Genomic DNA, 56,319 nt, shown 5'->3' with positions numbered 1-56,319 from the left:
ATCATGGCCGAGATGAACCGGGTTCTGGTGGCGATCCATGATGTCGATATCGAAGCCGTGGGCCTGTCGAACTACGGCCCGCCTGGCAACTACTACGAACGCCAGCTGGGCCGATGGACCAAGCAATACCGCGCCTCGGAAACCAGCGCCGTGCCCGACATGGACCGGCTCATCGACTGGCTGGGCAGGCACCTGCCGCCGGAGGACGGCCGGCGCACGCTGGTACACGGCGACTATCGCATCGACAACATGCTCTTTGCCGAGGACGGACCGGCGTGCCGTGCGGTTCTGGACTGGGAACTGTCGACCATCGGCCATCCCTATGCCGACCTCGCGGGTGTCATCATGCAATGGCAGCTGCCACCGGGGCCCGAGGGGCGGGGGCTCGCGGGGCTCGACCGCGTGGCGCTGGGCCTGCCCTCGGACGAGGCCTTTGTCGCCGACTACTGCGCCCGGCGCGGGCTGGACCGGATCGACGGCTTCGGCTTCTACGTGGCCTTTGCCTTCTTCCGCATGGCGGCGATCCTGCAGGGGGTCAAGAGACGTGGGCTGGACGGCAATGCGTCCAACCCGGAAAAGGCGGCGCGCCTCGGGGCCTTCGTGCCGCGCTTTGCCGCTTTGGGTCTGGAGGCGGCGCAGGCATGAGCGATCTCGATCCCCGGTTCGACGAGGCCGTCTATCCTTTCGCGGCACATCTGGGCATGCGCATGACCGGCTGGCGGCAGGGCTGGGCGCGGTTCGAACTGCCGCTGGAGACCTTCACGCAGAACCGCCACGGCAATCCGCATGGCGGCGTGCATGCGTCGCTGCTGGACACGGTGATGGGCTACGCCGGCTGCTGGACCGGCGACCCGGAGGTGCGGCAGATGGCGCTGACCCTGTCGCTCAACGTGCAGTACCTGTCGCGGCCCAGGGGCGCGCTGCTGATCGGCGAGGGCTGGCAGACCGGCGGCGGGCGCAGCACCTTCTTTGCCGAAGCGACGGTGGTGGACGAGACCGGCGAGGTGATCGCCAAGGGGACGGGCGTGTTCCGTTATCGCAAGGGCGGATGATCGCCCGTTCCGGGCGATACGAGAGACGCCGTCCGATGCGCTTGCGCATCGGCGCAGCAGCATCGCCCGACGGGCGATACGAGAGACGCTGTCTCTCGTGCTCTCTGGAGGTTTATCGGCAAGATGAAGGGGCGCCCCGTGTCGGGCGTTCCGCGCCGGGGCGGTGGGCGCCAGCCTCCGGCCTTGCCGTCGCGCAAATCGCGGGTTTGCGTCCGGAGCGGGGTCAGTAGCCGGCGCCGCGGTCCACGAGGTGCAGGAGCGGCTCTCCGGCTTCGCCGCGGCGCACGTTTTCCGCGATGACGCGGCTGGCGCTGTCGGGGCGGGTTTCTGAAGCGATGTGCGGGGTCACCGTGACCTTGGGGTGGGTCCAGTAGGGATCGTCCTGCGGCAGGGGTTCGGTGCGGAAGACATCGAGCGTGGCATGGCCGATCTGGCCGCTGTCGAGCGCCGCGATCAGGGCGGCGTCGTCGATCAGGGGACCGCGGCCGGGGTTGACGATCGCCGCCCCCCGCGCCGTCAGGGCCAGGGTGCGGGCGTTCAACACGCCGCGGGTGGCGGGTGTGTCGGGCAGCAGCAGCACGACGATCTGCGCGCCGCTCAGGGCAGCGTCGATTCCGTCGGCACCCGAAAAGCTCTCGACACCGTCCTGTTCGTGGCCCGACCGGCTCCAGCTGCGGACCGGAAAGCCCAGGGAGACGAGTTGCCGCGCGCAGGCCTGCCCCAGCGCACCGAAGCCGAGGATCGCCACCGGGCGGTCACGCGACAGCGGCGGCGGGCTGGCGTCCCAGCGGTTCTCGGGGTTGACGATATGCGCGTCCATGCCGAGGTGATGGCGCAGCACGTGGCCGGTCACGTATTCGACCATGCCCTGGCCCAGCCCCTCGTCGTCGACCATCCGCGTCAGCGGCACGGTCAAGGTGTCGTTGCCGACCACGCCTTCGACCCCGGCCCAGAGGTTCAGCACGGCCTTGAGCCGCGTGTAGGGGGTGAAGTCCCGCACCGCGCTGTTGGGCGCGTAGACGATGTAGTCGACGGTTTCGGGCGCGGCCTCGGTGCGCAGGTCGTAATCGAGTCCGGTGGCGTCCAGCGCACTGCGCAGCGGGGCTTCGTAATGCGCCCAGCGGTCGGGCCGGGCGGCAAAGAGGACGGTTACGGGCATGGTCACCTCGGTCTGTGGATATGGGCGCTTTGCACGAGGCCGAAGGCGACCATGAGCACCAGCATGGCCGAGCCGCCGTAGCTGACCAGCGGCAGCGGCACGCCGACGACCGGCGCCAGGCCCATGACCATCGACATGTTCACGGCAAAGAAGAGGAAGAACGTGAGCCCGATCCCGAGTGTCAGCAGCGACGAGAACCGGTCGCGGTTCTGCAGGGCGGAGAAGATGCAGAAAACGAGGATCAGCACGTAGAGGATCAGCAGCGAGACGGCGCCGACGAAGCCGAATTCCTCGGCCAGGGTGTTGAAGATGAAATCGGTGTGCTTTTCAGGCAGGAAGTTCAGCCGGCTTTGCGTGCCCTGCATGAAGCCGCGCCCTGTCCATCCGCCGGAGCCCATGGCGATCTTGGCCTGGGTGATGTGATACCCCGCGCCCAGAGGGTCCGAGCTTGGGTCGAGGAAGGTGTCGATCCGGCGGAACTGGTAGTCCTTCAGCATCTGCCAGTCGGTGCCGCGGCTGCGGAACACCATCGCGACAAAGCCAGATCCGGCGGCGATCACCATGCCGAAATAGGCCCAGTGAACGCCGGCGATGAACATCATCAGCCCGCCGCCGATGATCAGCAGCAGCGCGGTGCCGAGGTCGGGCTGGGTGAGCACCAGCCCTGTCGGCAGCAGGATCAGCACCACCGGCAACAGGACCCAGAGCGGGCGCGAGGTCTTCTTGATCGGCAGCCAGTCGTAATAGGCCGCGAGCAGCATCACCATGGTGACCTTCATCAGCTCTGACGGCTGCAGCCGCATGAAGCCGAGGTCGATCCAGCGCTGCGCGCCCATGCCGACGGCTCCGAAAAACTCGACCACCACCAGCAGCAGCACCGAGACGATGTATGCCACCACCGCCATGTTGCGCCAGAACCAGATCGGGACCATGGCGACCACGAACATCGCGATGAGCCCGAGGACATAGCGCTTCATCTGCGGTTCGGCCCAGGGGCTGAAGGACCCGCCGGCCACCGAGTAGAGCATCAGGAACCCGACGCCCGCCACCGCCGTCAGCAGGATGACCAGCGGCCAGTTGAGATACAGCACCTTGCGGAAACCCGCGGGCACCGTCTTGACGGTATATTCGAGATAACTCATGCGCGGCTCGACGCGTTGCTGAGCCGCTCTTCGCGTTCGCGGGCAAAGCGTTCCTGCTGCGCCTTGATGCGGCTGCGGTCGGCGGAGGGATAGGCTTCGAGCGGCGGGGTCCCGCCGTAGAGCGCCTGCAGGGTCACGTCGCGGTTGATCGGCGCCGCGGCGGCAGAACCGCCGCCGCCGTGTTCGACCACGACAGACACGGCGATGCGGGGATTGTTGTAGGGTGCGAAGTTGACGAAAAGCGCGTGGTCGCGCTGTTCCCACGGCACGTCCTCGTTGCGCACGACCTGGTTGCGCACCTGGCTGGTCCCGGACTTGCCGGCCATCTCGTAGCCTTCGGAGACGATGCGCGACCGGTAGCCGGTGCCGCGCCGGTTGTTGGACACCGCATGCATCGCCTTGCGCACCTGGCGCAGGTGGTTTTCGTTCATGCCCATGCTCTCGCCGCCGCGCGACGGCGTGTCCACGCCGTCAATGCGCTTGACCAGCCGCGGGCCGATGTTGCGCCCAGTGGCGATGCGCGCGGTCATGATCGCCTGCTGCAACGGCGAGGAGAGCACGAAACCCTGCCCGATGGAGGCGTTGACCGAATCCCCGATCAGCCAGGACGCGCCGCGTTCGCGCAGCTTCCATTCCTTGTCGGGGACCAGCCCCGCCGTCACCGCCGACATCGGCACGTCGGGCGCTTCGCCCAGGCCCAGGCGGCGGGCCATCTCGGCGATGCGTTCGATCCCGACCTTGAGCGCCAGTTCGTAATAATAGACGTCGCAGCTTTCGCGGATGCTTTCCTCGAGGTTGACCCAGCCATGTCCGGCGCGTTTCCAGCAGTGGAAGCGCCGCGATCCGACCTCGAGATGGCCGGGGCAATAGGCGGTGTCATCGGCGGACATGATCCCTGATTCCAGCGCCGCCAGCGCGCAGATCATCTTGAAGGTCGAGCCCGGCGGATAGGCGTCCTGCACGGTCTTGGAGGCCAGCGGCCGGTGGTTGTTGTCGCGCAGCACGGAATAATCCGCGACCGAGATGCCGCGCACGAACTTGTTGGGGTCGTAGGAGGGCGACGATGCGATGGCGAGGATGTCGCCGTGTTCGAGGTCCATGACCACGCAAGAGGCGGATTCCTGGCCGAGCCGCGCCTTGCAGTATTCCTGCAGCCCGCTGTCCAGCGTCAACTGGATGTCGGTGCCGGCGTCGCCCTCGCGGCGGTCGAGCTCGCGCATCACCCGGCCCACGGCGTTGACCTCGACCCGCTTGGCCCCGGCATCGCCACGCAGCTGTTCCTCGTACTTGGCCTCGACCCCGACCTTGCCGATCTGGAAGCGGGGGATGCGCAGCACCGGTTCGGGGTCCTCGTACCGCGCGAGGTCGCGCTCGCTGACCGGGCCGACGTAGCCGACCACATGGGCGAAGGTCTCGTGATGCGGATAGAAGCGCGACAGGCCGACCTCGGGGGTCACGCCGGGCAGGGCCGGGGCGTTGACGGCGACGCGGCTGATGTCTTCCCAGCTGACCCGGTCGGCGACGGTGATTGGCAGGAACGGCGCCGAACGGTCCATCTCGGTCAGCGCGCGGTTCAGCTCGTCCTCGTCAAGCTCGACCAGGGTCGACAGGCGCGCGATCACGTCCTCGACGTTGCCGGCATCCTCGCGCACCATGGTGATGCGGTAGCTGGGCGCGTTCTCGGCGATCACCACGCCGTTGCGGTCGAAGATCTGCCCGCGCGACGGCGGGATCAAGCGGATGTTGATCCGGTTCTCTTCCGCCAGCAGGCGGAATTCGTCGGCCTGATCGACCTGCATGAAGCGCATGCGCAGGCCGAGGATTCCGGCAAAGCCCAGCTGCGCACCACCCAGGATCAGGCCGCGGCGGGAGATCTTGCGCACGCTTTCTGCGCTGTCTCTCGGGGTGCGTCTCATAACGAATGCCCCAGCCGGTCGACCTCTCCGGGGGTGGAGCGGCGCACGCCGAAGATCAGGTGCGAAAGAACCACCACCACCGGATAGAAGGCGAGTGTCATGACATACTGGATCAGCGTGAGGAACATGGTGCCGGGTGCCACGATGAGCAAGAGAAGGATAAGGCGGTATACCAATGTGATGGCCAGCAGGCACCCCGCGACGGTGATCCACTCCAGCACAAATGTGTTATCGCGGTGCCGCCGTTCGCGGGATTTCAGCCATTCCACCGCCAGCACCACCAGCGCCGCCCAGAGACCCGGCGGACGCTGGAACACCAGGTCGGCCAGCAGCATCACCCCGGCCACCGCAAAGGTCGGCACGTAGTCGGGCCGGCGCAGCGCCCAGGCAAAGCAGAGCGCCACGATCAGGTCCGGCGCGGCCCAGCGGCGCGGCGTCGTCTCGAGCGGCAGCAGGTGGAAGAACACGATCACCAGGCAGATCAGCACGAAGGCCGCGCGCATGGTCCAGGTCCGGGCGGCGCCTTGGTCAACCATCGGCGGCCTCCGCGGTGTCGGGGGCGATTTCTTCGGGCGGTGGCGTGTTGGTGCCGGGCGGTTCGTCCGGCAGGATCAGGGCGCTGGGCTGGCTGACCTTGCGGGCGCCGTGGTCACGCAGCACGCGCAGGAATTCGAGCCGCTCGTAATCCGCCGCCAGCCGCGTCCGCAGCCGTCCGCCGGGATCCTGCGCCACCTGACCGATCAGCAAGCCGGGGGGGAAGACGTCGCCGTCGCCGCTGGTCACGATGCGGTCGCCGGGGCGCACCATGTCGGGGTTCTCGAGGAAATCGATGGGCGGCGCGGCGGTGTTGTCACCTATGATGAGCGCCCGCTGGCCCGAGGGCTGGATCGTCGCCGGGATGCGGCTGGTGGAATCGGTCAGCAGGATGACCCGGCTGGTGTTGTCGCCGACCCCCGAGATGCGGCCCACCAGCCCGATCCCGTCCATCGTCGCCCAGCCGTCGACGATGCCGTCGCGGGATCCGACGTTGATCAGTACCGTCTGCCGGAAGGCCGAGCCGGAATCCGCCAGAACCACGCCGGTGATGTAGGTCAGCCGCGGATCGAGCCGCACGTTGTTGAGATCGCGCAGCCGGGCGTTTTCCTGCTCGAGCTGCAGGGCCGCCTCTTTCCACGAGGTCATCTGCCGCAGTTCGCGCCGCAGCTCCTGGTTCTGTTCGTAGATGTTCTGGTAGCTGCGGAAATCGCGCAGGAGCTTGACCGAGGCCGTGACCGGCGCCATCGCCCAGTCGAAGCTGGGCACCACCGTGTCGATCACCTGCGCGCGGAACCGTTCGACCCGCGGGCTGTCGATGCGCCAGAACAGGAACAGACCGACCAGGCACAGGATCAGAACCGCCAAAAGCAGGCGCTTCAGCGGGCCGGTGTAGTCTTCGCCGTTGATGCGGTCGCGTGCCAATTGAGCCCCTTTACATCAAAGGTGCGCGGATCAGCTGTCGTAGTCAATCGCGTGGCGGAGCTGCTTCTCGTATTCCAGCGCCTTGCCGGTACCGAGGGCCACGCAGTTGAGCGACTCGTCGGCGATGCTGACCGCAAGGCCAGTTTGTTCGCGCAAGGCGAGGTCCAGCTCGCCCAGAAGAGCGCCTCCGCCGGTGAGCATCACGCCACGGTCGACGATGTCGGCGGCAAGGTCCGGCGGGGTCGCTTCGAGCGCGGTCATCACCGCTTCGCAGATCGACTGCACCGGTTCGGAGAGCGCCTCGGCCACCTGTGCCTGGCTGATCTCGGTTTCCTTGGGCACGCCGTTCAAGAGGTCGCGGCCACGGATCTGCATGGAAGAGCCGCGCCCGTCGTCGGGCATCCGCGCCGTACCGATGCTGGTCTTGATCCGCTCGGCGGTCGATTCGCCCACCAGCAGGTTCTGCTGGCGGCGCAGGTAGTTGACGATGGCCTCGTCCATGCGGTCGCCGCCGACGCGGACCGAGCGGGCATAGACGATGTCGCCCAAGCTCAGGACCGCCACCTCTGTCGTGCCGCCGCCTATATCGACGACCATGTTGCCCGTGGGATCGGTGATCGGCATGCCGGCCCCGATGGCGGCGGCGATGGGTTCGGCAATCAGGCCAGCGCGGCGGGCACCGGCGCTCAGCACCGACTGCCGGATGGCGCGTTTTTCGACCGGGGTGGCGCCATGCGGGACGCAGACGATGATCTTGGGCTTCGAGAAGGTCGAGCGCTTGTGCACCTTGCGGATGAAATGCTTGATCATTTCCTCGGCGACGTCGAAATCGGCGATCACGCCTTCGCGCATCGGGCGGATCGCCTCGATGCTGCCGGGGGTCCGGCCCAGCATGAGCTTGGCATCCTCGCCCACGGCCAGCACCTTCTTGACGCCGTCCTTGATGTGGTAGGCGACCACCGACGGTTCGGACAGCACCACACCCTTGCCCTTGACGTAAATCAGCGTGTTCGCCGTGCCGAGGTCGATGGCCATGTCCGCCGAGAACATGCCGAGGAGTTTTTCCAGTCCAAACATTTGCCGTGCCCCAATGGTATGAAGGTCCGCGACTCTCCCGAGGCAGACCGGTGGCCCTTATAGGCATGGATTGACTGTAGTGAAAGGGTATGTCTTGCGGCGATCAGCATGAAACCGCTGGACCGTTTTCGCCGACCGTTCCGGCGCTGAAGGATGATGCAGATCCGGGCGCGGACCATGCCGCAAACCTGTGCAGCGGCGTTGGAGTCTGCGCTGCCGCGCAGCCCTTCGACCGGGCGCGCCGGCCCATTGATGGCGGTTTTCCGGTGTGGTCCATGTGTCGGTTTCCGTCGGAACCGACCGTATCGCAAAGCGCGACACGCGGCCTGAGGGTGGGGAGGCCGAAGCCTGTTGCGTCGATCCGGCGGCCGGAGCGGCCGGAGTTCGACCGCAAGCGCGCTGTCGTCTGTCGAACCCGTACCTGGACGCCCAGACCGGCGCATGCCGCAGCACCTCTTCGGCCGGACAGCCGGCCGCGGCACCGTGTCGGCCCCTGCCATCTCGAACACGCCCCCGCAGCGACGTGGCGCGGGCTTTGTCGGCTGTGAATGTCGCCGCGCCCGACGTCCTGATCGCGCCGCGCTGACTCGTCCGAAATTCTCGGGGCGCGTCGTTTTCCCGACATGACGTGTCGGGACAGTTTCGCGGCGGGGTTTGCAACCGGGTATGCACGGGCAAATCGCAACGGAGTCGCGCCCCATGAAAACCCACGTCAAAGCTCTCGTTGTCGGCGGCGGCGCCGTCGGCACCTCCATCGCCTATCACCTGGCCCGTGCGGGCTGGGATGACGTCATGCTGCTGGAACGCGACGAGCTGACCTCCGGCTCCACCTGGCACGCGGCGGGACTGCTGCCCTATTTCAACATGTCCTTCGCCACGACCCACATCCACGACTACTCGATCAAGTTCTACAAGACGCTCGAGGAAGAGACCGGGCTCAATGCCGGGTTCTATGTGGTCGGCAACCTGCGCATGGCGCAGACCGATGCCCGCATGGACGAATACATGGTTTATGCCACCACCGCGGAAACCTGCGGGGTGCCGTTCGAATGGATGACCCCGGCCCAGGTCAAGGAGCGCTGGCCCCTGGTCAACACCAGCGACCTCAAAGGCGCGATCTTCCACCCGACCGACGGCTACATCAATCCGGCGGACGTCACCATGGCGATGGCCAAGGGGGCGCGGCAGCGCGGCGTGATGATCGAGCGCAAGTGGCAGGTGGACAGCTACACCTGGACGGGCGACCACTGGGACGTGGGCATCACCAAGATGGTCGAAAAGGGCGGCAACCTCGTGCCGTCGGACGAAAAGAGCGTGATCCACGCCGAGCATGTGGTCACCGCCACCGGCAACCACGCGCAACGCACGGCCAAGCTGCTGGGCATCAAGATCCCCGCCATCCCGGTCGAGCACCAGTTCATCGTCACCGAACCGGACCCGGCGCTGGTCGAGTACCGCAAGACCCACGACCAGCACCCGGTGCTGCGCGACGCGGACGCCAAGTGGTACGTCCGCGAGGAACGCGGCGGCTGGATCCTCGGCCCCTATGAGCGCAATGCGCCGGCACGTTTCGAATACGGCGTGCCCGACAGCTTCCGCGCCGACCTCTTCCCGCTCGATCTGGAGCGGATCGAAGAGGAATACATGAGCATGATCCACCGCATTCCCTCCGCGGAAACCGTGGGTCTCAAGGACGATTTCAACGGCCCGATCTGCTATACGCCGGACGGCAACCCGCTGGTGGGTCCGGCCCCGGGCCTGCGCAACATGTGGCTGGCCGAGGGCTTTTCGTTCGGCATCACCGCGGCCGGCGGCACCGGGCATTACCTGGCCCAGATGATGGTCGACGGCGAGGCCGAGATCGACATGGCGTCGCTCGATCCCAAGCGCTACGGCTCCTGGATGACCACGGAATACGCCGCGCGCAAGAACGAGGAAGCCTACGACCACGTTTACGTCCTGCACCACCCGGACGAAGAACGCCCCGCCTGCCGTCCGCTGCGCACCGTTCCGGCCTACGAGCGCCAGAAGGCCCGCGGCGCCCAGTTCGGCCATGTCAACGGCTGGGAACGTCCCAACTACTTCGGCCCGCTGGATGCGGACGAGAATTTCGACCACGACGCCCGCAGCTTCCGCCGCGGCGGCTGGTGGCAATATGCCGTGGACGAGGCCAAGGCGATCCGCGAGGCCGCGGGCCTGATCGACGCCTCGGCCTTCACCAAGCACGTGGTCAAGGGGCCGGGTGCGACACAGTTCCTCGACTGGTTCACCTGCAACAAGCTGCCCAAGGTGGGCCGCATCAACCTGACCTACGCGCTGACTGCGCAGGGCACCACGCGCACCGAATACACCATCGTGCGTCTGGCCGAGGACGAGTACTACCTCGTCTCTGCCGGTGCCTGGACCGATTACGACGCCGATTTCCTGCGCAAATGCGCCGCCGACAAGGCGGGCGAGTTCGGCTATATCGAGATACAGAACGTCACCACGCAATGGGGCGTCTTCGCCATCGCCGGGCCGAAATCCCGCGACGTGCTGAACGCGGTCATCAAGGACGCCGATCCGGCGACCGCCCTGTCGAACAAGCGTTTCCCGTGGCTGTCGTGCCGCGAGATCGAGCTGGGCATGTGCCCGGTCCGGGCCATCCGCGTCGCCTATACCGGCGAGCTGGGCTGGGAGCTGCATCACCCGATCGAGATGCAGAACTACCTCTTCGACCTGCTGGAAAAGGCGGGCGAGGCCCACGGGATGAAGCTGGTCGGCGCACGGGCGCAGAACTGGCTGCGGCAGGAAAAGAGCTACCGCGCCTTCGGCAACGAGTTGGGCCGCGACGCCACGCCGCTCGAGGCCGATCTGCCGCGCTTCGTGGACCTGGGAAAGGACTTCCAGGGCAAGGCCGCGATGGAAGCCAAGGGCATCCGCAGCAAGTGCTGCACGCTGCTGATCGCCGGGCCGGACGACGCCGACCCCTGGGGCCGCGAGGCGCTGTATGCCGAGGACGGCACGCGCGTCGGACGCCTGACCTCTGGCGGCTATTCGGTGGCCTTCGGCAAGAGCATCGGCATGGGCTATGTGAAACCCGAACTGGCGGTGCCGGGCACGAAGCTGAAGGTCAAGATGTTCGACAAGCTCTGGGACGCCGAGGTGACCGAGGACAGCCCCTACGATCCGTCGAATGCCGTGATCCGGGTGGATGGGTGAGGAATCGCGCGTGCCGCGCGATACGAGAGGCTCTGCCTCTCGTGCTCTCCGAGGGTTATTGAAAACCGAAGAAGGGGCGCGCGCTTTGGCCCTGATCTGAAAAAGCCCCGTCGGCAGTGCCGGCGGGGCTTTGGTTTGCAAGGACGCCCGCGAGGGCGGAAGCGCGATCGCTACATCAGCCGTTCGGCCATGTCGGGCTGGCGCATCACTTCGCCGAAGCCCGAGGATTCGATCTTTTTTACGGTGATGGCGCTGGCGCCGCAGCTCTGGCCCAGCTGGGCCACGAGTTCCGACAGCAGCACCGGCGGCATCTCTTCTCCGATGTCGCGCAGGGTGGTGATCTCGTATTCCGCCCAGGTTTCGTTGGCCTCGACGTATTCGGTCACCGCCGCATCGCCGCCCGCGGCCTCGATATTGCGCAGGATGCAGCGGTTGGCCTCGCGCATCGGCTCGCCCCAGCTCAGGTCCGGGATCTTGTCTTCATATTCCGGCAGGCGCTCGCGATAGAAATCCGTGAGCTCTTCTGCCGCGGCTTCGCTCGCGATCTCCAGCCGCTCCAGCATCGCGTCGATGTCGGCGGCCTGCGCGATGGCGGGCAGCGCGCAGAGCGCGGCGGTGGTCAGGGTACGTCGGATCATGGAACCTCTTCCGTCTTGTCTAGCCCAGCAGGCGACGGGCGATCACCTGCGCCTGGATCTCTGCGGCGCCCTCGAAGATGTTGAGGATCCGGGCGTCGCAGAGGATTCGGCTGATGCTATACTCAAGCGCGAAGCCATTGCCACCGTGGATCTGCAGGCCGTTGTCGGCCGCCGCCCAGGCGACCCGCGCGCCGAGCAGCTTGGCCATCCCGGCCTCGATGTCGCAGCGGTGGCCTTCGTCCTTCTCGAAGGCCGAGTAATAGGTCAGCTGGCGGGCCACCATGATCTCGACCGCCATCATGGCGAGTTTACCCGACACGCGCGGGAAGGCGATCAGCGATTTGCCGAACTGCTTGCGGTCCTGGGCGTATTGCATCGACACGTCGAGCGCCGATTGCGCCACGCCGATGGCGCGGGCGGCAGTCTGGATGCGGGCCGACTCAAACGTCTCCATCAGCTGCTTGAAGCCCTTGCCCTCTTCGCCGCCCAGCAGATTCTCGCCCTTTACGTGGAAGCCGTCGAAGCCAAGCTCGTATTCCTTCATGCCGCGGTAGCCCAGAACCTCGATCTCGCCGCCGGTCATGCCCTCGGTGGGGAAGGGCGCGTCGTCGGTGCCGGGGGTCTTTTCCGCCAGAAACATCGACAGGCCCTTGTAATCGGTCGTGTCGGGATCGGTGCGCGCCAGCAGGGTCATCACATGGGTGCGCGCGGCGTGGGTGATCCAGGTCTTGTTGCCGGTGATCTTGTAGTCGTCGCTCTCGTCCTTGACCGCGCGGGTGCGCAGGCTGCCGAGGTCGGAACCGGTGTTGGGTTCGGTGAAGACCGCCGTCGGCAGGGTCTCGGCGCTGGCGAGCTGCGGCAGCCATTTCTGTTTCTGCTCCTCGGTGCCGCCGGCGATGATCAGTTCCGCCGCGATCTCGGACCGGGTGCCGAGGGAGCCCACGCCGATATAGCCGCGCGACAGTTCCTCGGAGACCACGCACATCGACGCCTTGGACAGGCCGAAGCCGCCGTATTCCTCGGGGATGGTCAGGCCGAAGACGCCCATCTCGGCCAGTTCCTCGATGATCTCCATCGGGATGAGCTCGTCCTTGAGGTGCCAGTCGTGGGCATGCGGCAGGACCTTTTCGACCGAAAAGCGGCGGAACTGGTCGCGGATCATCTCGAGCTCGTCGTCGAGCCCGGTGGCGCCCACGGTCACATCGGCATTGCGCTCCTGCATGAGCGTCACCAGCCGTTCGCGGGCGGCCTGGGTGTTGCCGCGTGTCATCAGGGTGGTGACATCGCCGGTGCACAGGGTCATCACCGCGTCGGAGCCGAGGCCAAGGTCGCGCAGGCGGATGATCTCGCCCTGGCTCATCGGGATGCCGCCGACGATCTGGCCCAGGTATTCGCCGAAGGCGATCTGGAGGATCAGCTGTTCGACCTCGCCGAACTTGCCCTCTTCGACCAGTTTCTCGGCCCAGTTCTGCATCTGCCGAAGCGATTCGCGGTAGGTGGCGAGCCACGCCAGCCCGTGCGCCGCGGTCTGGTGCGCTTCGATCAGGGCGCCGGAGACGCGGCCGTTCTCGGTGACCTTGTCGCGCAGCGCGCTGCGGGCGGTGTCGTAGACCGTGTCCACCGGGGCGACGGCGGCCTTGGTCAGGGTCAGGAGGTCGGGCAGCAGCACAGGCTGTTCCAGGGTCAGGTCTTGTCCGTCGTGGGCCATGAGTCACGTCCTTTCCAATGTTCCGCCCCGCATACCTACTTTGCAGGTGCAGCGCAACAAAAATACCCCAGTCTGCGTCCAATTGTTCAATTCTTGCGCGGTCGAATTTTGCGGTGGGCGCAGCGGGGCTTTGCTATGAGACCGGGATGGAGACGCTTTTCGACCTCGTACCGGCCCCGGCATTCGCCTTATGTCTTGGAATTGCCCTGCTGGCGGGCATCGTCAAGGGCGTGGTGGGCTTTGCCATGCCGATGATCATGATCTCGGGCATGGGCTCGGTCATCGCGCCGGAACTGGCCCTGGCCGGCCTGATCCTGCCGACGCTTGTCACCAACGGCATGCAGGCACTGCGCCAGGGGGCGGGCGCGGCGCTGGGGTCGATGTATCGCTTCCGCCTGTTCCTAGGCGTCGGATTGGTGATGCTGCTGATTTCGGCGCAGCTGGTCACTGTGCTGCCGGTCGCCGTGATGCTGGCGCTGATCGGCGGGCCGGTGGCGGCCTTTGCCTGTGCACAGCTGCTGGGCTGGAAGGGCGAGCTGCCGGGCGGACCGAGCGTCAGGCTGGAGCTTGGCATCGGCGCCTTCGCGGGCTTCATCGGCGGCCTTTCGGGCGTCTGGGGACCGCCGGTGGTGGCCTATCTCACCGCGCTCGGCACGGAAAAGCGCGAACAGATGCGCATCCAGGGCGTGATCTACGGGCTGGGTGCGGTGGCGCTGACGGCGGCGCATGTGGGATCGGGCGTGCTCGACGCGCGCACGGCGGTGTTCTCGGCGACGCTTATTCCATCGGCGGTGGTGGGCATGTGGATCGGCGGGCGCATCCAGGACCGGATCGACCAGACGTTGTTCCGCAAGGCGACGCTGGCGGTGCTGCTGATCGCCGGGCTGAACCTGCTGCGACGGGCTTTCTTCGGCTGACGGGCCGGTGGGTTGCAAACCCACCCTACGGTTCAGGAGATGGCCGCGAAACCGCAGGAGCCGGCGATTTCGGGTTCCTGCAGCGGCGAGACCACGTCGAAACTGGCCTTGTAGATCTCCCGCCCGCCCTGCGTTGCGGTGAAGGTCCAGGTGCCCTGGACCATCTCTTCGGGCAGGTCGAAGGTATAGGCGTTGATCGAGACGCCCGTGCCGCCCATGCTGGTGACATAGCGTTGTTCGGTGGCGCCGCTGTCCTTGAAGGGCGGATGCGTGAGCGTGATGACCACCCCCTGCAGCAGCCGCCCGTCGGTCTGCGTCTTGATGCCGAAGCTGAGACCGAGCACCGCCGGCACCCGCGTGCTCAGCCACTGGAATTCCGGCACCTCGTCGTAAAGCTCGATGCGGCCGGCGACAGTTCCGGGGGCCTCGACGGATTCGCTGGATTCGACCTCGCAGAACACGCCCTGGGTCAGCGACAGGAGCTTGTCGCTGAAGCGCGCGGTGCCGGGATCGGCCGAAGCGGGGAGGGCGGCGAGGCAGCAGACGAGGGCGAGGGTGCGGATCATGACACCATGATGCGCCGGGCGGGGGCGGTTTTCAACGGGTCATGACAGGCGAAGGCGGCGTTGCGCCGGTGCGGCGCCGCTGTCAAAGCGAGAAACCGGGACATTCGCGGCCAACGCGGGAGAGTTGACGCATCTTGGACCCGTGCGCGCAGCGCAATGTCTCCCGCTTGGCCGGGCGGGGATCGGTGGCCGCTGGAACGCCTCGGCGCCAGCGGCCCGGGTCTTTGGTCCTCAGCCGATGGCGGCGGCCTTCACGTCGTCGTCGATGAAGGGCACATATTGCTCGAAATTGTCGGCGAACATCTGCACGAGCTTTTCCGCCTGCGCGTCATAGGCCGCCTTGTCGTCCCAGGTCCGGCGCGGGTCGAGCAGCAGTTCGGGCACGCCCGGCACCGTCACCGGCACGTCGAAGCCGAAGTTCGGGTCCTTGCGGAACTCGGCCCCGGCCAGGGTGCCGTCCAGCGCCGCGGTCAGCAGCGTGCGGGTGGCCTTGATCGGCATCCGCTGACCCTGGCCGTAGGCGCCGCCAGTCCAGCCGGTGTTCACCAGCCAGCAGGTGGCGCCGTGCTTGGCGATCTTGCCCTTGAGCAGGTTGCCGTAGGCTTCTGGCCGGCGCGGCATGAAGGGCGCGCCGAAGCAGGTGGAAAAGGTCGGCTGCGGTTCGGTCACGCCCCGTTCGGTGCCGGCCACCTTGGCGGTGAAGCCCGACAGGAAGTGGTACATCGCCTGCGCCGGTGTCAGCCGCGCGATCGGGGGCAGCACGCCGAAGGCGTCGCAGGTCAGCATGATGATGTTCTTGGGATGCCCGCCGAGCGCCGACTTGGACGCGTTGGAGATATATTCCAGCGGGTAGGCGCAGCGCATGTTGGCGGTGAGGCTGTCATCCTCGAAATCCAGCTCGAAGGTCTCGGGATCGAAGACCATGTTCTCGATCACCGTACCGAACTTGGTGGTGGTGTCGTAGATCTCGGGCTCTGCCTCGCGGCTCAGGCTGATGGTCTTGGCATAGCAGCCGCCTTCGAAGTTGAAGGTGCCGCGGTCCGACCAGCCATGTTCGTCGTCGCCGATCAGGACGCGTCCCGGGTCGGCCGACAGCGTGGTCTTGCCGGTGCCTGAGAGGCCGAAGAAGACGGCGGTGTCCACCGGGTTTCCGACCGCGTGGTTGGCCGAGCAGTGCATCGGCATGATGCCCTTTTCCGGCAACAGGTAGTTCAGCAGGGTAAAGACGGATTTCTTGTTCTCGCCCGCGTATTCGGTGTTGGCGATCAGGATCATCTTACGGTCGAAGTTCATGGTGATGACCGTCTCGGACCGACAGTCGTGCTTCTTGGGATCGGCCTTGAAGCTGGGGCAGTTGATGATCGTCCAGTCGGCGGTAAAGGCGTCGAGGTCCTCGCGGTCGGGACGGCGCAGCATGTGCCGGATGAAGAGGTTGTGCCAGGCCAGCTCCGAGATCACCCGCACGTCGATGGCATGGGTCGGATCGGCGCCGCCGACGAGGTCCTGCACGAAGTAGTCGCGACCCTTCATGTGGGCGACCATGTCCGCGTAGAGCGCGTCGAACCCTTCGGGCGACATCGCGGCATTGTTCTCCCACCAGATGTTGTCGGCGACGCTGTCGGTCTTGACGATGTGCTTGTCCTTCGGCGACCGTCCGGTAAAGGTGCCGGTGGACACCAAAAACGCACCGCCCTTGCCCAGCGTGCCTTCGTCGCGCTTCAGCGCCTCGGCGATCAATGCCGGCTCCATCAGGTTGTAATAGACATTTCCCAGACCCTCGATACCTTGATCCTCGAGGCGGAATTGCGGGTTCACCCGTCCGAATGTCATTTGCCAAGCTCCTGTAGCCGCTGTGAGGCGGCGATCCTTCCTGGGCCCGCGGTCGACAATTCGGGCGGGCCATCGGGCGCAGGACACGTCCGAATGTATCGGTCTTAGCACGGGGTCTTCGACGGTGAACAGCGCGCAAACGCACAGTTAGCGATACCAGGAAAAGGTTTAGCGCAACCAAGTTTCGCACCCGCCGCGAAAGGTGAGGCAATTTAGTCATTCTTTGAGAATTTTCGGCTGCAATGACCGGCGGACCGTTGGCTGATTCGCACTTGGCTATTGTTGCAAGGATGAAAACAACGCATAGTGCGGAAAAAAACAGGCAACAAGAGCAGTTGAAGGAAATCAACCATGTCGAAAATCGCCCTGGTGGACGACGACAGGAATATCCTGACGTCGGTGTCCATGACTCTGGAGGCAGAGGGCTTCGAGGTCGAAACCTATAACGACGGTCAGGCGGCGCTGGATGCGTTCAACAAGAAGCTGCCGGACATGGCAGTCTTCGACATCAAGATGCCGCGCATGGACGGCATGGACCTGCTGCAGCGCGTGCGGCAGAAATCCAAGATGCCGGTGATCTTCCTGACCTCCAAGGACGACGAGATCGACGAGGTTCTGGGCCTGCGCATGGGCGCCGACGACTACGTCAAGAAACCGTTCTCGCAGCGTCTGCTGGTCGAACGCATCCGCGCGCTGCTGCGCCGCCAGGAGGCGGTGGCGGGCGACATCGTCGGCGACACCGAAGAGACCAAGCTGATGACCCGCGGGTCGCTGACCATGGACCCGCTGCGCCATTCGGTGACCTGGAAGGGCCAGGACGTGTCGCTGACCGTGACCGAATTCCTGCTGCTGCAGGCGCTGGCGCAGCGCCCCGGCTTCGTCAAGTCGCGCGACCAGCTGATGGACGTGGCCTATGACGACCAGGTCTATGTCGACGACCGGACCATCGACAGCCACATCAAGCGTCTGCGCAAGAAGATGCGCAGCGCCGACGATGATTTCTCGGCGATCGAGACGCTCTATGGTATTGGGTACCGTTATAACGAAGAGTGATCTCCATGGCGCTGGCCGAGAGGATTACCATGCGCGATGACGTCCCCGGCGAACGCAGGGATGCAGATGTCGTGCTGGGCGATGACTGGATCGCCCCCGACAGCACGGTCGAGAAGGAATTGCAGGCCAGCCGGGCGCGGCGCGGCCTGTTTTCGCTCAACCGCTCGCCGCTGACGCGCAAGATCATCACCTTCAACCTCATCGCGCTGAACGTGCTGGTCGCCGGAATCCTCTACCTCAACTCCTCGCGCGACACGCTCGCGGTACAGCGCTCCAACGCGATGCTGACCGAAGCGGAACTGATCGCCGACATCTTCGAGGCGCAGCTGCCGCGCGGCGCGCCGGTCAGCCTGGCATCGAGCGACGGCATCGACGTCTCGGCAACGGTCGCGGGCATCGACCTGCGCGAAGGCGCGCAGCTGATGATCTTCGACGCTGGCAATTTCCTGGTCGGAGAGGCCGTCGGCACCCTGCCGGTCTTCCAGACCGCCGAGGCCGCCGAAGACGACCGGAACGCCGTCATCACCGATTTTCTCGCCGGTCTCTGGCACCGGGTCTCTGCAGTGTTCGGCGCGCTTGGAGAGGATGCGCCGCGGTCGCAGGAGGACCGCCTGCGCCGCATGATCGAAGCGGGCGATCCGATGCAGACGCGCGTCGAGTCCGGCAGCGGCCCGCGCGGAGAGACGATCTTTACCGCCTTCACCCCGATCCTGCAGGGCGACACGCTGCAGGGCATCGTCGCGCTGGAAAGCGCCGCGGTCGAGATCGACGCTGCCGTGCGCACCGAACGGGAACGGGTGCTGCAGATGTTCGTCATCGCCACGCTGGTGTCCATCGGCCTGAGCATCGTGCTGGCCTCGACCATCGCCAACCCGATCTCCGACCTCGCCGACGCCGCCGAGATCGGCCGCGACCGCAACAAGCGCTCGGTCGCGCCCGGCCGCATCCGCATCCCCGACCTCACCGCCCGCCCCGACGAGATCGGGCGCCTGTCGGGCGCGCTGCGCGGCATGGTCGGCGCGCTCTACGACCGGATCGACAGCAACGAACAATTCGCTGCCGACGTGGCGCACGAGATCAAGAACCCGCTGGCCTCCCTGCGCTCTGCCATCGGCAGCCTGCGCATCGTCAAGAAAGAGGATCACCGCGACAAGCTCCTGAACGTGATCGAACACGACGTGCGCCGGCTCGACCGCCTGGTCAGCGACATTTCCAACGCGTCGCGGCTCGATTCCGAACTGGTCAAGGAAGAGGAACAGCCGTTCAACCTGCTGGAGATGCTGAACAACCTCGCGCAGTACCTGGGCGAGGATGCAAAGAAGCAGGGCATCGAGTTCATCATCGACCTGCCGCAGCGCCCGATCCAGATCCAGGGGCTCGAGGCGCGGCTGGCGCAGGTCTTCGTCAACCTCATCACCAACGCGATTTCCTTCTGCGAGGATGGCGACGCGATCCGCATCTGGGCGCGGCGCCGCGAGAACCGCGTGCTGGTGGTGGTCGAGGACACCGGCCCCGGCATCCCCGAAGAGGCGCTGGCAAAGATTTTCAAGCGCTTCTACTCGCAACGGCCCGAGACCGATTTCGGCAACAACTCCGGCCTCGGCCTGGCGATCTCCAAGCAGATCGTGGAGGCCCATGGCGGCGTGATCTGGGCCGAGAACATCCGCCCGACCGAAGCCGACGTGACCTCGGAACCGCTGGGCGCGCGTTTTGTCGTCGGGTTGCCGATCTGATAGAGACCTGCCGTGTCCCGGCCCGAGGCAAGCCGCATGCCTGACCCTTTGATCCTGCACGCCACCGCCGTGGCCGTCGGCCCGCGTGCGCTCCTGATCCGCGGCCGGTCCGGCGCCGGCAAATCGGCGCTGGCGCTCGAGATGATGGCGCGCGGCGCGCGGCTGGTGTCCGACGACCGGGTGATCCTGACCGCGATCGGCGACGGCCTCGCGCCCTCCGCCCCCGCCGCCCTCCGCGGCCTGATCGAGGCGCGGGGCCTGGGCCTGTTGCAGGCCGAGGTCGCGGACCCCTCGGTACTGGTGGCAGTGCTCGACCTCGATCAGACGGAAACGGAAAGGTTGCCCCCCGAACGGACCACCCTTCTGCTGGACCGCGAACTGCCTTTGCTTCACAATTCTGCGCATGCATATTTTCCCGCCGCGCTCGTGCAATATCTGACGGGCAAAGGACGAATATCATGACCCACTCCTCTGCCCCCGCCGCCGATCCGCCGCGCGTGGTGCTGGTCACCGGCCCGTCAGGCGCGGGGCGGTCCACTGCGATCAACGCGCTCGAAGATTTCGGCTTCGAGGCGATCGACAACATGCCGGTGAGCCTCATTCCCCGGCTGCTGGATGGTCCGGCGCTGGCGCGGCCGATGGCGCTGGGGATTGACGTGCGGAACCGCGATTTTTCCCCCGACGGCCTGCTGGCGCTGCACGCCCGGCTGACGGTCGTCGGCGGCATGCAACTGGAGCTTCTGTATCTCGACTGTGCCGCCGATGTGCTGGTGCGCCGCTATTCCGAAACCCGGCGCCGCCATCCGCTGGCGCCCGATGCCTCGCCGTCCGAGGGCATCGCCCGTGAAATCGCCCTGCTCGAGCCGGTGCGCGCGCGTTCCGATATCCTGATCGACACCACCGAACTGACGCCGCACGATCTGCGCGCGGAATTGCAGGGCTGGTTCGCCACAGATACGGGCCTCGGCATGGCGGTGTCGGTGCATTCGTTCTCCTATAAGCGCGGCCTGCCGCATGGGGTGGACGTGGTGCTCGACTGCCGGTTTCTCGACAATCCCTATTGGAAGGCCGAACTGCGCGGATTGACCGGGCTGGACCCGGCGGTGACCGACCACATCGCACAGGATGCCCGCTTTGCGCCGTTCGTCGACCATGTCCTGGGATTGCTGACATTCCAGCTTCCCGCATGCCTGGCAGAGGGCAAGGCGCATTTTTCGGTCGGGATCGGATGTACCGGGGGGCAACACCGGTCGGTTGCCGTAACGGAAAAGGTCGCCCATGGCCTTGCAGAGAAAGGCTGGCGGGTGTCAATTAGGCATCGGGAGCTGGAGCGGCGCGGCATCGCGCCCGCGACAGAGCGGGTTCTGAGCACAAGCGGAAGGTCACAGGGGTGATCGGGATAGTCATCGTGGCGCACGGCGGGCTGGCGGGCGAATACCTGTCGGCGATGGAGCATGTGGTGGGCGTGCAGCCGGGCGTGCAGGCCATCGCAATCGCCGCCGACCACGACCGCCCCGCCAAGGAGGCCGAGATCTGCGCCGCTGCCGACGCGGTGGACCAGGGCCAGGGCGTCGTCGTGGTGACCGACATGTTCGGCGGCTCGCCGTCGAACCTCAGCCTTCTGGCCTGTCGGCCCGACGACCGCCGCATCCTCTACGGAATGAACCTGCCGATGCTGATCAAGCTGGCGAAGTCCCGCCACAAGAGCGTACCTGACGCCGTGCGCGCTGCGCTTGAGGCCGGGCGCAAGTATATCGACAGCCAGAACGTATCGCACCGGGGCGTTGCGCAGGGCGACGCGCCCGGTGCTTCCTGACCTGCTGGACTACACATGACCGACACCGTGACCCGCGAACTGAAGATCATCAACGAGAAGGGCCTGCATGCGCGGGCCTCGGCGAAGCTCGTCGAGGTGGTGGAGGGATTCGATGCCACGGCCGAGGTCTGCAAGGACGGGATGAGCGCCAGCGGCGACAGCATCATGGGGCTTTTGATGTTGGCAGCCTCCAAGGGAACCTTTATTGAGGTCCAAACCCGCGGGCCGGACGCCGCGGCGTTGGCGGATGCCATCGACGCGCTGGTTTCCGACCGCTTTGGAGAGCAGAACTGACCGCCCCCGCGCCTTTCAGGCCGCCCGCAAGACAGGACGCCGCACGCCCCATGGTGGATTCGTACCATCCCAGCGCACAGCGCAGTGGCGCGCCGAAACCGCAGCACGCGCCCTATGACAAGCGCAAGCTGAGCTATGCCAATACCTTTACCAACCCCTGGAAATCGCTGACCATCCGCACGCTGGAATGGATGACCGGCAAATTGCCGCTCTTGCGTCTGGTGCGCCGGTTCGAACGGCAGGGCCCGGTCGAGGGGCACGGCTTTTTCGGCCAGGCGCTGGATTTGATGGGGATCGAGCTGAGGACGCCCGAACAGCAGATCGCCCGCATCCCCCGCACCGGGCCGGTGATCGTCGTGGCCAATCATCCGCACGGGTTGGTCGACGGCATGGTGCTGGCCGAACTGATCGGCCGGGTCCGCACCGACTACAAGATCCTCACCCGGTCGCTGCTCACCGGCGTGAAGGAGATCGAGGAGTTCATGATCCCCGTGCCCTTCCCGCACGAGGACGACGCCCGCGAGCAGGGACTCGAGATGCGCGCCCGCGCCATGGAACAGCTGCGCCAGGGCGGGGTGATCGTGCTCTTTCCCTCGGGCGTCGTGGCGGCGTCCGAGACGATGTTCGGCCTGGCGGTCGAGGCCGGCTGGAACCCCTTCACCGCCAAGATGATCCAGCGCTCCGGCGCCTCGGTCCTGCCGATCTTTTTTCCCGGCCAGAACTCCCGCGCCTACCAGATCGCCAACCGCCTGTCGCCGACGCTGCGGCAGGGGCTGCTGATCCACGAGGTGATGCACGCCTGCAAGTGCCCCCAGTCGCCCGTGGTGGGCGACCTCATCCGACCCGAGGAAATCCGGGCCTGGAACGGCAAGAGCCGGGAATTCGTGGCCTGGCTGCGCGAGACGACCCTGGCCCTGCGCGACCGCTGACCGGTCGCCGCGTGTCCGGGCGCGCCTAGTGCTTTGGTCGTATAGGGCGCGCCGCGCTTTTGACTCGCACGACGGCCCGCGGCTATCTTTTCAGCCTGACCGAAAACCAGTCGTCCGCATGCGTGATCGAAAAGGAGCGTTTCATGTGCCAGGTCTTTGCCGGACAGGATCCGGCCCGATACACCTCCACCACGCGCAGGCTTCGGATCAACGGGCAAAGCACCAGCATCCGCCTGGAAAACGCCTTTTGGGCCACGCTAGACGAGATCGCCGAGGCCGAGGGTGTATCGACCCCCTGCTTCCTGTCGAAACTGCATGCCGAGGTGCTGGAACTGCGCGGCGAGCCCGAGAACTTCACCTCGCTGCTGCGAACCACCTGCCTCATTCACCTGGCCAAATCCGGCTCCGGGGCCGACCTCCTGGTGGCAGCGGAATAGCCGCCTGCGAGGATTTTGGCGCTGTAGTATTCCCCTACTACCCGCGCACGCCGCCCTGCGCCCATCCTGAACCGGTCAGAAAACTTCACCGGTCTGGAGGGAAAATGGCCAAAGCCATACACAGCATGATCCGCGTTCTGGACGAGGACCGCTCGGTCGCGTTCTACCGCAAGGCCTTTGGTCTGGAAATCGCGGACCGGCTGGATTTCGACGATTTCACCCTGGTCTACCTCAGCAACGCCGAATCCGACTTCGAACTCGAGCTGACGGTGAACAAGGGCACCACCACGCCGTATGACCTGGGCAACGGCTACGGCCACTTCGCGGTGTCGGTCGACGACCTTGACGCCGAACACGCCCGGTTCGAGGCCGAGGGCCTCGCCCCACGCAAGCTCGTGGAATTCGCCCCCGGCGGCACGCTTGTCGGGCGGTTCTTTTTCGTGGCCGATCCGGACGGCTACCAGATCGAGGTGCTGGAACGCTCCGGCCGCTTCAAGTGATCCCGGCGCGCGGGAAGAGGAGCCTGCGCGCCGCTTTTGCATTGGTCAGACAGGGAGGACACCAACCATGACCAGGACACAGACCCCTCGGGGCATGACCCGGCGCGAGCTGCTGTCGCGCGGCGTGACCGCCGGCGCCAGCTTCGTTGTGGGTGCGGGATACCTGACGGCGAAGGACGCCGCCTGGGCCACCGAGATGGACGCGCTGAAGCCCGAGACGATGGCGACGCTCGTGCAGATGGCGCGGGACATCTATCCGCACGACCAGGTGCCGGACGAGAATTACGTCGTCGCGGTCAAGGGCTACGACGATCCGCAACGCGTGGATTTCGTCGAAGCGGGCATCGAGTCGCTGAACGCCGCCGCGCGCGGCAAGGGCTATGGCAGCTATCTCGACGTGCTGTGGGAGAAGGATCGCGTCGACCTGCTGCGGGGCATGGAGGACAGCGAGTTCTTCCAGACCGTCCGCGGCGGGCTGGTGACCGGCCTCTACAACCAGAAGGCGGTCTGGCCGATCTTCGGCTACGAGGGCGAGTCCTACACGCAGGGCGGCTACATCACGCGCGGTTTCGACGACATTTCCTGGATCTGATCCGGGGCGAGGGAGGATTACTCAGATGGCTGCACCATTTGATCTGAACGACGACTCCGTGGTCGTCATCATCGGCACGGGCGCAGGTGGCGGCGTGCTGGCCAACGAACTGGCCCAGAAGGGCATCAGCGTCGTGGCGCTCGAAGCGGGCGGGCGCTACCTGCCCGAGGATTACGTCAACGACGAGTGGGAAAGCTTTGGCCAGCTGGCCTGGCTCGACCCGCGCACCACGTCGGGCGACTGGCGCGTGGCCAAGGATTTCAGCGGCCTGCCCGCCTGGATCGTCAAGGCCGTGGGCGGCACCACGACCCACTGGGCCGGGGCGTCCATCCGGTTCCAGGACCACGAATGGAAGGCCAAGACCAACTACGGCGACGTGCAGGGCGCGAACCTGCTCGACTGGCCGATCGACGCCGCCGAAATGGCGCCCTGGTACGAAAAGGCCGAGACCAAGCTGGGCGTGACCCGCACGGGCGACCGCGCCGGGCTGCCGGGCAACAACAACTTCAAGGTCTTCGAGGCCGGTGCCAAGGCGCTGGGCTACGGCGAGGTGCATACCGGCCGCATGGCGATCAACTCCGCCGATTACGACGACCGCATGGCCTGCCAGCAGACCGGGTTCTGCTTCCAAGGCTGCAAATGGGGGGCCAAGTGGTCCGCCGCCTATACCGACATCCCGCGCGGCGAGGCGACCGGCAACCTCGAGGTGCGGGAAAAGGCCCATGCGGCCCGCATCCTGCACGACGACGCGGGCAAGGTCACGGGAGTCGAGTATTTCGACGCGGACGGTAATTTGCAGATGCAGAAGGCGCGGATCGTGGCCGTCGCGGGCAACTCGTTCGAGTCGCCCCGGCTGCTGCTCAACTCGGCCTCGTCGATGTTCCCGGACGGTTTGGCCAACTCCTCGGGCCAGGTCGGGCGCAACTACATGCGGCACCTGACGGGATCGGTCTACGCGATCTTCGACAAGCCGGTGAAGATGTGGCGCGGCACCACCATGGCCGGCATCGTCCAGGACGAGGCGCGGCACGATCCGAGCCGCGGCTTCGTCGGCGGCTACGAGCTCGAGACCCTGAGCCTCGGCCTGCCTTTCATGGCGGCCTTCCTCGATCCGGGCGCCTGGGGACGCGAATTCACCACCGCGCTCGATCACTACGAGAACATGGCGGGCATGTGGATCGTCGGCGAGGACATGCCGCAGGAAACCAACCGGGTGACGCTGAACATGGACGTGAAAGACCAGTTCGGCCTGCCGGTGGCCAACGTGCATTACAGCGATCACCCCAACGACAAGGCGATGCGCGCCCATGCCTACAAGCAGGGCATGGCGATGTACGACGCCGTCGGGGCCACCCGGTCGATGCCGACGCCGCCCTATCCGTCGACTCACAACCTGGGCACCAACCGGATGTCCGAGAACCCGCGCGACGGCGTGGTCAACCGCTGGGGACAAAGCCACGACGTGTCGAACCTCTTTGTCTCGGACGGGTCGCAATTCACCACAGGGGCGGCGGAAAACCCGACGCTGACCATCGTGGCGCTGGCGATCCGCCAGGCCGACCATATCGCGTCCGAGATGTCGCGCGGCAATCTCTGATCCTCGGGGCGGCGAAGTCCGCCGGTCCCTGACGATCCTTAGGCCGGGCCCGCCACGGGTCCGGCCCTTTCTTGCCCGGCAGGCGTGAGCGGGCGCGTCTCCTGTCGTCGGGATTCGTCGCCTATCGGAAACGCGCTGGCGCAAATTCTAGGCAAGGAGTCGGAATTGACGCCCCGGGTCGCGGCTGCGCAAGTGTAGAACGAGCGCAAGTTTGCAGGAGGCGCAGCCATGTCCGACACCATCCGCTTTACGCTTGACGGCGAAGAGGTCGAAGCCCGCAAGGGAGAGACGATCTGGGAAGTGGCGAACGGCCGCGGCCTTGTCATTCCGCACCTGTGCCACAAGCCGCAGCCGGGCTATCGCCCCGACGGCAATTGCCGCGCCTGCATGGTCGAGATCGAGGGAGAGCGCAATCTCGCCGCGTCCTGCATCCGCGAACCGCAGGACGGCATGGTCGTCACCAGCCAATCCGCACGGGCCAAATCCGCGCGCAAGATGGTGGTCGAGATGCTGCTGGCCGACCAGCCCGAGCGCGACGTCTCGCACGACAAGTCCTCGCACCTGTGGGACATGGCCGAGGCGAACGGCATCACCGAATCGCGTCTGCCGACGCTGGAGGCGGAACGCATTCCGCTGCTGGACGACAGCCACGTCGCCATGCGCGTGAACCTCGATGCCTGCATTCAGTGCGGCCTCTGCGTGCGGGCCTGCCGCGAGGTGCAGGTCAACGACGTGATCGGCATGGCCGGACGCGGCCACGACGCCTACCCGGTTTTCGACCTCGACGATCCCATGGGCGACAGCACCTGCGTGGCCTGCGGCGAATGCGTGCAGGCCTGCCCCACGGGCGCGCTCATGCCCGCGACCGAGGTGGACGCCCAACAGGTCGGCGACAGCAAGGATTTCGACAGCGAGGCCAAGTCGGTCTGCCCGTTCTGCGGCGTCGGCTGCCAGGTCTCGGTCAAGGTCAAAGACGGCAAGGTCAAATCGGTCGAGGGCATCAACGGCCCGTCGAACGAAGGCCGGCTCTGCGTCAAGGGCCGCTTCGGCTTTGACTACATTCACCACCCCCATCGCCTGACCAAGCCGCTGATCCGCCGTGACGATGCGCCGGAAAAGGGCCTGAACGTCGATCTGGACAACATCGGCCTGCATTTCCGCGAAGCGTCGTGGGACGAAGCGCTGGATTTTTCCGCGCGCGGCATGGTCGACCTGCGGTCTTTCTACGGCGGCGAGAGCATTGCCGGTTTCGGCTCGGCCAAGTGCACCAACGAAGAGGCGTATCTGTTTCAGAAGCTGATCCGTCAGGGCTTCAAGCACAACAACGTCGATCACTGCACGCGGCTCTGCCATGCCTCCTCGGTGGCGGCGCTGCAGGAGAACGTCGGCTCGGGCGCCGTGACCGCCAGCTTCAACGAGATCGAGAATGCCGATGTCGCCATCGTCATCGGCGCCAACCCGACCGAGAACCACCCCGTCGCCGCGACCTTCTTCAAGCAGTTCGCCAAACGCGGCGGCAAGCTCATCGTCATCGACCCGCGGCGGCAGACGGGTCTGAAACGCCATGCCACGCACATGCTGCAATTCCGCCCCGGCACCGACGTGGCGCTGCTCAACGCGATCATGAACGTGATCGTCGAGGAAAAGCTCTACGACCGGCAGTATATCGAGGGCTTCACCGAAGGCTTCTTCGAATTCCGCGAGCACATCCGGGCCTTCACGCCCGAGCGCATGTCGGACCTCTGCGGCATCAGCCCTGAAATGATCCGCGACGTGGCGCGCGAATTCGCGACGGCGCAGCGCGGCATGATCTTCTGGGGCATGGGCATCAGCCAGCACATCCACGGCACGGACAATTCGCGCTGCCTGATCAGCCTCGCGCTGCTTTGCGGCCATGTCGGGCGCCCCGGCACCGGCCTGCATCCGCTGCGCGGCCAGAACAACGTGCAAGGCGCGTCGGACGCGGGCCTGATCCCGCACGTGATGCCCGACTACCAGTCGGTGACCGATGGGTCCGTGCGCGACCTCTTCCGCCATATCTGGCTGGGCACCGAGATCCAGGAGAAGCCGGGCCTCACCGTGGTCGAGATCATGGACCGGGTCTATCGCGGCTCGATCCGGGGCATGTACGTGCTGGGCGAGAACCCGGCGATGTCGGACCCGGACGTGGAACACGCCCGCAAGGCGCTGGCGCATCTCGATCACCTGGTGGTGCAGGACATCTTCCTGACCGAGACGGCGATGTTCGCCGATGTTATCCTGCCCGCCTCGGCGCTGCCGGAAAAGACCGGCACGGTGACCAACACCAACCGCACGGTCCAGATGGTCCAGCAGGTGCTGCCGCCGCCCGGAGAGGCGCGCGAGGACTGGAAGATCGTCGTCGACCTCGCCCGCCGCATCGGGCTGGACTGGGATTACGACCACCCGCGCGAGGTCTTCGACGAAATGAAGATGTCGATGCGGTCGCTGCATCACATCACCTGGACCCGGCTCAAGAACGAGGGCGCCGTGACCTACCCTTGCAAGGGCCCCGAGGACCCCGGTCAGTCGGTCGTGTTCGGCGACGGCTTCCCGCGCCGCGCGGGCCGCGCGCAGTTCACTCCCGCGCGTGTGACACCGCCCGCCGAGATGCCGGACGACAAGTTCCCGATGATCCTGACCACGGGCCGGCAGCTCGAGCATTGGCACACCGGGTCGATGACCCGCCGCGCCACCGTGCTCGACGCGGTCGAACCCGAGGCCAACTGCTCGATGCATCCGAGCACTTTGCGGCAGCTGGGCGTGGCGCCGGGCGAGCATGTGCGCCTGACCACCCGGCGCGGCACGCTCGAGATCATGGCGCGGGCGGACCGCGCGGTGGCCCCGGACATGGTGTTCCTGCCCTTCGCCTACGTGGAAGCGGCGGCCAACATCCTGACCAACCCGGCGCTGGACCCCTGGGGCAAGATCCCCGAGTTCAAGTATTCCGCGGTGCGCGTCGAAAAGGTGGAAGGCGAGCAGGTCGCCGCGGAATGACCGGCGCCGCGACCGCGTAGATGGCGAGAGCGAGGGGCCAGCCCCTCGCGCTCCCCGAGGGTTATTGAGAACCGAAGAAGGAGCGGGTCGCACCAGGCTTCCGGCTTTCACGCGGGATACCGCGATTTGACCTGGGCGCGGCGGCGGTGTCTGATGCGGGCATCCAGCAAGGAGCCTGCCATGATCCCCGTCGACCCCCAGCGATTTCTCGAAGACCTGCACCACCTGCGGTCCTTCGGCGCCAGCGGCGTCGGCCGCGGCGTGGCGCGTCCGGCCTATACCGATCCGGACATCGCCGCGCGCGACTGGCTGGCCGGCCGCATGGCCGAGGCTGGGCTGGAGCCGGTCTTCGATCCGGCGGGGTCGCTCTTCGGGTTGGCCGAGGGGCCGTCGCTGCTGCTGGGCTCGCATTCCGACAGCCAGCCCGAGGGCGGCTGGCTCGACGGGGCGCTGGGTGTGGTGGCGGGGCTGGAGATCGCGCGGGCGGCGCGCGCGGCGGGTGGGCCTGCGGTGTCCTGCGTGTCCTTCCAGGACGAGGAGGGCCGCTTTGGCGTGACCACCGGCAGCGCCATCTGGGGGGGCAACCAGACGCTCGAGGTGGCCGACCGGCTGATCGACCGCGACGGCGTGACCTTCGGCGATGCGCGGGCGCGGATGGGCGACCGGCTGGGCGATTGGGTCGATCCGGCGCGGTTCACCGGCTTCATGGAGATGCATATCGAGCAGGGGCCGACGCTCGACACCAGCGGCGAGAAGATCGGCGTGGTCGAGGCCATCGTCGGCATCCGCGACATGAAGATCACTCTGACCGGCCAGCAGAACCACGCCGGCACCACGCCGATGGCGCTCCGGCGCGACGCCTTCCAGGGGCTGAGCGCCTTTTCCGAACGGATCAACGCGCGGTTCCGCAACGTCGTCACCCCGGCGACGGTCTGGACCATCGGGCATGTGAGCCTGCATCCCAACGCCTCGTCCATCGTGCCGGGGCGGGCGACCTTTTCGATGCAGTGGCGCGACGGCGACACCGACCGCCTGGCGCGCATGGAAGAGATCATCCGCGACACCGCCGCCGAGGTCGCGGGCGAGATGGGGCTGGCGCTCGACTTCGGCCCGCTCCTGGGGCTGGAGCCGGTTCAGATGGACACCGAACTGCGGGCCGCCCTGGGCAATGCGGCCGAGGCCGAGGCGCCCGGCGCCTCGCGGGTCATGCCTTCGGGGGCGCTGCACGACGCGACCAACGTGGCGCGGCTGATGCCGGTGGCGATGCTCTTCGTGCCGTCGATCGGCGGGGTCAGCCACGATTTCGCCGAAGACACCGCCGAGGAGGACCTGGTGACCGGCCTGAGGGTGCTGGCGCGGGCCGCGGGGGCTTTGGCGGGGTAAGGCTTGTCCGGAATGGGCGGGTCGGCCTAGGCTGGACCGCATCCAAGAGGGGAGAATGATGGACCTGGTGGCGCTTGTCTTCTACGGATGCGTCTGCGGGCTGCTGTCCCTGGCGGGACCGAAGCTGGGCCGTGCGCCGATCCGGTTCGGCGCGGGTGTACTCGTCGGGATCTTCGCGGTGACGGTGCTGCCGATGATCCGCGCGCTGCTGGGCTGACGCCCGTTTTTACAGGTCCCTGCGGGAAACCGCTCGTGCCATGCGAGGGCGGGAACGGCGCCGGGGGCGGCGACGTTCATTTCGCGGGCCATCCCGGCCCCGGGAGATATCGCAATGACCTCTGAGAACATCACTGCCCGCCCGCCGCGCGCCGATGCGGCGCAACTGGACGCCTTGCAGGACGCGCTGTCGCATACCGTCGATGCGCATGCAGGCTACGAGATCATGACCGAAAAGGCCGAACCGGAATTCCGAAGCGTGCCGCTGAAGTTCCGCGAGCTGCATCATCAGCACGCCGACCGGCTGGCCGCCGCGATGGTCGCCCTGGGCGGCGATCCGGACCGCGACGGCGGGCTCATGTCCACCGTGAACAAGGCGGTGGTGTCGGTGCGCGCCTTCTTCGACGAGATCGACGACGACGTCATGGACAACATCCGCGACGGTGAGGAACACGTGCTGGAATCGCTGGCAAAAGCCGAAGCGGCGCTGCCTGCGGGCCGCTACCGCGACGAGGTCGCGACGATGCGGACCGAGCTGCAGGCGCTCCTCGAGGAAACGGCGCGCCGGGGCTGACCGTCTGTTGCCGTGACCGGTGCCGCGCGGACTTGCGCCGCGCGGCAATCCGCGCAAGTATCCTCTCAAACGGTCGCGTCCGAAACGGGCGACGGCCGGAGATGTCCGGCGAACGGGCATGGGAGGATCAGTTTTGGCATACATGTCCGAGGGCGCGGAAGGCTTGCGCTCTTTTCCTGCGCTGTTGCACCGCAATGCGACCCGGTACGGCGCCTCGCCCGCCTACCGCGAGAAAGAGCTTGGGATCTGGCAGAACTGGACCTGGGCCGAGACCGAGGAAGAGATCGAGGCGCTGGCGCTGGGCCTGCTGGAGATGGGCGTGGCGCCGGGCGACTTCATCGCCGTGATCGGACGGAACCGGCCCTACCTTTACTGGGCGCTGGTGGCGGCGCAGATGGTGGGGGCGATCCCCGTGCCGCTCTACCAGGACGCGGTGGCCGAAGAGATGGAATACGTGATGGGCCACTGCGGCGCCCGGATCGCCATCGTCGCGGACCAGGAACAGGTCGACAAGGTCATCGAGATCCAGGATCGCTTGCCGGATTTCGAGCGGATGATCTACCTCGATCCCAAGGGCCTGCGCAAATACGACCACGCCAAGTTGCACGACTATCGCGCGGTGCAGGAGCAGGGCCGCAAGGCGCGTGACACCCATGGGGCGGAGCTTGAGCGGCGGCGCGGGGCGCTCGGGTACGACGACACCTGCATCATGCTCTATACCTCGGGCACGACGGGCAAGCCCAAGGGCGTGGTGCTGAGCAATCGCAACATCATCGAAACGGCGAAATCGTCTTCGGAATTCGACCGGCTTGGCGTCGGCGACGAGGTGCTGGCCTACATGCCGATGGCCTGGGTCGGGGATTTCATCTTTTCCATCGGGCAGGCCTACTGGACCGGCTTCTGCGTCAACTGTCCCGAAAGCCCCGAGACGATGATGACCGACCTGCGCGAGATCGCGCCCAGCTACTACTTCGCCCCGCCCCGGGTGTTCGAGACGCAGCTGACCAGCATCATGATCCGGATGGAGGATGCCAGCCGGCTCAAGCAGAGGATGTTCCACCACTTCCTCGCGCATGCCCGCAAGGTCGGACCCAAGATCCTCGACGGGCATCCGGTGGGCCTGTGGGACCGCTTGAAATACCGGCTGGGCGAGATGCTGGTCTACGGGCCGCTGAAGAACGCGCTGGGGTTTTCGCGGGTGCGCGTGGGGTACACGGCGGGCGAGGCGATCGGACCCGAGATCTTCGATTTCTACCGGGCGCTGGGGATCAACCTCAAGCAGCTCTACGGCCAGACCGAGGCGTCGGTCTTCATCACCCAGCAGCCCGATGGTGAGGTGCGCAGTGACACGGTGGGCGTGCCCTGCACCGGGGTCGAGATCCGCATCGCGGAGAACGGAGAGGTGTTCTTCCGCTCTCCGGGCGTCTTCGTGGAATATTACAAGAACCCCGCAAGCACCGCCGACACCAAGGACCCCGAGGGCTGGGTCGCCACCGGCGATGCGGGGTTCATCGAGGAAGAGACCGGGCACCTGCGGATCATCGACCGGGCCAAGGACGTGGCCAACATGGCCGACGGGGCGCTCTTCGCGCCGAAATACGTGGAGAACAAACTCAAGTTCTATCCCAACATCCTCGAGGCGGTGGTCTTCGGCGCGGGCCGTGACCGCTGCTGCGCCTTCATCAACATCGACCTTACGGCGGTGGGCAACTGGGCCGAGCGCAACAACATCGCCTATGCCTCCTACCAGGAGCTCGCCGGGCACACGCGCGTGCTCGACATGATCCAGAGCCACGTGGAGGAGGTGAATGCCAGCGTCGCGCAGGACGAGATGCTGTCGGGCTGCCAGGTGCACCGGTTCCTGGTGCTGCACAAGGAACTCGATGCCGACGACGGCGAGCTGACGCGGACCCGCAAGGTGCGCCGCAAGATCATCGGCGAGAAGTTCGACGACCTTGTGACGGCTTTGTACGACGGGTCAGAGAGCGTCTATACCGAGACGGAAGTGACCTACGAGGACGGCCGCAAGGGCCGGATCAAGGCGACGCTGGAGATCCGCGACGCACGCGTGGTGCCGGTCGAAAAGAAGAAGATGGCGGCGGAATGACGGATCGACGCTCCCGCTGTGCGGATCGCCCCGCCCGCCATCCCGTGACGGGCGCCCTGGCCGGACGACAGGCGTGTGTCGGGCGCCGGAGCGAGGGGCCAGCCCCTCGCGCTCCCCGGAGATTTATGGGCAAGATGAAGCGGGGGGCATCGTGAAGGATACCGAAGGTTACGTGACCGCCGACGGGCGGCAGATCGGCGGCACGCTCATGGAGATGCGCAACATCACGCTGAAATTCGGCGGGGTGACGGCGATCGAGGATATCTCCTTCGACATCCACGAGGGCGAGATCCGCGCCATCATCGGGCCCAACGGCGCCGGCAAGTCGTCGATGCTGAACATCATCTCTGGCTTCTACACGCCCTCCGAAGGCGAGGTCTGGTACAAGGGCGAGAAGCGGCCGCCGATGAAGCCCTACCAGGTCGCCCGGCTGGGCATTGCGCGGACCTTCCAGAACATCGCGCTGTTCGAGGGCATGACGGTGCTCGACAACGTCATGACCGGGCGGCTCACGCATATGACAGCCGGCATCGCCGCGCAGGCGTTGTGGTGGGGCCGGGCGCGGGACGAGGAAATCGCCAACCGCGAGGTGGTGGAGAAGGTCATCGACTTCCTCGAGATCCAGAACATCCGCAAGACGCCGGTGGGGCGGCTGCCCTACGGGCTCAAGAAGCGCGTGGAACTGGCGCGGGCGCTGGCCGCCGAGCCGTCGCTGCTGCTGCTGGACGAGCCGATGGCGGGGATGAACGTCGAGGAGAAGGAGGACATGAGCCGCTTCATCCTCGACGTGAACGACGAGTTCGGCACCACGATTGCGCTGATCGAGCACGACATGGGTGTGGTCATGGACATCAGCGACCGGGTGGTGGTGATGGACTACGGCAAGAAGATCGGCGACGGCACGCCGGACGCCGTACGCAGCAACCAGGACGTGATCGACGCCTACCTGGGGGTGGCGCATTGAGCGTGTGTATGTCTCGAATTGTCTTTTGCTGCGCATTGATTGGCTTGCCGGTTCTGGCAGAAGCGCAAAGCTATGTCGTGAAAAGCCAAGACAACGAGGTGATTTTTCGGTCGGATGAAGACATCGTGATCGTGCGTGGCGTGCTGACACTCCAAGACGCTGTCTTTGAATTGATATTCGAAGATGGGGGCGGTCGTATCCAGTGTTTCGCGCACAGTGCGGATGGAACGCCTGTCGCTTCCACACATGCGAACATGACCTATGGCTATGTCTCGTTCGCGGCAATGGAAATCGATCAAATTGCAGGTGTTGCCTGCCGCTGGCGCGAATAACGGGACGAGAAACACATGCTGAACGACATCTTCATCAAACCCTTCGTGGACATGGTCGAGGCGCCGGACTTCCTGTTGCAGGTACTTTGGGAGGGGCTGGTGTCGGGCATCCTCTACGCGCTCATTGCGCTGGGCTTCGTGCTGATCTTTCGCTCGTCCCGGATCTTCAACTTCGCCCAGGGCATCATGGTGGTCTTTGCCGCGCTGACGCTGGTGGGGCTGCACGAGATGGGCGTGCCGGCCTGGATCAGCGTCGGCCTGACACTGGCGGTGATGTTCGTGCTCGCGGTGACGATCGAACGGGTCGTGTTGCGACCGCTGGTGGGCCAGCCGGACATCATTCTCTTCATGGCGACCATCGGCATCACGCTGTTCCTGATCGGGTTCGGCGAGATCATCTTTGGCGGAGAGAACAAGGTGATGATCACCGAAGAGCTCGGCATCCCCACCGACTCGGTCGTGCTGGAGCCCTGGGGCGGGCTGCTGATCCTCGAACAGAAGGACATCACCGCGGTCGTCGTCGCGGCCCTGCTGGTGGGGGCGCTGCTGCTGTTTCTCAACAAGACGCGGATGGGCCGGGCGATCCGGGCGCTGGGCGACGATCACCAGGCGGCGCTGTCGGTGGGCATCTCCTTGCAGACGATCTGGGTGCTGGTGTGGTTCATCGCCGGGATCATCGCGCTGGTCACCGGCATCGCCTGGGGCGCGCGCGCGGGGGTGAGCTTTGCGCTCGAGGTGATCGCCTACAAGGCGCTGCCGGTGCTGATGCTGGGCGGGCTCGAGTCGATCACCGGCGCCATCATCGGCGGGCTGATGATCGGCATCCTGGAAAAGGTGTTCGAGATCTACTGGGGCCAACCGCTGCTTGGCGGCAATACCGAAACCTGGTTCGCCTTCGTGCTGGCGCTGATCGTGTTGCTGTTCCGTCCGCAGGGGCTGTTCGGGGAGAAGATCATTGAACGGGTCTGACCGGATGTCCGGTGCAGCCGCCGTTTACGGGCGCGGTGCCGGCAGCACCGCGCGCAGCGTCTGCCACCAGAGCCGCATCCAGGTCTCCACCGGGCTTGCCGGCAGGTCCGGCTGGTCGAGGCCGACACCGGCTTCGGCCTCTGAGATCAGGCGGCGCAGCCGCTTTTCCTCATCTTCCGCCATGCTCTCGCTCCTTCCGGGGTGCCGATGCGTCATGTTACCCCAACTATGCGACTCGCAAAATAAATTTGCGTATGGATTAATCAAGATTGAATCGCCGGGAGAGCGTCCGGGCGACCGTAGAGGCGGCCTGCGCCCCGTCCGGCAAGGCCGGCGCGAAGGCCCGGAAGGTGTCGCACCAGCGTGCGCGCAGCCAGGCGGCCGTTTCGCGGCTTTCGGAGAGTAGGAGAACGGCGATGCTTTACCGGACCGCGGGACAGTTCAAGACCAGCTACCAGGCGGATCAGGCGCTGTTCCCGGTGCGCCAGGATGCGATCCTGCTCGGGATCATCCTCGCCTTCGCCTGGGTGATCTTTCCGCTGACCGCGTCGGAGTTCACCTTCCAGACGCTGCTGATCCCGATCCTGATCTATTCGCTGGCTGCGATGGGCCTCAATATCCTCACCGGCTATGCCGGGCAGCTGTCGCTGGGCACCGCCGCCTTCATGGGGGTGGGCGCCTATGCCTGCTACAAGATGGTCACGATCATGCCGTGGATGAACCCGGTGGTGGCGATCCTGCTGTCGGGGGTGTTCAGCGCCGGGATCGGCGTGGCCTTCGGCATTCCGTCCCTGCGGATCAAGGGGTTTTATCTGGCAATCGCGACGCTCGCCGCGCAGTTCTTTCTGGTGTGGCTCTTCGAAAAATGGGCCTGGCTTTACAATTACAACGCCTCGGGCGCGATCCAGGTGCCCAACCTCAAGATGTTCGGGGTTTACGTGGCCGGACCGCAGGCGGACAGCATGGTGCAGTATTTCGTGGTGCTGGCCATCGTCACGCTGATGACGATGCTCTGCATCAACCTCACCCGGGGCAACCTGGGCCGCACCTGGAAGGCGACGCGCGACATGGACATCGCGGCGGAGCTCATCGGCATCAACCTGATGAAATCGAAGCTCACCGCCTTTGCGGTGTCGTCCTACATCGTCGGCGTGGCGGGCGCGCTCTTTGTCTTCATGTGGCGCGGCGCGGCAGAGCCCAACCTCTTCGACATTCCGCTGTCGTTCCGGGTTCTTTTCATCGCGATCATCGGCGGGCTGGGGTCGATCCTTGGCAACTACCTGGGCGCGATCCTGATCGTCGGGCTGCCGGTGGTGCTGAACACCCTGCCGGCGGCCTTCGGCATCCCGGTCTCGTCCTCGATGGTCGAGCACCTCAACATCATGATCGTGGGGGCGCTGATCATCTTCTTCCTGATCATCGAACCGCACGGGCTGGCACAGCTCTGGCGGCTGATCCGCGAGAAACTCATCATCTGGCCGTTCCCGCACTGACCGGGCCGGGGTGGGTTGCATTCCCATTCTGCTCCCGGGGCGGCAACGGCCCAACAAGAACCGGCAAACCAACAACGACATCCAAGGGAGGATACCACATGAAACACTTCACCAGACTGGCGGCCGCCGCCGTGGTCGGCGCCGTGATGGGCACCGCCGCCGTGGCGCAGGAGCTTTATGCACCAAACCTCAGCTACCGCACCGGGCCCTTCGCGGCGACCGGCATCCCGCTGATGAACGGGCAGCGCGACTACATGCTGATGCTCAACGCCCGCGACGGCGGCATCGGCGGCGTTCCGGTCAATTTCGAGGAATGCGAAACCGGCTATTCCACCGAAAAGGGCGTGGAATGCTACGAAAAGACCAAGGGCCGCGCCATCGTCACGCAGCCCTGGTCCACAGGCATCACCCTGCAGGTGCTGCCCAAGACCAACGTCGACGAGATCCCGATCCTCGCCCCCGGCTACGGCTTTTCGCCGATGGCCGACGGCAAGGTGTTCCAGTGGGCCTTCAACACGCCCGCCAGCTACTGGGATGCGGCCAGCATGATCGTGCAGTATCTGGAGGCGGAAGGCAGCCTCGAGGGCAAGAAGATCGCCTTCCTGCACCTCGATCACCCCTACGGCAAGGAGCCTCTCCCGCTGCTTGAAAAGCTGTCGGCGGACAAGGGCTTCGAGATGGTGCCGATCCCGGTGGGCCTCAAGGAGATGCAGAACCAGTCGGCGCAGTGGCTGCAGATCCGCCGCGAACGACCCGACTACGTGGTCATGTGGGGCTGGGGGGCGATGAACGCCGGCGCCATCACCGAAGCGGTCAAGACCAAGTTCCCGATGGAGAATTTCATCGGCGTCTGGTGGGCCGGGCATGATGCCGACCTCAAGATTGTCGGTGCAGATGGCGCCGGCTACAAGTCGATCAGCTGGTCCTACCCGGTGCTCGACGCGCCGGTGCTGGCGGATATCAAGCAGCACGTCGTCGATGCGGGCGATTCCATGTCGAACCCCGAAGAGATGGAAGGCGTGTTCTACAACCGCGGCCTGGTGATCTCGATGATCCTCGCCGAGGGCATCAAGGCCGCGCAGGAGCATACCGGCAACGCCGAAATCACCGCCGCCGACCTGCGCTGGGGGCTCGAGAACCTCAACATCACCGAAGAGCGGCTGGCCGAGCTGGGCATGACCGGCATGGTGCCGCCGTTCCAGACCACCTGTGCCAACCACACCGGCCATTCCGGGGGCTGGATGCTGGAATGGGACGGCGAGAAGTTCGTCAAGGTCTCGGACCTTCTGATGGCCGACGCCGAGGTGATCCAGCCGCTCGAAGCCGAGAAGGCCGCCGAATACGCCGAGGCCAACGCGCCCTGGGCGGTGTCGGAAACCTGCGACGCGGAAAGCTGACCGCGATCTCCGGCGGCGGGCTGTCCCCGCCGCCGGACCCCTTGCCCATACCAAGACCCCGGTCCGCCGGAGCGAAAGAGTCCCCCATGCGCGATACCGCCCCGACCCGCGAAACCCTGCTCGAGGTCAACAACATCGAGGTGATCTACAACCACGTGATCCTCGTGCTGAAGGGCGTGAGCCTGACCGTGCCCAAGGGCGGGATCACCGCGCTTCTGGGCGGCAACGGCGCGGGCAAGACCACGACGCTCAAGGCGATCTCGAACCTGCTGCAGTCCGAACGCGGCGAGGTCACCAAGGGGTCGATCCTCTACAAGGGCGACACCGTGCAGGGCCGCGACCCGGCCGAGCTGGTGAAAAAGGGCGTTATCCAGGTGATGGAGGGGCGCCACTGCTTCGAGCACCTGACGGTCGAGGAAAACCTGATGACCGGCGCTTATACCCGGCGGGACGGCAAGGGCGCGGTCGAGGCCGATCTCGACATGGTCTATTCCTATTTCCCGCGCCTCAAGGAACGCCGCAAGAGCCAGGCTGGCTACACCTCGGGCGGTGAACAGCAGATGACCGCCATCGGCCGCGCGCTGATGTCCCGGCCCGAGATGATCCTGCTGGACGAGCCGTCCATGGGCCTTGCCCCGCAGCTCGTGGAACAGATCTTCGGCATCGTGAAATCGGTGAACGAGAACGAAGGCGTGTCCTTCCTCCTGGCCGAGCAGAACACCAACGTGGCGCTGCGCTTCGCCCATACCGGTTACATCCTCGAATCCGGCCGGGTGGTGATGGAAGGCCTTGCCGCCGACCTGCGCGAGAACCCGGATGTGAAGGAATTCTACCTCGGCATGTCCGACGAGGGGCGCAAGTCTTTCCGCGACGTGCGCAGCTACCGCCGCCGCAAGCGGTGGCTGGCGTGACAGGGCGCACGTCCCGTCTTTTCTGGTTCTCAATAACCCCCGGGGAGCGCGAGGGATCGTTCATTTTCCGCCATTGGTCCGAGGACAATGGACGATGCCCCTCGCTCCCGCCCCTGCGCGCCATCCGCCAATAAAGGAGCCTTCGCATGAGCAGCTATTTCGACAGCTTTGAAACCCGCAGCGCCGACGAACGCGCCGCCTGGCTGGCCACAGCCCTTCCCGAACAGATCGCGCGGGCCCGGACGCTGCCGGGCTACGCCGCGTCGCTGGCCGACGTGGACGCAGGATCGATCACCGGTGCAGAGGCGCTGGCGGCCCTGCCGGTTCTGCGCAAGTCGGACCTCGGCGCGGCGCAGCAGGTCGCAGCCCCCTTCGGCGGCTTCACGACGCGCGCCGCGAACGGCTTCGCCCATGTCTTCCAGAGCCCCGGTCCGATCTACGAACCCGGCGGGCTGGAGCATGACTGGTGGCGCCTGGGCCGGTTCCTGCATGCCTGCGGCATCGGCCAGGGCGACATCGTGCAGAACTGTTTCGGCTACCATCTGACGCCTGCCGGCATGATCTTCGAATCCGGGGCGCGGGCAGTCGGCGCAGCGGTGCTGCCCGCCGGGACCGGCCAGACCGAGTTGCAGGCCCGCGCCGCGCATGACGTCGGCGTCACCGCTTATGCGGGCACGCCGGACTATCTCAAAGTCATCCTCGAAAAGGCCGACGAGATGGGGCTGACGCTGGACATCACCCGCGCGGCGGTGAGCGGCGGCGCACTGTTCCCGAGCCTGCGCCAGTTTTACGCCGACCGCGGCATCGCCTGCCTGCAATGCTACGCCACCGCCGATCTGGGCAACATCGCCTATGAAAGCGCCGCGGTGGAGGGCATGATCCTCGACGAACACGTGGTGGTCGAGATCGTCACACCGGGCACCGGCGACCCGGTCCCCGAAGGCGAGGTCGGCGAGGTCGTCGTCACCTCGCTCAACCCGGATTATCCGCTGATCCGCTTTGCCACCGGCGACATGAGCGCGGTCATGCCGGGGTCCAGCCCATGCGGCCGTACCAACACGCGGATCAAGGGCTGGATGGGCCGCGCCGACCAGACCACCAAGATCAAGGGCATGTTCGTACGCCCCGAGCAGGTGGCGGCGCTGGTGGCCAAACACCCCGAGATCGCCCGCGCCCGGGTCGTGGCCAGCCGCGAGGGCGAGGCCGACGCGATGACCGTGCGCATCGAGACAAAGGCGCAGGACCCGTCGGCCTTCGAGGCGAGCGTCGCCGAGGTGCTCAAGCTCAAGGGCCGCGTAGAACTGGTGGCGCCAGGCGGATTGCCGCGCGACGGGCTGGTGATCGAGGACACGCGCAGCTACGACTGAACGGCTGTTATTGCATAGCAGCGGCCTCGGGCGCAGATGTGACCCGACGCCGGCCATGTCGCGCGCGCCGGGGAACCTGCTGGCGCGCGGATAGGTTTGCCGGATACGCGAATGGAAAGGATCCCGCCATGAAAACGCTGCTGCGTGTCACCTGCCTTTGCCTGGGTTTTGCCGGCATGGCCCATGCCGAGGGCGATGCCCTGATCGTCGACACCAGCGAAAGCTCGATGTTCGGGCGGTTGACCGGCAGCAGCGATCTGAGCGCCGCCACCGCCGACCTGCGGCGGCAGAACGTCGATGTGGTGTCGCTGGTCGATGCCGGGGCCTCGGATCTGCGCGACGGCCTGCGGCAGTTCCTCGACGGGCTGGACGCCGAGACCGAGCGCGCGGTTGTTATCCTGTCGGGCCGGTTCGCCCATTCGGCCACCGACACCTATTTCCTGTCCGCCGACGCGGCAGAAGAGACCGATCTGGGCAGTGTTCTCGACACCGCCATTCCCCTGAGCCAGATGCTGGCGGTTCTGTCGGCCTATCCCGGACAGGCGCTGCTGGTGCTGGGCGAGGGCGAGACGGAGCTGTCCGACGCGCGGTTCCTGCGCGCGGGTGTTGCGGACGATCTCGACCTGCCGCAGGGGGTGAGCCTGCTGCGCGGCCTGCCCGAGGACGTGGCGCGCCTCGTGCGCCGTGACCTTGCCGTGCCCGAGCGCACGCTGCTGGCCGCGGCCAGGTCGCGCGGCCTGTCGGTTGACGGCTACGCGCCCGAGGATTGGGTGTTTCTGCCGGCGCCGCCCGCCGAAGGCGATATCGTGGCGGCGCCCGACCCGGTGCCGCAGCCCGACCTCGCGGATCAGCAGCTCTGGGACGAGGTGACTGCGCGCGACGAACTGGAAGGCTACCGCAATTACCTGTCGGCCTTCCCCGAAGGCCAGCACGCCAACGCCGCGCGGCAGCGCATCCGCGCGATCCAGGACGACCCGCTGCGCGATGCCCGCCGCGCCGAGGAGCGGCTGGAGCTCAGCCGCGACGCCCGCCGCGAGATCCAGCGCGACCTGTCTCTGCTGGATTACAACACCCGCGGCATCGACGGCATCTTCGGCCCCGGCACCCGCGGCGCGGTCAAGGCCTGGCAGGACGAGAACGATTTTGCCGCGACCGGTTTCCTCGACACCGAAATGATCGCGCGTCTGGACGGGCAGGCCGAGCGCCGCGCGGCGGAAATCGAGGAAGAGGCACAGCGCCGGCAGGCCGAGACCGAACGGCTCGACCGCGCCTACTGGGAGGAAACCGGCGCGCAGGGCGATCTGCCCGGGCTGCGGGCCTATCTCGAGCGCTATCCCGACGGCGTCTTCGCCGAACTGGCGCAGTCGCGCGTCGACGCCATCGAGTCCGAGCGCCGCGACGCGGCCGCCGCGCGCGACCGTCAGGCCTGGAACGCGGCCCGCGAGGTCGGATCGGTGCAGGCCTATCGCAGCTACCTCGCGGATTTCCCCGATGGTGCCTTTGCGGGCGAGGCGCAGGAACGCATCGCCGAACAGCAGCAGGGCGTCGAACAGCGCGAAGCCACCGCGCAGGCGGCGGCACAGGAGGCGGCGCTGGGGCTCAACGCGATTTCCCGGCGGCTGGCGGAGAATCGGCTCGAAGCGCTTGGGCTGAAACCCGGCGCCGTCGACGGGCAGTTCGACGACCGCACCCGCCGCGCGATCCGCCGCTACCAAGATGCGCGGCAACTGCAGGTCACCGGCTACCTCGACCAGGCCACCGTGGTGCGGCTGCTGGCGGATTCGCTGCTGCGGTGATGTGGTGCTTTGGGATCGCCCGCATTGGCGGGCGATACGAGAGACCAGTCTCTCGTGCTCTCTGGAGGTTTATCGGCAAGATGAAGGGGCGATAGGGTGTGACGATGCGCCCGGCCCGGAAATGGCGCGGGGACACAGCGGGAAGGTGCTTTGGAGAGGGCGGCGGAATGACGCGCGAAGAACCGGATCAATCCGCGTCAGTGTCGCGCGCGACCATCTACGATTGATCTATCGCAACCGTCCCTTTGGCGGGGAGTGGCGCGATATGGACTATGCCGTACAACTCGACACCACAGCCTGCCATTTGGGCAGCAAACGACGTTGGTTCAGGTGCCCAGCGCATGGGTGCGGGCGGCGCGTGGCGTTGCTCTACGGCGGCGCTGTCTTTACCTGTCGTCATTGCAATCAATTGGCATATCCTTCCCAGCGTGAGGACGCCTCAGACCGCGCTGCGCGGCAGGCAGATAAGATTAGGTTAAAGTTGGGATGGGAAACCGGCATCCTGAACCCGCATGAAGGCAAGCCCAAGCGAATGCACTGGCGAACCTTTGACCGACTTGTGCGGACACACGACAAGTTTGCGCGGGCTTCCGTCGCCTCGATGCAGGCGCGGTTTGGCGAACACTCATTCTTTCAGGAAGTAGCGTTCTTGCTCGGCCATGACGGCGAGAAAGGTGGCCAAGAGGGTGGATTGATCTGAGGTTAAATCCGGTTTTTTTATTAATAACATCAACTTAGATGATATTATTGGTGCCCAGGAGAGGACTCGAACCTCCACGGCCTTGCGGCCACTGGCACCTGAAGCCAGCGCGTCTACCATTCCGCCACCTGGGCAGGTGTCGTGCGGCGCGTGTAATGCTGCGGCCGGGCGGTGTCAACGGGCTTTTTTCGGGCATTCTGTTCTGCCTGCGACGGCGCGGCGCATCGCCTCTCTTGTGACTCGCGCCGGGGCTGGGTAGGTATCGGTGCAACGCGCGTGTGAAGGAGAATTCCGATGGCCAAACTCGTCACGATCTACGGCGGCTCCGGTTTCGTCGGGCGCTACATCGCGCGCCGCATGGCAAAGCAAGGCTGGCGGGTGCGGGTGGCGGTGCGCCGGCCCAACGACGCCATCTTCGTGCGCCCCTACGGCGTGGTGGGCCAGGTCGAGCCGGTGCTGTGCAACATCCGCGACGACGCCTCGGTGGCGGCGGTGATGCAGGGCGCGGACGCCGTGGTGAACTGCGTGGGCATCCTGGCCGAAAGCGGCAAGAACAGTTTCGAGGCCGTGCAGAGCGAAGGCGCCGCACGCGTGGCGCGGCTTGCAGCCGAAAACGGCGTCGAACAGCTGGTGCAGATCTCGGCCATCGGGGCCGATGCGGAGTCGGCAAGCGAATACGCGCAGACCAAGGCGGTGGGCGAAAAGGCGGTGCTGGACCATTTCCCCGGTGCCGTGATCCTGCGACCGTCGATCATCTTCGGGCCGGAGGACGAATTCTTCAACCGCTTCGCGGCGATGGCCCGTCTCGGGCCGCTGTTGCCGGTGGTCGGCGCGAAGACCCGGTTCCAGCCGGTCTATGTGGACGATGTGGCGCGCGCCGCCGTGATGGGTGTGCTGGGTCAGGCAAAGCCGGGCATTTACGAACTGGGCGGGCCGGACGTCCACACCTTCCGCGAGCTGATGGTCGAGATGCTGGGCGTCATCCGCCGCCGGCGGCTGGTGGTGAACATCCCGTTCTGGGCGGCGGGCATCCTGGCGCGGCTGATGGAACTGGGGCAGACCCTGACGCTGGGGCTGGTCAGCGCGCAGATCACCCGTGACCAGGTCGCGAACCTGCGCCGAGACAACGTGGTCGCCCCGGATGCCAAGGGGTTCACCGATCTCGGCATCTCGCCGGTGTCGATGGAGGCGGTGCTGCCCGATTACCTCTGGCGCTTCCGCCCCTCCGGGCAATATTCCGAGATCAAGGAATCGGCGAAAAACCTGCGCACGCGCTGATCCGAGCGCGGGCTGCGGCATCGGCTTTGCTGGACGGCATGCCTGTCCTGTTAAAACGGCAGCGCGCGTCAGAGCGGGCCGCCGTTTTCGATTTCTATAGACGGCGCTGAACCGCGGCACGTTCGTGCTGCGGTCGGGCAGCCGCGATCACTTGCGCAATTCGGAAAGGACCTCGGAGTTGCGGCAGAAGTCCGGCACCTGGCCCGCCGGCAGGTCCATCCTGTCCAGCATGTTTTCGCAGGCGCAGGGCTGGGCGCAACCGGTACAGCGCAAGACCGCGTCCTCGATTTCCGCGATCGTGATGCGTCCGCGCATCGCGGCCTCCTGCAGGTCGATTCCGGCCTGCGCTGCCATGCGGTCCACCAGGATCGCGTGGCGTTTCAGGGTTGTCCGTCCAAGCATCGCAGCCTCCTTGCATCCCATGCCTGGACACGAGACTGCCACTTGCGGCGAGGCTGCGCCTTGATGCAGGTCAAATCTGGCTGGCGGTGCGGCGGACGATATCGATGCGCGCGGCATTGGGCGGATGGGTGCCCAGGAAGCGGTTGCCTGGATCGGGGATGCGGGTGAAGAATCGCGCGCCCCGGATCGGATCGTAGCCCGCGCGCTTCGTGATGATCGTGCCCAGCCGGTCGGCTTCGAGTTCGAAATCCTTGGAATAGGTCCGCGCGCCCACTGCGGCGCCGAATTCCTCGGCGGTGCGGACATTGGCGGCGCTGGCGCCGGACATGGAGGCGAGACCGGAAAAGATCACCGCGCCCACGGCGGCGTTCTGCTGCATCCGCCCGAGATGCCCCATGATGTGATGCGACGCCTCGTGCCCCATGACAAAGGCCAGTTCGTCGGCATTCTCGACCGAGGCGATAAGCCCGAGGTTGAAGGCCAGCAGCGGCTGGCCGTTCCGGGCGACGGTCTGGAAAGCGTTGGGCGGCTGGCCCGGGCGGTCGTCGACGACGATCAGGAAGTCGCAGTTCATACGTGGCGCCACGCGGCGACATTCGCGTTCGGCGACAGGTTCGACCGTCTCCACGACCTCGACAAAGTTTCGTGCCGCGCGATCGGCGCGCTGGCGCAGTTCGGCCTGACTGGAGTTGCCGGACTGGGTCTGGGGCGTCTGCTGTGTCCGTTCCGGAACCGGCAAAGGCCGTGCGACCGGGGCCGCCTCGCAGGCAGCAAGAGCGACAAAAAAAACGAGGGGCAGCCAGCGCATGGGATCTCCTGTGAGTTGATCCAGATTTAGGCCGGCGGCAGTCCAAGGGCCAGTCACATTTTCAGGACGGGCGGCGGGGTGCCGAAACGTCAAAGGCCCGCCGTGGGGCGGGCCTTTCGTGTCCTGTCCTGTGCGTCGGGATCAGCCGAGCTTCTCGGTCAGTTCCGGCACCGCGGTGAAGAGATCGGCGACCAGACCGTAATCCGCGACCTGGAAGATCGGCGCCTCTTCGTCCTTGTTGATCGCGACGATGATCTTGCTGTCCTTCATCCCCGCGAGGTGCTGGATCGCCCCCGAGATGCCGACGGCGATGTAAAGCTCGGGCGCCACGACCTTGCCGGTCTGGCCGACCTGCCAGTCGTTCGGCGCATAGCCCGAATCGACCGCCGCGCGCGAGGCGCCGACGGCGGCGCCCAGCTTGTCGGCCAGTTTCTCGATCAGAGCGAAGTCGTCCTCGGACCCGACGCCACGGCCACCCGAGACGACGATGCCGGCAGAGGTCAGCTCGGGGCGGTCGGATTCCGCGACCTTGTCCGACACCCATTCCGAGAGGCCCGGGTTGTCGGCTGCCGAGATCGCCTCGACCGAGGCCGATCCACCGGTGCCGGCCGCGTCGAAGGTCGAGGTGCGGAAGGTGATAACCTTTTTTTCATCCTTCGACTTTACCGTCTGGATGGCGTTGCCGGCGTAGATCGGGCGCTCGAAGGTGTCGGCGTCGACCACGGCGGTCACGTCGGTCAGGATCATCACGTCCAGCAGGGCGGCGACGCGCGGCAGGATGTTCTTGGCATCCGTGGTCGCGGGCGCGCAGATGTGGCTGTAGTCGCCCGCCAGCGACGCGATCAGCGCCGCCACCGGCTCTGCCAGGCGGTGACCGTAAAGATCGTCCTCGGCGCAGAGCACCTTTGCCACGCCGTCGATGGTAGCAGCCTCGTCGGCGGCGGCCTTGGCCGAGGCGCCGCAGGCCAGAACGGTCACGTCACCCAGCGCCTTGGCGGCAGTCACGGCCTTGGCCGTGGCATCCATCGCCAGCGCGCCATCGTTGATTTCGGCAATCAGAAGTACGGCCATTATACAGCTCCTGCTTCTTTGAGTTTCGCCACGAGTTCGTCGACCGAGCCCACCATGATGCCGGCGGCGCGCTCTTCGGGTTCGCCGGTCTTGACGATCTCGAGCCGCGGGCTGACGTCGACGCCGTAATCCTCGGGCGTCTTCTCGTCGAGCGGCTTCTTCTTGGCCTTCATGATGTTGGGCAGCGAGGCATAGCGAGGCTCGTTGAGGCGCAGGTCGGCCGAGACGATGGCCGGCATCTTGACCTTTACGGTCTGCAGGCCGCCGTCGACCTCGCGGCTGACCACGGCATGGTCACCCTCGACGTCGATCTTGTTGGCATACATCGCCTGGCTCCAGCCCAGCAGCGCCGCCAGCATCTGGCCGGTTGCGTTCATGTCGTTGTCGATCGCCTGCTTGCCGCAGAGGACGAGGCCCGGCTCTTCTTCCTTGACGATGGCGGCAAGGATCTTGGCCACCGAGAGCGGTTCGATGTCGGTGTGCACGTCGTCGGCGGCGGTCACCAGGATGGCGCGGTCTGCGCCCATGGCGAGCGCGGTGCGCAGGGTTTCCTGGCTCTGCTTGACGCCGATTGAGACGGCGATCACTTCATCAGCCTTGCCGGCCTCTTTCAGGCGGATCGCCTCTTCGACGGCGATCTCGTCGAACGGGTTCATCGACATTTTCACGTTGGCAAGATCGACGCCGCTTCCGTCCGCCTTGACGCGAACCTTCACGTTGTAATCGATCACGCGTTTGACAGGCACCAATACCTTCATCGGCAGAAATCTCCCTTGGCTGTTCGGCCGCACGCAAGGTGCGGCTTTGACACGTTCCTCGCGGTGATACCGCTTGCCGCGCCGGGGAAACAGGGCAAAATCGTCACGTTATCGCCTTCCGACGCCGCGTTTTGCCGATTCCGGCAGCTTCCCTATGACAGGTAAGCCCGAGTCGCGCGGCGCCCATCCCCCCTAATCGTCGCAGATCGTTTGCAGCGCGGACCACCCGCCGTCGTCCAGCAACGGCGTGGGGGTGAAGTCCTCGGGCGTCGCTTCGCGGGCGGCCTCGATGCGGTCGCCGAGCGCGGGATGCGACAGGAAGTGCGCCACCAGCCCCTCGGGTTCGCCGCCGAGTTCGCGCATCCGCCGGAACATCTCGGCCAGCGCGCCGGGCGCGACATCGGCGGCCAGCAGCAGGTCGTGGGCGAAGGCGTCGGCGCCGGCCTCGGCGGCTTGCGTGTACTGCGCGTCGATCAGCCGTTCGGCAAGGAAGAGCACCACCGCACCCCCGGCGAAATCACCGAAGAGCAGCCCCAGCACGCCGATGGACCCGGCGGAGCGCAGGGCGTGGCGGGTCGGATCGCGGCTGACCACGTGGCCCAGTTCGTGCGCCAGCACGGCGGCGACCTCTTCGGGTCTCTCTGCCGTGTCGATCAGCCCGCGGAACAGCACCACCTGCCCGCCGGGCAGTGCGAAGGCGTTGACCATCTCGTGGTCCAGTACGCTCACCGTGATCTCGAGCGGCATTGTCTGGCCGTCGGTCAGCCGGTCGGTCATGGCGGAGAGCGCGGCCATGCCCTCCGGCGCTTCGCAGAGCGGCACCGGCGCCACGCCGGTCTGGTCGAGCGCGGAGCGGATCTGCTCCAGCGTAACCTCGCCCAGGGCCCGTTCGCCCTCGGGTGGGATGAAGACCGCCAGTTGGTCGGCCAGGCGCGGCACCAGCACACCGATGATCAGCGCGACCGAGGCGACGGCGGCCATCGCCCAGAGGACCAGCTGCCGCCGCTTGGTCACTGGCGCGCGGCAGCGCAGGTTCGGCAGGCGCGGGGCCAGGTCGCGGTCGGACAGCAGCAGCCGTTGCAGCGGGTCGTCGCGCAGCCGCAGCACGAACAGGTCGCCGCCCGCCTGGTCCGGCACCTCGCGGATCGCCGTCAGCGGCCAGCGAAGGTCGATGCCGTCGTCGCGGGCAATGACAAGCTCCTGCGCGGTCTCGTCGATGCCGAGCCGCACGGGTTCGGGCCGCGGGCACGCGCCGTCGAGATACTGCGCCTCGGCTGCAAAGGGCGCGGGGGCGGCGCCGACGCGCAGGAGCGTGCTCATATAGACGCCCCCACATCCAGCGCCTCGGCAAAGCCTTCGGCCTGCACCACCTCGTCGCGCGGGCGCTGCCGGATCGCCTCAATCCGCGCGGGGTTCAGGACACGCAGGCCGCGGGCATAGTGCCGCGTGACCGGCATGGTGACGAAGGTGTGGGTCAGCGCGGACCAGATCAGGAATATGGTGAAGTAGAGCATCGCCGACACCCCGATCAGCAGCCAGCGCGGCAGGTTTTCCAGCAGCACGATCTGCGTCGCGCCGCTTTCCGTCGCAAGCTCTGCGAAATGCAGGCCCATGATGACGAACCCCAGCACCATCAGCGGCAGCAGGATGGCCACACCCGCCAGCAGGTAGCCCAGCACGTGGATCATCAGGATGCGGAAGGGGCTGGCGTCGAGCGTCAGCGCCACGCCGTCCAGCGTCTTGTTTGCGGTGAGCATCTCGAGCGTGCGGACCCGGTAATGGACCAGCCCGTAGACCGCCGCCGCCGCCGCCAGCATGGCAAGACCGATGCCGGGGGCGGGGGTCGGCCCGAAATTCAACGCCAGCGCCGCCACACCGGTCAAGGCCGCGGCGCCAAAGAGGGGTCGCATCGCCGGGTAGAGCATCTGCCAGCGGCCGCCCTGGACCATCATCGCCGTGCCGTAGGAGGTCCGGTCGGTGCGGTATTTCTCAAGATGAAAGGTCATGCGCGGCAGCAGTAGGCCGAGGCTCAGCAGCGTCACGGTCCAGTGCCAGAGCGCCCTTCCCGCGTAGCCCCAGGCGCCGGGGGCCAGGCCGAAGCGCAACCCGCGCCAGCGCGTGCGGGCCAGGATGTAGCGGCGGGCGCGATAGCGGGCGTAGAACCACAACGGGATCACCCCAAGGAAGCTCAGCAGGTAGGCCGCGCCGTTGCCCTGGAAGAGCGAGAAGCTCAGGAACATCAGCAGCAGGTTCACGATGCCGATGTAGAAGGCCAGGATCACCACCGCGATCAGGAAGCCCAACAGCTTTTCGATGGGATCGCCCACGTATTCCAGCGGCTGCCCGCCGGGGCGGATCGCCGACCAGTACCAGCGCCGCAGCCGGGTCTTCATCCAGAACCGGTAGATGCCCAGAGTCAGCACCGTGAAAAGGCCGGTCTTGAGCGCCAGCCAGAAGAGCGGCGCGCGGCGTCCGGCGAAATCGGTGCGCAGCCCGTCATGGTCGGGCGAAGTGTCAGGTGAAGGTGTTGTCGCGGGGGAAGCCGCGCGGGGCCATGCGCCCCGATCCGGCGCGCTTTCCGGTCCATTCGGCGAGGTCGGCTTCGGTTCGGGTGCGTCCGGCCGGGTCGCGCCAGGAGAGGCCTTCCCCCAGGGTGAAGGTGGTTGCATCCGAGAGGCCCCCGTCCTTGTACTTTTGCAGCCGCACGCCCTTGCCGCGACCCATTTCCGGAAGCTCGTCGAGCATGAAGACCAGAACCTTGCGGTTCTCGCCCACCACCGCGACCGCGTCGCCGGTCACCGGTTTGCAGACCTTCGCGCGGGTGTCGCCGCGCACGTTCAGCACCTGCTTGCCGGTGCGGGTCTGGGCGATGACCTCGTCCTCGGGCACGACAAAGCCGTCGCCCGCCGAAGAGGCCACCAGCAGCTTGCGCCCGGGCTGATGGATGAAGAGGTCGACGATCTCGGCCTCGTTGGGCAGGTCGACCATCAGGCGCAGCGGTTCGCCCATGCCGCGGCCGCCGGGCAGGTTGGCCGCCGACAGCGTGTAGAACCGCCCGTTCGATCCGAAGACCAGCAGCCGGTCGGTGGTTTCGGCGTGGAAGATGAAGCGCGGCCCGTCGCCGTCCTTGAACTTCAGCTCGCGGTCGAGCGCGATATGGCCGGTCATGGCGCGGATCCAGCCCATTTTCGAGCAGACCACCGTGATCGGCTCGCGGTCGATCATCGCCTCGAGCGGCACGTCGGGCGTGTCCGTCGCCTCGGCAAAGACGGTGCGGCGCGCGCCGCCCGCGTAATCCTTGCCGAAGCGTTTGCGCACGTCGCGCAGTTCCTCGGCGATGGATTTCCACTGCAGCTCTTCGGAATCGAGCAGATCCTCGAGGCCCGCGCGTTCCTCCATCAGCGTGTCGCGCTCCTTGACCAGCTCAAGCTCTTCGAGGCGGCGCAAGGACCGCAGGCGCATGTTGAGGATGGCCTCGGCCTGCACGTCCGACAGCCCTTCGGACCGCCCGACAAAGCGCCGCGGCACCGCCGCCGGGCCGCCGTCGTCGGCCAGCACGCCGCGCGCGATGGCCTCAGGGTCGTCGCGCAACTCCAGCGACTTCACATCGATGCCGACCAACGGCGAGACATAGTCGGCCTCGGTCATCGCGCGGGCAATGCCGGACTGGTGGGCACGCGACCAGTCCTCGTACATCAGCGCCGCCTTGGGGTCGTCGTCGTAGCGGATGATGTCGATCACCCGGTCGAGGTTCAGGAAGGCGATGATCAGCCCTTCGAGCACTTCGAGCCGGTTGTCGATCTTGGCCATCCGGTGGCGCGACCGGCGGATCAGCACGTCGCGGCGAAAATCGAGGAAGGCGCGCAGCACTTCCTTGAGCGAGCAGACCTTGGGCGTGACGCCGTCGATCAGCACGTTCATGTTCATGCTGAACCGGACCTCGAGGTCCGAGTTGCGGAACAGCATCCCCATCAGCACGTCCGGATCGACGCTGCGCGACCGCGGTTCGAGCACCATGCGGATGTCCTCGGCGCTCTCGTCGCGCACGTCGGCGAGGATCGGCACCTTCTTGGTCTGTATCAGCTCCGCCAGCCGTTCGACCAGCTTGGACTTCTGCACCTGGTAGGGAATTTCCGTGACCACGACCTGCCACTGGCCGCGGCCCAGGTCCTCGACCTCCCATTTCGACCGCAGCCGGATCGACCCGCGCCCGGTGTCGTAGGTCTGGGCGATGCTCTCGCGCGGCTCCACGATGGTGCCGCCGGTGGGGAAGTCGGGGCCGGGGACGTATTGCAGCAGCGTGTCGTCGCGGGCATCGGGCGACTTGATGAGGTGCAGGCAGGCCTCGATCAGTTCGGCGATGTTGTGCGGCGGAATGTTGGTGGCCATGCCGACGGCGATGCCGCTCGACCCGTTGGCCAGCAGGTTCGGATAGGACGCGGGCAGGACCACCGGTTCCTTGAGGCGTCCGTCGTAATTGTCGCGATAATCGACGGCGTTCTCGTCGAGTCCATCGAGCAGCGCCTCGGCCATGATCGTCATGCGCGCTTCGGTGTAGCGGCTGGCGGCCGGGTTGTCGCCGTCGATGTTGCCGAAGTTGCCCTGGCCGTTCACCAGCGGATAGCGGATGGTGAAATCCTGCGCGAGGCGCGCCATGGCGTCGTAGATCGCCGCGTCGCCGTGCGGGTGGAAATCCCCCATCGTGTCGCCGCTGATCTTCGCGGATTTCAGGAAGCCGCCGGTGGAACTAAGGCGCAGCCGGCGCATTGCATATAGGATACGCCGGTGCACGGGCTTCAACCCGTCACGGGCATCCGGAAGCGCGCGATGCATGATCGTGCTGAGCGCGTAGGTCAGGTAGCGATCGCCGATCGCACGGCGCAGGGTCTCGGAGGACTCGCGCGGGGTCATGTTGGGGTCATCGACGGTGTCGCTCATAGATGCTGTGATAACTTCGCGCTCCGGCCCCGTAAAGCCGCGGTTGGGGAATATTTCCGAGCTTTTCCCTTAGCCGGGCCAAAGGAATCGGATAAGTTGAAAATGTGCCCCGATGACTGCTGCTGCCGGGTCGGGGACGCGACGGGGGATGTTGTTCGATGAAGCGTTTTATTTTTCTGACTTTCGCTTTCATGGGCTGGGGTTTTTACGAGATGAGCGGCGGGGCCGACTTCCAGGCTGGCCCTGATCTTGCGTCCGCGCAGGCCACGCCCTCCGACATCGAGGCGGACGTGGTGGCACGAGCCGACACCAGCGGCAACGAACTCATCAAGCTGACTCCGGTAACCGAGGTGCCCGAACTGGATATCACCCTGGCCTCTGTCGACAGGGCGCCGACGCCGCAAGCGGAGCCCGAGACGGATGCCGAACAGCTTGCCGCACTGGTTGTCGAGGGTATCTCGGCATCGGAGACCGACACCGTGGCCGGCTCTGATGCGGCGGACGCGCCCGAAGAAACCGATACTGCCGGGAACGCTGGCGTCCTCTATTCCATCGACGATTTCAACCGGACTGCCACGGCGACGCAGGATGTGCGTGAAGTCTCTGGCTCGCGGGTCAACCTGCGCAACGGGCCGGGCACGAATTTTTCCGTCGTCGACCAACTGGGACGCGGCGACGAGGTGATCGTCCTGCAGAATACCGGCGATGGCTGGCTCAAGCTCAAGGTCCCCGCGACCAACCGCGTGGGCTGGATGGCCGATTTTCTCGTCACCGCCTCGGCGGAGTGACCGACACGCCATGACGGGCCTTGCCCTGTCGCGCCTGCTTCTGCATGACAGGGTCGACAGGGGGCGCCATGCAGAAATCCATCCTCATCACAGGCTGTTCGAGCGGCATCGGATATGACAGCGCGAGAACCCTTCGCGACAAGGGCTGGCGCGTCTTTGCCTCCTGCCGCCGTGCCGAGGATTGCGCGCGGCTGAGGGAAGAAGGCTTTGACAGCCCGCGCATCGACTACGAGGATCCCGAGAGCATCGAAAGCGGTCTGGCCGAGGTGCTGGAGGCGACGGGCGGCCGGCTCGATGCGCTCTTCAACAACGGCGCCTACGCGATCCCCGGTCCGCTGGAAGATGTCTCGGCGGCGGCCCTGCGGACGATCTTCGAGGCCAACCTCATTGGCTGGCACGATCTCACCACCCGCGCGCTTCCGGTGATGCGGGCGCAGGGGCACGGGCGCATCCTGATGAATTCCTCGGTGCTGGGCGTCGTGGGCATGAAATGGCGCGGGGCCTATGTGGCGACGAAATTCGCGCTCGAGGGGCTGTCGGACGTGCTGCGAATGGAGATGGCGGATGCCAACATTTCCGTCGTCCTGATCGAACCCGGCCCGATTGAGACGGCGTTCCGCCAGAACGCCATCCGCCAGTTCGAAAAATGGATCGACTGGGAACGCTCGGCGCGGGCCGACCAGTACCGCGACTCGCTGCATGACAAGCTCTACAAGGGCAGCTCGGGCGGACCGCAATGGCCGGCTTCGGCGGTCACGGCCAGGGTCGTCCAGGCGCTCGAGGCGCGGCGCCCGCGGCCTCGCTACTACGTCACCACACCGACCCATGCGATGGGGCTGCTGCGGCGGCTGCTGCCGACCCGCTGGCTGGACGCCATTCTGAGCAAGGGCTGAAGGTCGCATTCGCTTTTGCCCGGCGATCCGCTACATCTGCCCGCATCTGACCCAAGCCCCGGAGGGCGACATGAGAGACGACCCCCTTTTTCTTCTGATGGCCGCGGTGATGATCGGCGTGGTGGTGATCCTGATGATCGGCATCGGCGGTTTCGCCAAGGGCGGGGAGTTCAATCGCAAATACGGCAACAAGCTGATGCAGCTGCGGGTGGCGGCGCAATTCATCGCCGTGCTGCTGATCCTGCTGTTCGTCTGGCTCAGAAGCGGAGGCTGACCCGATGGTAGTCCTGAACAAGATCTACACACGCACCGGCGACGACGGCGACACCGCGCTCGGCAACGGCGCGCGCGTGGCCAAGCATTCGATGCGGGTCACCGCCTACGGCACGACCGACGAGCTGAACGCCATCGTCGGGCTCGCACGCCTGCATGTGTCGCCCGAAATGGACGCGCAGCTGGCGCGGGTGCAGAACGACCTCTTCGACATGGGCGCGGACCTCTGCACGCCGGACATGGAGAAGGATGCCGAGCGCGAATACCCGCCGCTGCGCATGGCCGACAGCCAGACCAAGCGGCTGGAAAACGAGATCGACGCGATGAACGCGCGGCTCGAACCCTTGCGCAGCTTCATCCTGCCCGGCGGGTCGGCGGCCTCGGCCTACCTGCACCAGTGCCGGACCGTGGCACGGCGGGCGGAACGGCACCTCGTCTACCTCGCGACGATGGAGTCGGTGAACCCGGCGGCGGTGAAATACCTCAACCGCCTCAGCGACTGGTTCTTCGTCGCGGCCCGGATCGCCAACGACGACGGCAAGTCCGATGTCTTGTGGGTTCCGGGGGCGAACCGCGACTAGCGGCGGGGCGTCCAGTGGACGGCCCGGCCCCCGGAAGGGCGAACCGCGACTAGCGGCGGGGCGTCCAGTGGACGGCCCGGCCCCCGGAAGGCCGCGCCGCGACGAGCGGCGGGGCATATTGTCGGGCGTGTGCGACTGAGCGCCCGTTTTTCTCGAAAAAAACGGTCCGGAAATCTCGAGATTTCCGAAGGCTGACTCTGCACGCCGCGGCAAGATTGCATTTGCCTCGGCCGCCGGGCTATCCCTTTGGGCACACGAAGGGAGTTGCCCATGATCCGTCGCCTCATTGCCGGTCTTGTCCTGCTGACGCTTGCCGCCTGCGCCGATGGCGCGCGGGATTTGGAAAAACCGACCGAGCCGCTGGGCGACTTCAAGCTCGGCCACGCCATCGTCGTCACGCCCAACATCGTCAAGGGACCGGTGTCCCGCGAGGCCACGGACGACGAGTGGATCGCGGCGCTGGACAGCGCGCTCGAGACGCGGTTCCGGCGCTACGAGGGCGACAAGTTCTACCACATCGGCGTCAGCATCGAAGGCTATGTCCTGGCGCAGCCCGGCATCCCCCTGGTGCTGAGTCCGAAGTCGGTGATGATCCTGCGCGCGACGGTCTGGGACGATGCCGCGGGCGAAAAGCTCAACCCCGAACCCAAGGAGATCACAGTCCTCGAGGCGGTGAACCCGGACACAGTCGTGGGATCGGGCCTGACCCAGTCCAAGGAGGTGCAGCTGGAGAACCTGTCGGTCAACGCGGCGCTGCAGATCGAGAAATGGATGCGGCAGATGCAGCGCAGCGAGGGATGGTTCGGCGGATCCGGGGCCAATGCCGCCACCGCCGCGCGGCTTGCGGCCGAAGCGCGGTCGTCCGAAGCAGGGACCGAGGCGGCCAGGGTGGCCGCGAGCGCGCCGCTCACGGAGACCGCCGAAGCCGCCCCGGCGGAGTAGCGCTGCCCGCAGATTTGCTATCTCAAGCTTGATTTTCCCGCGCCGACTCAATATGTGCCGCTCCGATGGAAATCGGGCCGCGACGGCCCCCCAAGCACGAGGCGTCTGGAAAAGATGGCAAAGGCAAAGTTTGAGCGCAGCAAACCGCACTGCAACATCGGCACGATCGGTCACGTTGACCACGGCAAGACGACGCTGACGGCGGCGATCACCAAGTATTTCGGCGACTTCCGCGCCTATGACCAGATCGACGGCGCGCCCGAAGAGAAGGCCCGCGGCATCACCATCTCGACCGCGCACGTGGAATACGAGACCGAGAACCGCCACTACGCCCACGTCGACTGCCCCGGCCACGCCGACTACGTGAAGAACATGATCACCGGTGCGGCGCAGATGGACGGCGCGATCTTGGTGGTGAACGCCGCCGACGGCCCGATGCCGCAGACCCGCGAGCACATCCTGCTGGGCCGCCAGGTTGGCATCCCCGCCATGGTCGTGTTCCTCAACAAGGTCGACCAGGTCGACGACGAGGAGCTGCTCGAGCTGGTGGAAATGGAAGTGCGCGAACTGCTCAGCGCCTACGACTTCCCGGGCGACGATGTTCCGATCATCGCGGGTTCGGCTCTGCACGCCATGAACGGCACCGAGCCGGCGATCGGCGAAGAGAAGATCAAGGAGCTGATGGCCGCTGTCGACGAGTACATCCCGCAGCCGCCGCGCGCCACCGATCAGCCGTTCCTGATGCCGA

54 protein-coding genes and 1 tRNA gene (1 of these 55 only partly in view) are annotated in these 56,319 nt (G+C 66.2%); 36 read left to right on the top strand and 19 right to left on the bottom strand.

All coding sequences use genetic code 11. From position 1 onward, the window contains the following. Positions 1-645: the 3' portion of a phosphotransferase family protein gene (locus DU478_RS00260; RefSeq protein WP_114508933.1), read on the top strand. The gene continues 372 nt to the left of window position 1, outside the view; the window shows 645 of its 1,017 coding nt (coding positions 373-1,017); its start codon lies off the left edge, out of view; it ends in the stop codon at positions 643-645. After that, on the top strand, positions 642-1,052 hold the full coding sequence (locus DU478_RS00255) for a PaaI family thioesterase (protein ID WP_114508932.1): 411 nt from the start codon (positions 642-644) through the stop codon (positions 1,050-1,052). The genes DU478_RS00260 and DU478_RS00255 overlap by 4 nt, the downstream gene beginning before the upstream one ends. 223 nt (positions 1,053-1,275) lie before the next feature. Here the strand turns inward: DU478_RS00255 and DU478_RS00250 are convergent, their stop codons facing one another. The 6 genes from DU478_RS00250 to DU478_RS00225 are packed head-to-tail and all read right to left on the bottom strand — an operon-like array spanning position 1,276 to position 7,804. Then, positions 1,276-2,211, bottom strand: a complete 936-nt coding sequence (locus tag DU478_RS00250) for a 2-hydroxyacid dehydrogenase (protein WP_114508931.1) — start codon at positions 2,209-2,211, stop codon at positions 1,276-1,278. A 2-nt stretch (positions 2,212-2,213) separates the two neighbouring features. Continuing rightward, positions 2,214-3,353 (bottom strand): rod shape-determining protein RodA, encoded by a 1,140-nt coding sequence (gene rodA, locus DU478_RS00245; RefSeq protein WP_114508930.1) that lies wholly within the window; start codon positions 3,351-3,353, stop codon positions 2,214-2,216. Continuing rightward, entirely contained in the window at positions 3,350-5,269 is a 1,920-nt protein-coding gene (gene mrdA, locus DU478_RS00240) for a penicillin-binding protein 2 (protein ID WP_114508929.1), read from the bottom strand. Before mrdA ends, rodA begins: the two co-directional genes overlap by 4 nt. Further along, entirely contained in the window at positions 5,266-5,805 is a 540-nt protein-coding gene (locus DU478_RS00235) for a rod shape-determining protein MreD (RefSeq protein ID WP_114508928.1), read from the bottom strand. The genes mrdA and DU478_RS00235 overlap by 4 nt, the downstream gene beginning before the upstream one ends. After that, positions 5,798-6,727, bottom strand: coding sequence for a rod shape-determining protein MreC (mreC, locus tag DU478_RS00230; protein WP_114508927.1), 930 nt, complete (start codon positions 6,725-6,727; stop codon positions 5,798-5,800). Before mreC ends, DU478_RS00235 begins: the two co-directional genes overlap by 8 nt. A gap of 30 nt (positions 6,728-6,757) precedes the next feature. Beyond that, the gene (locus tag DU478_RS00225; RefSeq protein WP_114508926.1) at positions 6,758-7,804 is read right to left on the bottom strand and encodes a rod shape-determining protein; all 1,047 of its coding nucleotides are present in this window, start codon (positions 7,802-7,804) and stop codon (positions 6,758-6,760) included. A gap of 699 nt (positions 7,805-8,503) precedes the next feature. Here DU478_RS00225 and DU478_RS00220 point away from each other — a divergent pair. Continuing rightward, positions 8,504-11,005: a GcvT family protein gene (locus DU478_RS00220; protein WP_114508925.1), complete on the top strand. Its 2,502-nt coding sequence runs from the start codon at positions 8,504-8,506 to the stop codon at positions 11,003-11,005. A gap of 170 nt (positions 11,006-11,175) precedes the next feature. Here the strand turns inward: DU478_RS00220 and DU478_RS00215 are convergent, their stop codons facing one another. Both DU478_RS00215 and DU478_RS00210 read right to left on the bottom strand, forming a co-directional pair. Then, positions 11,176-11,643 (bottom strand): hypothetical protein, encoded by a 468-nt coding sequence (locus DU478_RS00215; RefSeq protein WP_114508924.1) that lies wholly within the window; start codon positions 11,641-11,643, stop codon positions 11,176-11,178. A gap of 19 nt (positions 11,644-11,662) precedes the next feature. After that, positions 11,663-13,351 carry an acyl-CoA dehydrogenase family protein gene (locus tag DU478_RS00210; RefSeq protein WP_114508923.1) on the bottom strand — a complete coding sequence of 563 codons (1,689 nt, stop codon included), beginning with the start codon at positions 13,349-13,351 and terminating at the stop codon, positions 11,663-11,665. A 146-nt stretch (positions 13,352-13,497) separates the two neighbouring features. Here DU478_RS00210 and DU478_RS00205 point away from each other — a divergent pair, with 146 nt between their 5' ends. Beyond that, the gene (locus DU478_RS00205) at positions 13,498-14,268 is read left to right on the top strand and encodes a sulfite exporter TauE/SafE family protein (RefSeq protein WP_114508922.1); all 771 of its coding nucleotides are present in this window, start codon (positions 13,498-13,500) and stop codon (positions 14,266-14,268) included. 32 nt (positions 14,269-14,300) lie between these two features. On the opposite strand, the gene DU478_RS00200 is transcribed toward DU478_RS00205, so the two are convergent. Both DU478_RS00200 and DU478_RS00195 read right to left on the bottom strand, forming a co-directional pair. Next, positions 14,301-14,834, bottom strand: a complete 534-nt coding sequence (locus DU478_RS00200; RefSeq protein ID WP_114508921.1) for a DUF3859 domain-containing protein — start codon at positions 14,832-14,834, stop codon at positions 14,301-14,303. 231 nt (positions 14,835-15,065) lie between these two features. Beyond that, positions 15,066-16,664, bottom strand: a complete 1,599-nt coding sequence (locus DU478_RS00195; RefSeq protein ID WP_114508920.1) for a phosphoenolpyruvate carboxykinase — start codon at positions 16,662-16,664, stop codon at positions 15,066-15,068. 351 nt (positions 16,665-17,015) lie between these two features. On the opposite strand from DU478_RS00195, the gene DU478_RS00190 reads away from it, so the two are divergent. From DU478_RS00190 to DU478_RS00105, 19 genes are all read left to right on the top strand, one after another. Next, a complete protein-coding gene (locus DU478_RS00190) occupies positions 17,016-17,717 on the top strand; it encodes a response regulator transcription factor (protein ID WP_114508919.1) in 702 nt (233 codons plus the stop codon). Positions 17,718-17,722: 5 nt separating this feature from the next. Beyond that, a complete protein-coding gene (locus DU478_RS00185) occupies positions 17,723-19,450 on the top strand; it encodes a sensor histidine kinase (protein ID WP_114508918.1) in 1,728 nt (575 codons plus the stop codon). Positions 19,451-19,486: 36 nt separating this feature from the next. Further along, entirely contained in the window at positions 19,487-19,912 is a 426-nt protein-coding gene (locus DU478_RS00180) for an HPr kinase/phosphorylase (protein ID WP_114508917.1), read from the top strand. Continuing rightward, positions 19,909-20,844 (top strand): RNase adapter RapZ, encoded by a 936-nt coding sequence (rapZ, locus tag DU478_RS00175; protein ID WP_114508916.1) that lies wholly within the window; start codon positions 19,909-19,911, stop codon positions 20,842-20,844. Before DU478_RS00180 ends, rapZ begins: the two co-directional genes overlap by 4 nt. After that, positions 20,841-21,266 carry a PTS sugar transporter subunit IIA gene (locus tag DU478_RS00170; RefSeq protein WP_114508915.1) on the top strand — a complete coding sequence of 142 codons (426 nt, stop codon included), beginning with the start codon at positions 20,841-20,843 and terminating at the stop codon, positions 21,264-21,266. The genes rapZ and DU478_RS00170 overlap by 4 nt, the downstream gene beginning before the upstream one ends. Positions 21,267-21,281: 15 nt before the next feature. After that, positions 21,282-21,560: an HPr family phosphocarrier protein gene (locus tag DU478_RS00165; RefSeq protein ID WP_114508914.1), complete on the top strand. Its 279-nt coding sequence runs from the start codon at positions 21,282-21,284 to the stop codon at positions 21,558-21,560. A gap of 50 nt (positions 21,561-21,610) precedes the next feature. Next, positions 21,611-22,489, top strand: coding sequence for a lysophospholipid acyltransferase family protein (locus DU478_RS00160; protein WP_114508913.1), 879 nt, complete (start codon positions 21,611-21,613; stop codon positions 22,487-22,489). Positions 22,490-22,632: 143 nt separating this feature from the next. Continuing rightward, on the top strand, positions 22,633-22,926 hold the full coding sequence (locus DU478_RS00155; protein WP_114508912.1) for a ribbon-helix-helix domain-containing protein: 294 nt from the start codon (positions 22,633-22,635) through the stop codon (positions 22,924-22,926). 104 nt (positions 22,927-23,030) lie between these two features. Further along, positions 23,031-23,426 carry a VOC family protein gene (locus tag DU478_RS00150; RefSeq protein ID WP_114508911.1) on the top strand — a complete coding sequence of 132 codons (396 nt, stop codon included), beginning with the start codon at positions 23,031-23,033 and terminating at the stop codon, positions 23,424-23,426. 67 nt (positions 23,427-23,493) lie between these two features. Then, on the top strand, positions 23,494-24,018 hold the full coding sequence (locus tag DU478_RS00145; protein WP_114508910.1) for a Twin-arginine translocation pathway signal: 525 nt from the start codon (positions 23,494-23,496) through the stop codon (positions 24,016-24,018). A 25-nt stretch (positions 24,019-24,043) separates the two neighbouring features. Then, complete coding sequence (locus DU478_RS00140; RefSeq protein WP_114508909.1) at positions 24,044-25,615, top strand: GMC family oxidoreductase; 1,572 nt, start codon at positions 24,044-24,046, stop codon at positions 25,613-25,615. A gap of 228 nt (positions 25,616-25,843) precedes the next feature. Then, a complete protein-coding gene (fdhF, locus tag DU478_RS00135; RefSeq protein ID WP_114508908.1) occupies positions 25,844-28,630 on the top strand; it encodes a formate dehydrogenase subunit alpha in 2,787 nt (928 codons plus the stop codon). A 180-nt stretch (positions 28,631-28,810) separates the two neighbouring features. Beyond that, positions 28,811-30,013: a Zn-dependent hydrolase gene (locus DU478_RS00130; RefSeq protein ID WP_114508907.1), complete on the top strand. Its 1,203-nt coding sequence runs from the start codon at positions 28,811-28,813 to the stop codon at positions 30,011-30,013. A 55-nt stretch (positions 30,014-30,068) separates the two neighbouring features. Further along, entirely contained in the window at positions 30,069-30,230 is a 162-nt protein-coding gene (locus DU478_RS22810; protein WP_158545717.1) for a hypothetical protein, read from the top strand. 114 nt (positions 30,231-30,344) lie between these two features. After that, positions 30,345-30,803, top strand: coding sequence for a DUF2383 domain-containing protein (locus DU478_RS00125; protein WP_114508906.1), 459 nt, complete (start codon positions 30,345-30,347; stop codon positions 30,801-30,803). Positions 30,804-30,945: 142 nt separating this feature from the next. Continuing rightward, positions 30,946-32,910 carry an AMP-binding protein gene (locus DU478_RS00120; protein WP_114508905.1) on the top strand — a complete coding sequence of 655 codons (1,965 nt, stop codon included), beginning with the start codon at positions 30,946-30,948 and terminating at the stop codon, positions 32,908-32,910. A gap of 208 nt (positions 32,911-33,118) precedes the next feature. Next, positions 33,119-33,874: an ABC transporter ATP-binding protein gene (locus DU478_RS00115; RefSeq protein WP_233501084.1), complete on the top strand. Its 756-nt coding sequence runs from the start codon at positions 33,119-33,121 to the stop codon at positions 33,872-33,874. Between the two features lie 8 nt (positions 33,875-33,882). After that, entirely contained in the window at positions 33,883-34,206 is a 324-nt protein-coding gene (locus DU478_RS00110; RefSeq protein WP_147276308.1) for a hypothetical protein, read from the top strand. 15 nt (positions 34,207-34,221) lie between these two features. Beyond that, positions 34,222-35,175, top strand: coding sequence for a branched-chain amino acid ABC transporter permease (locus DU478_RS00105; RefSeq protein WP_114508902.1), 954 nt, complete (start codon positions 34,222-34,224; stop codon positions 35,173-35,175). Positions 35,176-35,199: 24 nt separating this feature from the next. On the opposite strand, the gene DU478_RS22805 is transcribed toward DU478_RS00105, so the two are convergent. After that, positions 35,200-35,358, bottom strand: a complete 159-nt coding sequence (locus tag DU478_RS22805; RefSeq protein ID WP_158545716.1) for a hypothetical protein — start codon at positions 35,356-35,358, stop codon at positions 35,200-35,202. A gap of 233 nt (positions 35,359-35,591) precedes the next feature. Between DU478_RS22805 and DU478_RS00100 the strand changes: the two genes are divergently transcribed. From DU478_RS00100 to DU478_RS22655, 6 genes are all read left to right on the top strand, one after another. Further along, positions 35,592-36,668 carry a branched-chain amino acid ABC transporter permease gene (locus DU478_RS00100; protein ID WP_114508901.1) on the top strand — a complete coding sequence of 359 codons (1,077 nt, stop codon included), beginning with the start codon at positions 35,592-35,594 and terminating at the stop codon, positions 36,666-36,668. 98 nt (positions 36,669-36,766) lie between these two features. Continuing rightward, complete coding sequence (locus DU478_RS00095) at positions 36,767-38,065, top strand: ABC transporter substrate-binding protein (protein ID WP_114508900.1); 1,299 nt, start codon at positions 36,767-36,769, stop codon at positions 38,063-38,065. Between the two features lie 86 nt (positions 38,066-38,151). Continuing rightward, positions 38,152-38,976 carry an ABC transporter ATP-binding protein gene (locus DU478_RS00090; RefSeq protein WP_114508899.1) on the top strand — a complete coding sequence of 275 codons (825 nt, stop codon included), beginning with the start codon at positions 38,152-38,154 and terminating at the stop codon, positions 38,974-38,976. Positions 38,977-39,122: 146 nt separating this feature from the next. Beyond that, positions 39,123-40,343, top strand: coding sequence for a phenylacetate--CoA ligase family protein (locus DU478_RS00085; protein WP_114508898.1), 1,221 nt, complete (start codon positions 39,123-39,125; stop codon positions 40,341-40,343). 128 nt (positions 40,344-40,471) lie between these two features. Then, the gene (locus tag DU478_RS00080) at positions 40,472-42,139 is read left to right on the top strand and encodes a peptidoglycan-binding domain-containing protein (protein WP_114508897.1); all 1,668 of its coding nucleotides are present in this window, start codon (positions 40,472-40,474) and stop codon (positions 42,137-42,139) included. A gap of 358 nt (positions 42,140-42,497) precedes the next feature. Beyond that, a complete protein-coding gene (locus tag DU478_RS22655) occupies positions 42,498-42,839 on the top strand; it encodes a hypothetical protein (RefSeq protein WP_147276307.1) in 342 nt (113 codons plus the stop codon). 48 nt (positions 42,840-42,887) lie between these two features. On the opposite strand, the gene DU478_RS00075 is transcribed toward DU478_RS22655, so the two are convergent. Then, positions 42,888-42,973 (bottom strand) — tRNA-Leu (locus DU478_RS00075). Between the two features lie 160 nt (positions 42,974-43,133). Here DU478_RS00075 and DU478_RS00070 point away from each other — a divergent pair. Further along, positions 43,134-44,117, top strand: a complete 984-nt coding sequence (locus DU478_RS00070) for a complex I NDUFA9 subunit family protein (protein ID WP_114508896.1) — start codon at positions 43,134-43,136, stop codon at positions 44,115-44,117. Between the two features lie 147 nt (positions 44,118-44,264). On the opposite strand, the gene DU478_RS00065 is transcribed toward DU478_RS00070, so the two are convergent. The 7 genes from DU478_RS00065 to DU478_RS00035 form a co-directional block, all read right to left on the bottom strand. Beyond that, entirely contained in the window at positions 44,265-44,519 is a 255-nt protein-coding gene (locus DU478_RS00065) for a DUF6455 family protein (protein ID WP_114508895.1), read from the bottom strand. Between the two features lie 70 nt (positions 44,520-44,589). Then, positions 44,590-45,327: a M48 family metallopeptidase gene (locus tag DU478_RS00060; RefSeq protein WP_114508894.1), complete on the bottom strand. Its 738-nt coding sequence runs from the start codon at positions 45,325-45,327 to the stop codon at positions 44,590-44,592. Positions 45,328-45,468: 141 nt separating this feature from the next. Continuing rightward, complete coding sequence (locus DU478_RS00055) at positions 45,469-46,398, bottom strand: electron transfer flavoprotein subunit alpha/FixB family protein (protein ID WP_114508893.1); 930 nt, start codon at positions 46,396-46,398, stop codon at positions 45,469-45,471. Further along, on the bottom strand, positions 46,398-47,156 hold the full coding sequence (locus DU478_RS00050; protein WP_114508892.1) for an electron transfer flavoprotein subunit beta/FixA family protein: 759 nt from the start codon (positions 47,154-47,156) through the stop codon (positions 46,398-46,400). The genes DU478_RS00055 and DU478_RS00050 overlap by 1 nt, the downstream gene beginning before the upstream one ends. A 192-nt stretch (positions 47,157-47,348) precedes the next feature. Next, positions 47,349-48,476: a M48 family metallopeptidase gene (locus tag DU478_RS00045; protein ID WP_114508891.1), complete on the bottom strand. Its 1,128-nt coding sequence runs from the start codon at positions 48,474-48,476 to the stop codon at positions 47,349-47,351. Continuing rightward, entirely contained in the window at positions 48,473-49,648 is a 1,176-nt protein-coding gene (locus DU478_RS00040; protein ID WP_114509299.1) for a DUF898 family protein, read from the bottom strand. Before DU478_RS00040 ends, DU478_RS00045 begins: the two co-directional genes overlap by 4 nt. A 22-nt stretch (positions 49,649-49,670) precedes the next feature. Further along, complete coding sequence (locus DU478_RS00035; RefSeq protein WP_114508890.1) at positions 49,671-52,094, bottom strand: DNA topoisomerase IV subunit A; 2,424 nt, start codon at positions 52,092-52,094, stop codon at positions 49,671-49,673. 158 nt (positions 52,095-52,252) lie between these two features. Between DU478_RS00035 and DU478_RS00030 the strand changes: the two genes are divergently transcribed. The 6 genes from DU478_RS00030 to DU478_RS00005 form a co-directional block, all read left to right on the top strand. After that, complete coding sequence (locus tag DU478_RS00030; RefSeq protein WP_114508889.1) at positions 52,253-52,882, top strand: SH3 domain-containing protein; 630 nt, start codon at positions 52,253-52,255, stop codon at positions 52,880-52,882. Between the two features lie 68 nt (positions 52,883-52,950). Next, a complete protein-coding gene (locus tag DU478_RS00025) occupies positions 52,951-53,775 on the top strand; it encodes an SDR family NAD(P)-dependent oxidoreductase (RefSeq protein ID WP_114508888.1) in 825 nt (274 codons plus the stop codon). A gap of 70 nt (positions 53,776-53,845) precedes the next feature. Further along, complete coding sequence (locus DU478_RS00020; RefSeq protein ID WP_114508887.1) at positions 53,846-54,049, top strand: twin transmembrane helix small protein; 204 nt, start codon at positions 53,846-53,848, stop codon at positions 54,047-54,049. 4 nt (positions 54,050-54,053) lie between these two features. Beyond that, positions 54,054-54,629: a cob(I)yrinic acid a,c-diamide adenosyltransferase gene (locus tag DU478_RS00015; protein WP_114508886.1), complete on the top strand. Its 576-nt coding sequence runs from the start codon at positions 54,054-54,056 to the stop codon at positions 54,627-54,629. A 270-nt stretch (positions 54,630-54,899) separates the two neighbouring features. After that, positions 54,900-55,571 carry a hypothetical protein gene (locus DU478_RS00010; RefSeq protein ID WP_114508885.1) on the top strand — a complete coding sequence of 224 codons (672 nt, stop codon included), beginning with the start codon at positions 54,900-54,902 and terminating at the stop codon, positions 55,569-55,571. Between the two features lie 114 nt (positions 55,572-55,685). Then, positions 55,686-56,319, top strand: a 634-nt coding sequence (locus DU478_RS00005) for a GTP-binding protein (RefSeq protein ID WP_114508884.1), incomplete at its 3' end; no start/stop codon positions are given.

The organism is Thalassococcus profundi (genome assembly GCF_003344785.1).
GTDB lineage: Bacteria > Pseudomonadota > Alphaproteobacteria > Rhodobacterales > Rhodobacteraceae > Puniceibacterium > Puniceibacterium profundi.
Note: the sequence above shows the minus strand (reverse complement) of the source record. Positions and strands in the feature narration are given on the sequence as shown.

What these genes read in the sequence shown, in the direction of transcription:
- DU478_RS00085 (WP_114508898.1), top strand. Translation starts at nt 39,123, where the DNA reads ATGAGCAGCTATTTCGACAGCTTTGAAACCCGCAGCGCCGACGAACGC.
- DU478_RS00235 (WP_114508928.1), bottom strand. Translation starts at nt 5,805, where the DNA reads ATGGTTGACCAAGGCGCCGCCCGGACCTGGACCATGCGCGCGGCCTTC.
- DU478_RS00050 (WP_114508892.1), bottom strand. Translation starts at nt 47,156, where the DNA reads ATGAAGGTATTGGTGCCTGTCAAACGCGTGATCGATTACAACGTGAAG.
- DU478_RS00250 (WP_114508931.1), bottom strand. Translation starts at nt 2,211, where the DNA reads ATGCCCGTAACCGTCCTCTTTGCCGCCCGGCCCGACCGCTGGGCGCAT.
- DU478_RS00010 (WP_114508885.1), top strand. Translation starts at nt 54,900, where the DNA reads ATGATCCGTCGCCTCATTGCCGGTCTTGTCCTGCTGACGCTTGCCGCC.
- DU478_RS22810 (WP_158545717.1), top strand. Translation starts at nt 30,069, where the DNA reads ATGATGGACCTGGTGGCGCTTGTCTTCTACGGATGCGTCTGCGGGCTG.
- DU478_RS00200 (WP_114508921.1), bottom strand. Translation starts at nt 14,834, where the DNA reads ATGATCCGCACCCTCGCCCTCGTCTGCTGCCTCGCCGCCCTCCCCGCT.
- DU478_RS00205 (WP_114508922.1), top strand. Translation starts at nt 13,498, where the DNA reads ATGGAGACGCTTTTCGACCTCGTACCGGCCCCGGCATTCGCCTTATGT.
- DU478_RS00190 (WP_114508919.1), top strand. Translation starts at nt 17,016, where the DNA reads ATGTCGAAAATCGCCCTGGTGGACGACGACAGGAATATCCTGACGTCG.
- DU478_RS00220 (WP_114508925.1), top strand. Translation starts at nt 8,504, where the DNA reads ATGAAAACCCACGTCAAAGCTCTCGTTGTCGGCGGCGGCGCCGTCGGC.
- DU478_RS00015 (WP_114508886.1), top strand. Translation starts at nt 54,054, where the DNA reads ATGGTAGTCCTGAACAAGATCTACACACGCACCGGCGACGACGGCGAC.
- DU478_RS00255 (WP_114508932.1), top strand. Translation starts at nt 642, where the DNA reads ATGAGCGATCTCGATCCCCGGTTCGACGAGGCCGTCTATCCTTTCGCG.
- DU478_RS22805 (WP_158545716.1), bottom strand. Translation starts at nt 35,358, where the DNA reads ATGGCGGAAGATGAGGAAAAGCGGCTGCGCCGCCTGATCTCAGAGGCC.
- DU478_RS00020 (WP_114508887.1), top strand. Translation starts at nt 53,846, where the DNA reads ATGAGAGACGACCCCCTTTTTCTTCTGATGGCCGCGGTGATGATCGGC.
- DU478_RS00155 (WP_114508912.1), top strand. Translation starts at nt 22,633, where the DNA reads ATGTGCCAGGTCTTTGCCGGACAGGATCCGGCCCGATACACCTCCACC.
- DU478_RS00025 (WP_114508888.1), top strand. Translation starts at nt 52,951, where the DNA reads ATGCAGAAATCCATCCTCATCACAGGCTGTTCGAGCGGCATCGGATAT.
- DU478_RS00090 (WP_114508899.1), top strand. Translation starts at nt 38,152, where the DNA reads ATGCGCGATACCGCCCCGACCCGCGAAACCCTGCTCGAGGTCAACAAC.
- DU478_RS00145 (WP_114508910.1), top strand. Translation starts at nt 23,494, where the DNA reads ATGACCAGGACACAGACCCCTCGGGGCATGACCCGGCGCGAGCTGCTG.
- DU478_RS00185 (WP_114508918.1), top strand. Translation starts at nt 17,723, where the DNA reads ATGGCGCTGGCCGAGAGGATTACCATGCGCGATGACGTCCCCGGCGAA.
- DU478_RS00195 (WP_114508920.1), bottom strand. Translation starts at nt 16,664, where the DNA reads ATGACATTCGGACGGGTGAACCCGCAATTCCGCCTCGAGGATCAAGGT.
- DU478_RS00120 (WP_114508905.1), top strand. Translation starts at nt 30,946, where the DNA reads ATGTCCGAGGGCGCGGAAGGCTTGCGCTCTTTTCCTGCGCTGTTGCAC.
- DU478_RS00055 (WP_114508893.1), bottom strand. Translation starts at nt 46,398, where the DNA reads ATGGCCGTACTTCTGATTGCCGAAATCAACGATGGCGCGCTGGCGATG.
- DU478_RS00095 (WP_114508900.1), top strand. Translation starts at nt 36,767, where the DNA reads ATGAAACACTTCACCAGACTGGCGGCCGCCGCCGTGGTCGGCGCCGTG.
- DU478_RS00180 (WP_114508917.1), top strand. Translation starts at nt 19,487, where the DNA reads ATGCCTGACCCTTTGATCCTGCACGCCACCGCCGTGGCCGTCGGCCCG.
- rodA (WP_114508930.1), bottom strand. Translation starts at nt 3,353, where the DNA reads ATGAGTTATCTCGAATATACCGTCAAGACGGTGCCCGCGGGTTTCCGC.
- DU478_RS00100 (WP_114508901.1), top strand. Translation starts at nt 35,592, where the DNA reads ATGCTTTACCGGACCGCGGGACAGTTCAAGACCAGCTACCAGGCGGAT.
- DU478_RS00125 (WP_114508906.1), top strand. Translation starts at nt 30,345, where the DNA reads ATGACCTCTGAGAACATCACTGCCCGCCCGCCGCGCGCCGATGCGGCG.
- DU478_RS00065 (WP_114508895.1), bottom strand. Translation starts at nt 44,519, where the DNA reads ATGCTTGGACGGACAACCCTGAAACGCCACGCGATCCTGGTGGACCGC.
- fdhF (WP_114508908.1), top strand. Translation starts at nt 25,844, where the DNA reads ATGTCCGACACCATCCGCTTTACGCTTGACGGCGAAGAGGTCGAAGCC.
- rapZ (WP_114508916.1), top strand. Translation starts at nt 19,909, where the DNA reads ATGACCCACTCCTCTGCCCCCGCCGCCGATCCGCCGCGCGTGGTGCTG.
- DU478_RS00210 (WP_114508923.1), bottom strand. Translation starts at nt 13,351, where the DNA reads ATGGCCCACGACGGACAAGACCTGACCCTGGAACAGCCTGTGCTGCTG.
- mrdA (WP_114508929.1), bottom strand. Translation starts at nt 5,269, where the DNA reads ATGAGACGCACCCCGAGAGACAGCGCAGAAAGCGTGCGCAAGATCTCC.
- DU478_RS00150 (WP_114508911.1), top strand. Translation starts at nt 23,031, where the DNA reads ATGGCCAAAGCCATACACAGCATGATCCGCGTTCTGGACGAGGACCGC.
- DU478_RS00045 (WP_114508891.1), bottom strand. Translation starts at nt 48,476, where the DNA reads ATGAGCACGCTCCTGCGCGTCGGCGCCGCCCCCGCGCCCTTTGCAGCC.
- DU478_RS00035 (WP_114508890.1), bottom strand. Translation starts at nt 52,094, where the DNA reads ATGAGCGACACCGTCGATGACCCCAACATGACCCCGCGCGAGTCCTCC.
- DU478_RS00165 (WP_114508914.1), top strand. Translation starts at nt 21,282, where the DNA reads ATGACCGACACCGTGACCCGCGAACTGAAGATCATCAACGAGAAGGGC.
- DU478_RS00030 (WP_114508889.1), top strand. Translation starts at nt 52,253, where the DNA reads ATGAAGCGTTTTATTTTTCTGACTTTCGCTTTCATGGGCTGGGGTTTT.
- DU478_RS00080 (WP_114508897.1), top strand. Translation starts at nt 40,472, where the DNA reads ATGAAAACGCTGCTGCGTGTCACCTGCCTTTGCCTGGGTTTTGCCGGC.
- DU478_RS00225 (WP_114508926.1), bottom strand. Translation starts at nt 7,804, where the DNA reads ATGTTTGGACTGGAAAAACTCCTCGGCATGTTCTCGGCGGACATGGCC.
- DU478_RS00160 (WP_114508913.1), top strand. Translation starts at nt 21,611, where the DNA reads ATGGTGGATTCGTACCATCCCAGCGCACAGCGCAGTGGCGCGCCGAAA.
- DU478_RS00105 (WP_114508902.1), top strand. Translation starts at nt 34,222, where the DNA reads ATGCTGAACGACATCTTCATCAAACCCTTCGTGGACATGGTCGAGGCG.
- DU478_RS00110 (WP_147276308.1), top strand. Translation starts at nt 33,883, where the DNA reads ATGTCTCGAATTGTCTTTTGCTGCGCATTGATTGGCTTGCCGGTTCTG.
- DU478_RS00115 (WP_233501084.1), top strand. Translation starts at nt 33,119, where the DNA reads ATGGAGATGCGCAACATCACGCTGAAATTCGGCGGGGTGACGGCGATC.
- DU478_RS00070 (WP_114508896.1), top strand. Translation starts at nt 43,134, where the DNA reads ATGGCCAAACTCGTCACGATCTACGGCGGCTCCGGTTTCGTCGGGCGC.
- DU478_RS00060 (WP_114508894.1), bottom strand. Translation starts at nt 45,327, where the DNA reads ATGCGCTGGCTGCCCCTCGTTTTTTTTGTCGCTCTTGCTGCCTGCGAG.
- DU478_RS00130 (WP_114508907.1), top strand. Translation starts at nt 28,811, where the DNA reads ATGATCCCCGTCGACCCCCAGCGATTTCTCGAAGACCTGCACCACCTG.
- DU478_RS00215 (WP_114508924.1), bottom strand. Translation starts at nt 11,643, where the DNA reads ATGATCCGACGTACCCTGACCACCGCCGCGCTCTGCGCGCTGCCCGCC.
- DU478_RS00140 (WP_114508909.1), top strand. Translation starts at nt 24,044, where the DNA reads ATGGCTGCACCATTTGATCTGAACGACGACTCCGTGGTCGTCATCATC.